Source organism: Allobosea sp. FG18, from assembly GCF_057809495.1.
Genome location: NZ_JBMDKB010000029.1, coordinates 1 through 56404, shown reverse-complemented (window position 1 = coordinate 56404; position 56404 = coordinate 1). Strand labels below are relative to the sequence as shown.

Below are 56404 nucleotides of genomic sequence, written 5' to 3'. Positions count from 1 at the left end.
CGAAAAGCGCCGCTCCGGCCTTCTGCAGAAGGCCGGAGCGGCGCTTGAGCCCAACGAAACGTCGAGCCAGTGAAGGGGGTCAATTCCTGATGTCGGCAAAGGGGTCAATTCCTCGTGTCGCTTGACACGGTCGAGCCATTGGCTCCCACCAGGCGGGCGGAGAGAAGGTACGGACAGGTGGCTGAGTGGCTGAAGGCGGTGGCTTCGAACCCCACCGAGGGGCTGAATAGGCTCCTCCGCGAGTTCAAATCTCGCCCTGTCCGCCAACGATGACCGGCGAGCTGCGGGCTCGCTGAGGTGCAAATGCGGACGTGGCGAAACCGGTAGACGCAGCGCGTTGAGGGCGCGCGATCGAAAGATCCCTGGGAGTTCGAGCCTCCCCGTCCGTACCACCTTCTTTCTCCTCTTCGCGGGCATGGCGAAACTGGTAGAACGCGCCGGATTCAAAATCTGGTGGCTTCAAGCCGTGCAGGTTCGAGTCCTGCTGCCCGCACCACCAATGCGCTCGTGGCGAAAATGGTAGACGCGCCCGCTTCAGGAGCGGATTTTTGCCAGTTCGACTCTGGCCGAGCGCACCAACTTGGGGCTCAGAGAACGTCTCAGCAGCCAGGAGCCGCAGGAGTCAATTCCGGCCGCCCCGACTAGCGACGAAACGAATGGCTTCGCCGATCCCACTCGCATTTCCGGATTTCAAGGAATGCCGATACATTCCTTACACCATTCCTCCGTCCGGCGCGCTGGGTTCGCGAAGGAGAGACGATGAAGCCGGTATCTGGCAAGGCGTCAAGAACTCGGACCAGGGGCCATCTTCGCCTCGTGTCAGGTCCAGCACGACCGCATCCGCGGCGCGTGCCGGCGCAGCCGAGCCCGTATGCGCATCTCGCAGTGGGCTGCGATGCGGCCGAGGAGGCCGCTTTGGCGCAGCTCGCTCACGACATCGAGGCAGCAACCGTTCGCTACGCGATTGCAACGGGATCTGACGGCAAGTCGCCCGCCCGCGTCATGGCAGTGATCTCGACAAGCTTGCTGGAGGCATCCGTGGCCTATGCGCAGGAACTCGGGAATGTGGGAGGGCCCCGCTTCGACGCCGTGAGAATGGCCCGGGCCGCGCGCGTGGTGGCCGATGATATGCTGGCCGAAGAGGACGTACCTGGGCCGGCCTTCCGTCGATAGGCATTCACGCGAGCGCGTGATCGAAGTAATGTGGCGCACGTCCACGAGTGCGTCACATGGTCCTTGATTTCGAATCGATCATCGCCGACCCAGCCACTGCCTACGCGGGCGGGGAGATTGGCGCGAACGCAGCCATGCTGCTGCTTGAAGTTGATCATCCAGACGAGCTTGCTCGCATCCTTGAAGAAGCGGGCTTGACCGCTCCCGAGGCTGAGGAAGAGGCGGTCGCATCGTTCTTGCGGCTCTAGCGGCGCGAGCCCTCGGTCTTTGTGCCTTTCATCGGGCGCTCTTAGCAAAATTGGGAGATCCAATTTTGCAGGACGACCTATGCGCCAGGTTTGGAAAGCCCCCGACCAGAAAATTGATGGTCAGACCCGCTGCCGCGGCATCAACGAGCACGAGAACCTCCGTGTCATGCTCAACGATGCCGATAAGGCGATCGAGGCGCTGGTCGGCGGCCCGGACGAAATCTATGCCGACAGGCTGGCCCTGACCATTGTCGACTGTGAGAACTCGCTCTTCGGCGAGAAGCGCAACGCCGACCGCTACCTGGCAGATTATCGCCGGCATGCCGACCCGGTGGTGATGAAGGTTCGCGAGATCGATCGCCTGCCGTCGCGCCGCCTCCTCGCAACGGCGGAGCTGTCGAGCCGCGGAAATCTCACCGTTCTTCTTACCCCTCAAGCGGTCGGCCGCGACGGCGAGCTGACGCGCGCCCGTGAGTGGAAGAAGTCCCTTTTCGACGGCATCGGCGGCCGATATCATCGCGAGCCGAATGAGCTGCTCTTCATTCGCAACGCCGGCATGCTCTTCGCGAGCAACAGCCTGGATGGCAAGAGCTTCGGTTTCGACGGGCTGAGCGAAGCAGGCAAGAATGCTTTCCGCCTCGTCGCGGATCTGGTGAACACGGCCTATTGGCACCGCATGAATGGCCTCGAACATTTCGATATGGCCGTCGATATGCATATCGCGTTGCTGCGAGACGAGAAGCATACCGCGCTCGGCCTGGAGATGATCGATGATCTGGCCGAACATCGAATCCATCTGGTCAGCCGAGTCGATCGGCTGGAAGAGCAGACCGGCTATTCTGCGGACGTGTTCCTGGAAGCCATGCGGGTCGCTGCCTCCGAGCAGGTGAACGGCAAGCCCCATGCCGAGGACGATCTGCACTCGAAGCTTTCGCGCGAACTGCGCACGAAGACCGGCGTCGGCTCTGACCTCACGCCGGGCGCGGTCCGCGAGATCCTCGATCTTCTGAACACGGCGATCGCGTATCGCATCTGCAGGATGCCAAAGGCGCCGGTGGAACTGGCAACGGTGGCTGCCCCGACGTCGACGCCTGTTCCTCCCGAGGCGAAACAGCTGCCCGATCGTCCGCTTGCAGATCCGGACCGCACCCGCTTCCGGCAGCGTCCGGAAATCTTCCGGGCGCCGCCATACGGGCAGCTGCGGGGCGCGGAGTGGCCGGAGCATCTCTCGCCCGAATTCGGCGTCAACAGCACGCACGCATTCGTCGAGAAGCTGAACGAGCTGCGCCAGTACGAAGGGCGCCTGCCGGTTCCGCAGGGCAGCTACCCGTCGTCGCCCCGGATGCTCTCTGCCTTCGTCAAGGAGGCGCGCACCATCGTCCGTCGTCAGAACGAGATGCGTCCCGGAATGTAATTGCCGAAGCCGGCGCGGCCTTACTGCTCCGCGTCGGCACCGCTCGGGGCCGCCCCGGAGCCACGACTACGAAACAGACCGACGGCCTTCTCGATGAAACTGAGCGCTTCTTCCTCGGGCATCCATCCGGCGTCGAAGGGGCCAGTCCCATAGGGCTCTTCGTGACGCCAGGTTGAACCGGGCGCTTCCTCGATTTCCAGAGCCCAATGCATGCCGCGCGCCCTGAAATAGTAGGGCAGCCCGTCGACCGTTCCTTCGGACTGGACCGGGCAGTTGCCTCCGATCCAGGTGATCTCGACACCGTCGACCATCCTTCTTGTCTCCTCTACGTCGCCGCCGGCGCAGGGACCTGCCGGACGTAGATCAGCCCCGGTGCGATGACGGTCTCGCCGTGGGCGATCTGGTCCATATCCATCGTGCCATCTCGGTCGATGATAGCGACGCGGTCGAAATCGTAGCGCACCGTGTCGGCCTCGATCCACTCCGGGATCGGCTTTTCGTAGAATGTCCCGATGCTCGGCCCGTGTTTCACGCGCGGCTCGATCGAACTCTCGGACATGGCGAGCGACTCCATTGCTGCGAGCCCTATGGTCGCCTCGACGAAGGTTCGCGTCCATCGATCCTTCAGGCACGCGCAACGAGTCCATTGTTCCATGCATGGTCTCGAAGGATGGTCGTCTCACAAGGAGATCACCATGCCGTTCCAGCTGACCACCGGCGACATCGAAACCGAGATCGATATCCGCAAGGGCGCGAGCCTTAGCGCGGCGGTCGGCCAGGCGCTCGACAACGAGGCGGTTCGAGAGCTGATCGGCCGGACCGTCGACAAATATGCACGTGACGTGTTCGACAACGACGGCGATCCCTCCAACGACTGGCTGGAGAAGTGCGCCCAGGCCTTCATCCTCGGCGGCCGTGACGCCGTTGAGGATCACATTCGCGCAAGCTGCGAGCATCCGAGCGCCGTCGACCATGCCGCGGCAGAAGCGCGGGGCGACTCGACGATCGAGGAACTCGTCGACGGCCTGGTCGATGGCTTGCGTGGTGTTCGTCGCGAGAAGTCCTCGTCCATCCGCGATGCGATCTGGGCCCGGATGGATGAGGTCCTGGAAGAGGAGCTCGCCGCGAAGGATACTTCAACCCCGCTCGACGCGATCGGCGAGAACGATCACGTCCGGCTCACCTACGTCCCCGGGATGAATGGGTTGTCGCCCGAAGACGTGATGATCAAGGCCATCGATCGCGTCTGCAGCGTGGAGACCGTCATCCTGGATGAGCGGCTCATTCCGCTCTTCGTCATGGCCAACATGGACCGCGACGCCTTCGTCAACTTTGTCCGAGAGGACAAGGGGATCGATCTGACCCAGGCCAGCTTCGATGAAAGCTGGGCCGATTACCGGCGCGCGGAAGAGGAGGCCCGTGCCGCCTCCTGGCGTGACGCGACCTGGGCGACCGACCCGGATAAGCCGGAGCTGGTTTCGAAGGAAGATCTGTTCCTCATTCTCGGCGAGAGCTCCTATGGCGGCGTGCCGTCGCTCACGATCTCCGTTCCGCTCAAGCAGTTCATCGAACGAGACTGGAGCCTTCCGCTCATCATCGAGCCGGCGACCATTCGCGACAGCGGAAAGACGAGATCGGTTGCCGGCCAGCTCGGCCTTCATGATTTCGTCTGGGGCTCCGGATACACCATCACCAACTCGAACCCGATCACAATCCCGGCGGATTCGCTGAAAGACTGGTGTGTCTCGGAGAAGACCGGGCACGGCTTCGACAAAGTCTACGACATGGTGGGCTGGGCGTATCGCGCCGGCTTCAAGGACGGCGAGCCTGCCCCCGAAGCTGAGCTTCAGGCTCCGACACCCTGATCCTTACGCGGAGAGATCGGCGATATCGGCCTCTCCGCGCCCAGCCTCCAACAGCCGCTTAAACGAGGCATGCCGGAGCTTTCCTCCTTCACCCGTCATGCCCAGGAACGAGATTTCGGCGATCACTTCCGGCCTAACCCATGTCGCCTTTCCACTCTCGACTTGAGTGACCGCCTCTGACTGCCTCAGCGGCCGCAAGCGCTGAAGGATCGCGCCGGCCGACCGCTCAGAGAATCCGGTTCCGACGGTGCCGACATAGCGCACCTCATCCCCTTCGCGTGCGGCGAGATAGAGACGCGCCAGGCCGCCCAACGACGATCGGGACGACTTGTACCCGATCACGAGGAAGTTGGCGGTCTGGAAGCATTTGATCTTCCGCCAGTCACCGCCGCGCCCCGAGCGATAGGGGGACCGGGCACGCTTCGCGATGATGCCCTCCAACTTCATTTCGCAGGCAGCAGCCAGAAACGCGGCGCCATCGGCCTCGACGGTTTCGCTCATCCGGAGATGAGGATCTTCCCCGATAATGTCCGCAAGTGCCGCACGCCGCTCCACAAGAGGGAGACGACGCAGATCCATGCCGTCGCGATAGAGCAGATCGAAGCCGTAGAAGAGCACCTCTCCACTTGAGCGCCGGCGGGCAGCGCTCTGCAGCGCCGCGAAATCCGAGACCCCATGATCGTTCAGGACGACGGCTTCTCCGTCCATGATGAAGGTCTCAGCGGGAACGTTACCGGCGGCCGCGAGAATTCCGGGGAATCGGTCAGTCCAGTCGTATCCGCCGCGGGTTCTGAGTACGAGCCGACCATCCGGGTGTCGCTCGATAAAGAGCCGGTACCCATCCCACTTGACCTCGAATAGCCAGTCGGGGCCGGAGGGCGGCTGCAGGGCGGTCTTCGCCAGGCAGGCGGAAATCGGAGCAGGGAAGGGATCATCGAGCAAATCCGGCCCGGGCGCGCGCGCCACGACGCGGGAGCGCGAGACATCGCCGCCTGGGCCGGATCGCAGGATGGAACGCTTACGCACGACGCTGCTCCACAACGCCGATTCAACGGCGCTGCCGGCTTCCCGTTCCTACGCGCGAAGCGAAAGCGAGTGTGTGGGCAGATATTCTGGCAACGCGCTCTTCAGCAGTGACGCCAACCGCTCGACCAGCTCGGGATCATCCGGTGCATCGCGAAGGTCGCCTTCACGGAAAGGGCGGATATCGACGCCGCGCCAATTCCCTCGCATTTCGGCGGAGGCAAAACGGCGGATGAACGGCAAGCGGGCCCGCGGCCCGGCGTAATCCCAGAACCGGTCGCCTTGGAGTACAGCTGCGTGATCGGCGATACCGTTCGCGCGCGCCAAGACGACAAGGTCGCCGCCAATGACGTCCTGGAGGGCAAGCGCGAAGGCGAGGCAGCCGCCATCGAAGGGGCCGCAGTCGGCTGCGGTGAGCAATTCGGCCGCGATATGGTCCGCGATCGGTCGAATTGCGCCGCGCCACTCTGCGAGCGTCATGGTCATGGCGCAGCCGAGAGATCAGCTCGCGAGCGCGTAGGAACGTTCGGTCAGCAGCGAATTGGGGACGGTGGCGACCGGGCTCGACTGACGCAGGAGTTGAACCAGCTCGGCGTCGACGGCCGAATAGGAGAACGGCAGATCGGCGGGAGCGATGAAGACCTGCCACTCGGCGTTGTCGGTCGGCTCAGAAAGCTGCGCCTCCATGCGGGTGACGGCTTCTTCCGGCCGCGCCGCGGCGATATCGCCCTGGATCCAGCCGCAGTCCGCGTTGAAAACGATGAACCTGCTGTTCTTCATGGGGAGACGCCTTGATCACGATTCGATGCATCAATCGTGAGGCTCATCCCTGAAAGCAACAACGCGCTCTTGAATGCTCATCCCCCGTTTCGATGGTCCTCGTCCTTGCGACTGTCGGCCGGCGAGCGCCATTGTTGTCCGGTAGATCGAGGACGATTCCAAATGACCACCCAACGCAGCGAAGCAGTGCGGCAGCTCGATGACCTGAAGAAGCGTCACGATGCACTCCGCACGCGCGCCATCCGAAACCAGGCTGATAAGGAGCGCGCCGAAAGCGAGCTCGCCGAGGCCGAGAAATCCGCCATCGAGCAATTCGGCACGGCCGATGTCGCTGCGCTGGTGAAGATGGCTGACGACATCCGCGCCGATAACGCCCTCAAGCTCCAGAGCTTCGGCGAGGCGATCGCGGCGGCCGAAACCAATCTCGCCGCCTTGGAAAACCAGCCCGCATGATGTCCGACCGGGCGACCCGGCTTGCCCGCGCCGGTGAGCGCCATGCTCGCCTTGAGGGGCGACAGGAGACCCTTGCCCAGCGCCGGGACGAGCTGACGCGTGATGTCGGCGCCGCCAAAGGCCGGCTGTTGATCAAGCGTGAGGTCGAGCAGTTCATCGACGAGATCCAGTCCGAGGCCGGCCGCCGGCGCATCGGTTCGTTTGAGACGCTCCTCTCGGCCCTTGTCACCGAAGTCCTTCCGGATGAGAAGCCGATTGCCCTGACGCTTTCAACCGAGCGCGGCATGCCGGCGCTCGACATCTCCTCGAGGCACCCTTCCGGCAAGCTCGAAGACGTCCTCAACGATCAGGGCGGCGCACTTACCAATGTTGTCGTCATGGGATTGCGCCTTATCGCGGTGATGAAGTCGGGGCTCGCCCGCTTCGTCGCGCTGGACGAACCTGACTGCTGGGTAGCCCCGGAACGAGTTCCGAGCTTTTTCCGCGTCCTCCAGGATGCGGCGACCCGCCTCGGGCTCCAGTGCCTGGCGGTCTCGCATCACGATCTCCAGAAATTCGATCCGTCTGGCGCCCGCATCTCTCGCATTGTCGGTGTTCCGAAAAGCGAGTCCAGCGTCCATTGCGAGGAGCCTCTCCCGATATGGGAGGATCATCAGCCGGGCATTCGCTGGATCCGCCTCATCAACGTCCAGGCATATGCCGACGCCACGCTTCATCTTTGCCCTGGTGTCAACTTCATCAACGGAAACAACAACCTCGGGAAGTCTGTTTTCATACGGGCTTTGCGGGCCGTGTTCATGGGCGAGACGAGCGACAGCCTCGTTCGGCATGACAGCCAGCTCGCCACCATCGAGATCGGACTGGCCGGCCGGCGCACGCTGCGCTTCACGCGCCAGCCGCGGCGCAACCCCATCAATCTCTGGACGCTCCTCGAAGAGGACGGATCCGTTGTGGAGGAAGCGGGCGTTCATCATGAGACCGGCGGCCGTGAAGCGCCGGGCTGGCTCTCCAGGATCTTCCCGGTCCAGCGCATCGAGAACCTGGACGTCCAGATCTCCCACCAGAAGACCCCTGTCTTCCTTCTCGGCGAGTCACCGTCGCGGCGAGCCAGCGTCCTCTCGATCGGCCAGGAATCTGATTATGCCCGCCTCATGCTGGCGGTGCACAAGGAACGCAGCCAGCGCGACCAACAGGTGGTACGCGATGGCGAGCGAGAGCTCGGGCGTGTGCTCGACATTCTCAAGGCTCTGGAGGTCCTGGGAGCGATCAAGGCTGATATCGAAATCCTGCGCGGACTGGCCACGGAGATCGCTGACGGCGAGGGAAGGCTCAGCGCGGTCGAGGAGGTTGTGACTAAGCTCACTCACCTCCGGAGCGCTCAAACCCGTCTGGAGGCCACCGGAGTGGCATTGCGGGGGCTTCCGGCGTCGGCAGATCTGGACGGGATCACTGAACGGCAAGCGCGGGTAACTGAACTCGACCGTCTTGCCACGATTATCGAGCGCGCTTCGGGGATCATCGCAAAGGCGACGCGCGAATCCAACGTGCTCGACCACATCCCAGAGCAACCGGCTTTCGAGCCGATCGATCGACAGATGCAACTGGCACGCAAGATTGCTGGACTTCTCGACGAGCTGTCATTGATCGACGCCCGCGATGCTGCGTTGGCAGAGCTTCCCGCGATGCCCGAACTGGCGCAGGAGCCCACGCACGAACGTGTTTCCCATGCCATCGATGCGGCGCGGAAGCGGCTGACTGATGCCGAGCAACAGGCCGCGGCGATCGCTTCGGAGGAGGCGGATATCCGCCGCCAGATGGAGGCGCTCTCTGCCACCCTTGGCAATCGGTGCCCGACCTGCGGCTGCGAGGTCACCGCGGAAGCGCTGCTCGATCACATCCATGGAGTTGCGGCGTGATTGTAGCCGGCCATTTGCTCTACCAGGATCCGGTTCAGGTCGAAGGCTTGATGTTCGTCGGCGATCCGCACATCACCTCTTCGCGCCCTGGGCGCCGGAAGGATCCGACCTGGCCCGACCCGGTCCTACGCAAGCTTGAACACTGCGTGGAAATCGCCAATCAGCGCGGGCTCGCCATGATCCTGCTCGGCGACCTCTTCGATGACCCCTTCGAGAAGGATGAGGCGCTGAAAACCCGCGTCTCCAGAATCCTGAAAGCTCTCAAGATCCCGCCGATCGCGAATGTCGGGAACCACGACATTGCCAACAGCAGGCTGTCCGACGGCGATAGCTTGGCCTTCCTCGCTGTCAACGACACCTTGGATGCTGTCGCGGCCTCCGGGCCGGTCTGCGTTTTCGACCTCGGCGGTGTCAAGCTCGGCCTCGGCATGACCCCGTACGGCCAGGAGATCCCGACGGACGTCACTGGCGTCTTCAGCGGGGTCAACGCTGTCCTATGGGTGACCCATCACGACATCGCTTTCGAGGAGACCTATCCGGGTGCGGTCAATCCGTTCCCGATTGAAGGGTGCAAGCTCGTCGTTAATGGCCATGTGCACACACGCAAGAAGCATGTCGTCGCCGGCGCCACGACCTGGCTGAACCCCGGCAACATCAATCGCCTCAGCATCGATGTCATCGATCACGTCCCGTGCGCCTGGACTCTTGATCGAAATTCTCGTTTCGAGCCCGTGGAGCTCCCGTTCGAGAGCGACGTCTTCGATCTGACCGGCCGCCTGGTCGATCCGACGAAGCCGAGCCCGCGCGACGAGAACATCTCCTCGGCTTTCGTCACGCTCCTGCAGGCAGAGGACGCCGTCGATACCTCGGCGAGCGCCGACGGCGGCATCATGCTGGAAGAGATCGAACAGAAGTTCGAGCGAGACAATACGCCTCCGAGCGTCCGTGCTATGGTCAGGGACCTGCTCCGCGAGGCGGTAGCCCGGAAGGCCGCGGCCTAGAGTGGACGAACCTGAGGGGCAGGGGTCAGCAGGAAGCCGATCTCATCGCAAGGGACATCGACCATCTCAAGCGGGCCGAGTCCACGCTCACCCTGGTCGATCACCGGGGCTTCGATATGCAGCTGGTCGCCCTTTTCATCGACATAGGTGAGATGCAGGCGCTGGGCCTTTCCCTCGGCGGGCGAACTAAGAGCGATCACAAAGGTGCTTCCCGAGTGATCGGAGATGAACTCCTGCGCCGCGTTACGCATCGTATCGGGATCGACGCTGTCGAGCAGCGGAAGCACGGCATAATTCTCACCGAGCTGAACGACAAAAGCGGCGCGGAACGGTCTGAAATCCTGGTTCACAAAGACGTCCGTCGCCAGCTCGATCGCGTGCCGCACCAGATCCGGTGATTGGATCGTCATGATCGCCCCTTCGTCCGAAGGGTTCGAAGGCCTGCGCTCGGATTTCGATGCGGCGACATCCTTGTCGGTCGTCCTGCATTCGGCGTCAGAACACGTTCTCCAGCTCCCTGACGACAGAATGCGCTGGCGGCGAATTCCGTTCAAGCGGCTGCGGCCCCGATTTCACAATTTGGGGCGGATAATTTGGCCGGGACGAGCTCGGCGACACCGCTAGCGGCTTGCATCGCTGACACGTATCAAAGCGGAGAGCACAGCCCTCGGGAAAAGCCGTTGCCGAACAACCCCATCATCGCCTCGGAAAGCGATCAGGCGACCGTCTGGGTTCACCAGAACGGCGAGACCGTCGCGCGCTATGGCAAGATGGGCTTCGAGGTCTACTCGCCGGAAGAGCCGCGCCGGCTCATGGGGCATGGACGAAGCATTGGGGCCGAAAGCTGGCTCTCCTTCAAGGCGAAGGTCCGCGAGGTCTTCAGTCACGACATTGATGACATGCTGACGCCCGTCCGCTTCTGGGACGAGCTTGGATTGACCCCGGGCTTCGAGACTGGGAACCCGACCTTCTTGATCGCCACTGGCGAGATAGCCCATCTGAACAATCCGTTTGAGGACGATATCTGGGGCAGGGGGCAGGTCACGCGCGAAGAAGTCGCCCGGTGCATCGAAGCAGGAATGTTCGCAACCGAGTTCGTTCCGATGGGCCTCCGAGACCGCAAGCCCGCAGGGTGGGATGCGCAGCGGATCGCCTTCTTCGTGGTCCACCCAAGCGATTGGCCAATCGACATCGAGGTCACGAGCGCTGACGGAGACTTCCAGATCGAGGATGGGTTCCATCGTCTCGGATCGAAGATCTTCGCCCGAGAACCGCTCACCAAAGCGACACTCGGGGGCTACGTCACCGGGATGGCCAAGGCATTCCCGTCGCGCGTGCCGCTCTCACCGGAAGCGGTAGAATTGGTGGACGCCATGGATGATCCCGAGATGCATCTCGGGCCGGGCATCTAACGCGAAGTCCCAGGTCGCTCCGAAAAATAATCCTTCGAGATCCGCAGGAATCGCCATTGTTATTCCTTGCGATTTGACGCCAGAAGCACGCCGCAGGCTGAAATAATCCTTCCCGTCGCGAAAAATCGCTTGACCGGCCTCTGGTGACTTTCATCGATCCACCGGAACCTCTCTCCATGCAAGGATTGATCGACTCGATCCTTGCTCTAGCCGCTGAAGGGCGGCTGGCGAACCCAACCATCTGCAACCCTGAGCCATTCGAAAACGCCAGGGGTTCGTTAGGAGAGATTCATGTCGCTCGCTGCACTCAAGCAGTCCAAGTCCGGTGGCCGCGGCGCCGGCAACGGGTATCCGAACGTCCTCGTCCTCTTCCAGGGCGCCGAGCTCGCCAACAAGGCTGGCCGCACCCCCGACAAGGACGTGCTGACCGGCCTCCTGGTCAATTCGGTCGACGACCTCGTCGCCAACTACGACGAGCACGGCATGCCGACCACCGTCGTGCAGGTCAAGGTTTCGGCCGACAAGCCCGGCAAGCAGGAAGCCAACATCAAGCACGGCGTCTACGAGATCGCCAAGGGCAAGAACAACAACGAGGCGCTGAAGGAAGGTCAGTACGTCGCCTTCGATCGCTGCAAGATCCGCGGCACCATGATCGAGGCGGAGTATGTCGATCGCCCGTTCGGCAAGCTCGGCACGTTCAATCCCGAGACCATGTACATCTACCTCAACCTCCCGATGAGCGTTCGTCCGGAGCGCGAGGTGAAGCGTGACGGCAAGGAGCCGCGCATGGTCCAGGCGGCCGTGATCAGCCACCCGGCCGACGGCAAGCTCTTCAACGACCACGACTCGTTCGTCGAGGCCGTCCGCAACGCGGTCGAGATCGGTGGCGCCGGCGGCGTCGACGTCTCGGTCTACATCCGCGGCATCGCCCGTGAAGACGGCGCGATCGTGGCCTTCTCGGCCGAGGGCATCCGTCGCTGGGATCGGGAGACCGAGGCCTACGAGACGGTCGAGAAGTTCGCCGAGCGCATGCTGACCGAGGGCAACACCAAGGACCTGCTGGCGGAGGCCCTCTCGGGCAACCCCGATCAGATCTGGGAGGCCGTCCCGCAGTCGCGCATCAACTACGGTGTCAACTCGACCCTGAGCGGCAAGGTCGCCTCGCGCCAGCAGAACGGCGCCGTCCTGACGGACGAGCAGAAGCGCAAGATCGACGACGCGGAGCGCTTCCGCATCGACACCGACGAGGGCACCGAATACGGCTGGGTCCTGTCGAACCTGCCGATGCAGCGCAAGATCGACGGCGACGACGTCGGCAAGTGGTACGGCACCGGCGTGCGTTCGCTGAGCGGCTCCCAGCCGCGCCTCGGCCGCCACGAGCTGATCACCGCCAACACCCCCGAGGACATCGCGAAGGTGTTCAAGGACAACGCCGAGAACCGCCGCGCGGCGCGCCGAGCGGCTGCTCAGGCCGACCAGGCCGAGCAGGCCCCGGAGCCCGAGACCCAGGAGGCGGGCGCCCCGGCGCCGGCGTTCTGATCGACCGGACAATCGAGAACTGGAAGGGGCGGGCATCAGCCCGCCCCTTTTTCGTCAGGCGAACGAGGTGGTGAGCAGAATGGCTTCGACGGAGTGGCTCGATCCGGGTGTAGAGGATGCTCGCATCTTCGTTGCCCAATTCGACAGCTCGAAAGAGCCGCACCATCGTGCTGTCGTCATCGAAGGCCATGGCGTCGATCAGAAGGCAGCCCACGCGCTTGGCGCGGTTGGCTTCCGGAAGGTCGATGGAGATCCGCCGGCGTGGCTACGCCCCGGCGGGCAATTCAAGCTGGGCGAGATCCGTGCTGCGTTCCCGGAATTTCGGACAGTCCAGCTCCCGTTCGAGGAGACGAGGAAGCGGTTCGCCGGGAAGTCGCCTCTCGACCTCGTGAAGCTGGCGCCCGTCGGTGGCTCGGCTAAGGTCAACCGCTTCCAGATCAAATACGAGCCAGCCTCGAAGCTCGGCAAGCCGATCGCAACGATCCCGACCAATCTCGCTGCGGCAACGGGGCGCGCGCTCGCTCAGATCGAGGACCGCAACGGCCCGGTCGACAGCTTCGTGTCCCGTCGCTGCGGCTGGTCGATCGCCGAGCTCTCCAAGGCGCTTTCACCCGAACAGATCGACGCCGTCGCCATGGCGCTCGACTCCATGGACCGCGGGCAGGGGCTCGTCATCGCCGACGCCACCGGTCTCGGCAAAGGCCGCGTCGTGGCTGCCGTGCTGCGCGCGATCGTCCACGCTGGCTCGGTCGCGATCTTCATCACAGAAAAGGAGAACCTGTTCTCCGATCTCTTCCGCGACATCATCGACATCGGCTCGTTCGATCTGTTCGGTCGCCCCTTCATCCTCAACAACGAGGCCGAAATCAGCGAGGGCGGCGGTGAAGACCGCAAGGTTCTTCACCCTGCCTGGGATCCGTCCGTGGTTCAGAAGGCCATCAAGGCCGGCGAACTCCCGGGCGGCACCAAGCTTGTGATGGCGACCTATTCCCAGTTCAACCGCGCTGGCTCGATCAAGGCCGACTTCCTCCGGCGCGTCGCCCGCGGCTCGCGCATGGTTTGCGATGAGAGCCATAATGCGGTCGGGGACTCCAACACCTCGGAGAACCTGGGCGCGGCGATGGATGAGGCGGATTCTGTCACATTCTCGTCGGCGACCTTCGCGAAGAACCCGCGCAACCTCGCTGCTTATCGCCGGCTTTTCCCAGCATCGATGCGCTCGTCCGACCTCATGTCCGTGCTCTCGTCGGGCGGCCAGGCGATTTCGGAAGCTCTGTCCCAGATGCTCGCTGAGGATGGCGCCTATTTGCGACGTGAGCACGATCTCTCCGACATCAAGATCGAGGTCATCGAGGACACCAAGCGCACCGAGCGCAACCGAGCGTATGCTGATGCGCTCTCGCCAATTCTGAGTGAGATCGCCCGACTAGGCCGCCAGGCGACGAACATGGCCGACGACCGCAACGGCGGGAAGGACGAGGACGAGAACGCCCGCCGGCGGCGGAAGGAGTTCTGGTACGCCGCCAACTTCGGATCCGGTCTGGCTGCCATTGTCCGCCAGTTCCTGACCGCTCTGAAGGTCGAGCTCGACATCGAGCGTTGTATCGCCGCCCTGAACCGGGGAGAGAAGCCCGTCGTCGTGGTCGAGTCCACGATGGAGAGCCTCATGCGCGAGCTCGCATCGGACACTCGGGCGGACGAGACTGCCGATGACGTCGCCTTCGAAGGCAGTGACGAGGAGCTCCCGGTCGAGAGCCGGCCGCCGGACTTCAAGGATGCCTTGCGCCTTTTCCTCGATCGGACCCTGACCCTGCGGATGAAGGTCCCGAACAAGGACCCGGAGCTCGTCGCGATCGAAGATCCTGACATGATCGCCGCGGGCGAGAAGGTGCGGGAGATGATCGCGGCGTTTCCCGATCTTTCGCTCTCACCCATCGACGACATCCGTGCCGCCATCGAGCGCGAGGGCGAGCGGCTTGGGACGGGCTGGAAGGCAGAGGAAATCTCTGCGCGCTCGGTCCGCGTCATCGGCTCCGAGTATGTCCAGCTGCCCAAGCAGGACCGGGTCGCCCAGGTCGCCGGCTTCAACTCGGGACGCTCGGACGCCCTCGTCATCACCAGGGCGGCATCGACCGGCCTGTCGCTGCACGCCTCCGAGAAGGTTCGCGATCGCCGCCGGCGCAAGATGATCGAGCTTCAGATCGCATCAAACGTCGTCGAGCGGATGCAGTTCTTCGGGCGCGTGAACCGCCGTGGCCAAGTCTCGACCCCGACGTTCGAGACGCTCTCGACCGGGCTGCCCATGGAGACGCGCAACCTCGCGCTCCAGAACAACAAAATGGCGCAGATGTCCGCCAACGTGACGGGCAGTGCCGAAAACGCGACGTCGATGGACGTACCCGATATCATCGACCAGGTGGGCAACGAAGTGTGCAAGCGCCTCCTCGAGGACAGGCCGGGCCTGGCCGAGCGCATGTTCATAGCGATGAAGCTGCCGGATCCCGAAAAGGCAGCGACCGAGCTCTATCACATCAACAAGTTCCTCTCCCGCCTGATCCTGCTGCCCTCCCAGGAGCAGGATCGGCTCTATGACGAGGTCGTGGCGGCCCATGTGGCCATGACGCAGGATCTCGCAGCGCGCGGCCGAAACCCGCGTGGTGCGCGCGAACTCGACGGCGAGTGGAAGGTCATCGCTCGCGAGATCTTCGAGCCGGGCGACCCTCGGGACGGCGAGGTATTCGGTCGGCCGGTCACGGTTACGACCATCGAACGCATGCGTGAGGCGAAGCCTCTCAAGGCCGAAGAGATCATGCGCATGATCGAGGAGGCCGAGGAGAAGACCCCGAAAGCGGCGAACGAACGTTTCCCGGACCACAAAAAGGCGATCGAAAAGCTGCGCCCGAAGCTGCGGTTCGCCGCGCTCTCCAAGCGCTACCTCAACGTCGAGCAGGCTCTCAAGGACCCGAAGGGCAATGCCGTCCAGAACCAGGATGCAAAGCTCAACCACCTGCAGGGGCTGATCGCGTCATGGCGCCCGGGATGCTCGATCCAGATCCCCGGCGAGGAAGGCCTGGAGACTGGGCTTGTCCTGGAAGTCCGGCCGCCGGACGACAAGGACCAGGTGGCTCACCCGGGCCAGTGGACGATCCGCTACGCGATCCCCGGTGACGAGCGGCCTCGTGTGATCTCTGCAGCAGGGGTGCACTCTGAGGCAGGGATCCTCGTACAGCCCTGGCGCGGGCCGCCGAATCCGGTTGCCCTGGCTCGCTTCGACAAGGCGCCCTCAGGCCATGTCCCTGAACGTCGCAAGGTCCTGGATGGCAATCTTGTTCGGGCAGTGATCGCCGCCCGCAATCAGAAATGGGGCTCCTCAGTCCTCTGGACCGACACGAACGGCGTCGGCCACCGCGCCATGCTGATCCCCAAGAACAAGCAGGACGCCATCCATGCGCTGGAGGGCCGCACGACGTCGCTGAAGGGCGCGCTCGCTGTGCTGCGCGCCGGCGGCGAGCTGACGACCGATGCGGACGCTCCGGACGACCGGGCGGCGATCTATGTGGATCGCCCACACCTGGTGGTTTCGTTCACCGCGCGGCCAAAGACGCTGAAGGCCTTCCTGACCGACGAGATCCTGGCGGTAACCGGCCCGTTCGCCGGCAGCAAGGATCGCGCCGCTCGGGTAGCGCTGCCGAATACGCCGGCGGTCGTGGCTGCTTTCCTCAAGGCCGGGCACGCTTTCCATTTCTCGGGAAGCTATCGCCAGCACGTCGCCAAGGCGCTGATGGAAGAGCCCGAACCCGCCGCGGCGCCTGCACCGTCCCCCTGAGCTCACCGGCATGCTAGATAGGATCATGTCTGCATTTGCCTGGGCGGCCCGAATCGAAGTCGTCACGAGCTTCGCAAACGAAGGATTGCGGAACTCGGATAGGAACCAACAATGAGCGTCCGCGACGTCAGCAAGTTCCTGAGCTTCGTGCTCAGACATGCGCCTGGAGAGATCGGCATCAAGCTCGACGCCGCCGGCTGGGTGCGCATTGACGATCTGCTTGCCAAGTCGAAAAAGGCGGGCAAGCGCTTCGACCGCGCGATGCTAGAAGAGGTCGTTGCAACGAGCGACAAGAAGCGGTTCACGATCTCCGAGGACGGACGTTTCATCCGGGCCGCGCAGGGCCACTCGATCAAGGTCGAGCTCGGGCTCGTGCCGAAGGAGCCGCCTGCGGTGCTCTTCCACGGCACCGCGGCAGCATCCCTCGACTCGATCTTTGCAACCGGGCTGGAGCCTCGTGGTCGCCAGCAGGTCCATCTCTCCATGGATATCCCGACCGCCCTCAAGGTCGGCGGCCGTCACGGCCGGCCGGTGGTCCTCACTGTGGCCGCGTCCGAGATGTGGGCTGCCGGTCACCTGTTCTGGCAGGCAGACAATGGCGTCTGGCTGACCGACAAGGTCGATCCGGCCTTTTTGAGCTTCGACCAGAGCTACGAACAACAGACAGACGAGCCCGCGGGCCCCAAGCTCTAGGGCCTAGTCATCGCAGGGGGCACCTGTTCGAAAACTGTCTCGCCGTTCGCCAAGGTGAGCCCGTGGCGGAGGCCGGTGATCCGGGTGCGGGACAGTCCAGTCCGGGTCCGCGCCGCCAGGACGCCAGAGCGCTCGCTGAAGCTCCAGTTCGGCTTCAACGGGAGCGGGCCGTCGACCTCAAGAATACTCAGATCCAGTGCCCACCGCTTGCGGCTCCGTTCGAGAAAGAGCCGGTTGTTGTGCTGAGCAGCGATTACCTGCTCCTGCGTGGTCCATTCGTTGACGGCTTTGATGCGCTCGATCACGGCATCTGAACGCCCGCGTAGCGAAGCCAATCCTGGGTGGAAGAGGGCATGGCAGTCATGACATGCCGAAATGAGATGCCGAAGCGTCTGCCGGCACCACCCGTCCGCCACGGGTTCGTCGTCGAAGCTCCAGACCTCGTGGCATTCCAGAGGCCCTGAACTCTCTCCGCAGCACTGGCAGACATGGCCCGCGGCTCGATAGGCCCGCTGACGTATCTCCTTCCAGGCCGCCTCGGTCAGCAGATTGGTGAGCGACGCGCCGAAGGAGCTTTCCGGGATCATCTCGGTCATCAGCGGGACGAACGCTTTGCGTGCGATCAACGGAACGAATGGCTGCCACTCGTCCTTAGTGGCCTCGGATCGGGGAATCGAGAGGCGCTTGTAGGAATCGATGTAAGCGCCACGGCTGACGAGCTCATTCTTCTCGACCTCCGACGACACAAGCCCGATCATTCCCGGTCCCGGCCACGACGCGCCGCGGCTTCTCGGCAACACCGTGCGGGTCTTCGCGCGAAAGGCCCGCGCGAGCGCATCCCGGCCAGCCGGCCTGGTGACGCCGGGGGTGAGATCGAAAGGCTGGTTCACGGTGTTCGGCAAGGGCATCTCGGGTTCAGGAGCGGGGCCGCCATCAGCTCCCGCATGAGGAATAACGCATCAATCCTTGATTTGCTCAAGAATTGCCCTGAAACTTGCGCTCTCAATTCGGAGCTCATGAGTGGTCCGCAGGCTTTACATCGCCGAGAAGCCGTCCCTGGGACGCGAGATCGCCAAGGCGGTCTCCGCAATAACGGGAGCGAGCCAGAGCAACGGTCAGGGCCTTATCAAGGTCGGACAGGACACCGTCACCTGGACGCGTGGTCACGCCTTCGAAAACGCCAAGCCCGAAGAATACGACCCGATCCTGAAGAGCTGGCGACTCGATACGCTTCCGTTCGTGCCGACCGAGTGGAAAATGTCGGCTCGGCAGGACATGTCCGGCGAGATCAAGGCCATCAGCCAGTGCCTTCGGGAGAAGCCCGACGAGATCGTTCATGTGGGCGACGCCGAACGCGAAGGTCAGCTGATTATCGACGAGATCCTGCTGAAATATGGCCTAGACCCGTTCGCTGCCAATGTGAAGCGGGTCTGGATCCAGTCGATGACCGACAGCGCTATCCAGAAGGCGGTCCGCGAAGCCTTTCCGAATGCCGAGAAGCGGAATCTTTCCCACGCCGCTTTGGCGCGCCAGCGGGCAGATTGGATCCATGGGCTCAATGCCACGCGCGCCTTCGCAATCGTCGTGCGCCAGGCTGGCGTCGACGGCGTCGAGGTTCGGGTCGGCCGAGTTCAGACACCCACTCTGAAGCTCGTCGTCGATCGCGATCGCGAGATCGAAAACTTCAAGCCGGTCGATCACTTCATCCCCGGCGTGACGTTCCAGCATGCGAATGGCCCGTTCAAGGCGAGCTGGATCATGCCCGAGGATACGCCCGGTCAGAACGCCGATGGGCAACTGCTCGACAAGGCCGTCGCTCAATCCGTGATAGACCGGGTTGCGGGGAAGACAGGGACCTTGTCCGACCTCCAGAAGACACCGAAGCACACGCCGCCTCCGCTGGCGTTTTCGGCAGGCTCGCTTCAAAAGGCGTGCTTTCGCAAGCTCGGGCTGCAGCTCGAAGAGACGGATGCGATCGCGCAGAAGCTCTATGATACCGGCCTAACCTCATATCCTCGGCCTGAATCGGATTACCTTCCCACGACGCTTCTCACAGAAGAGGCGCCCCAAATCATCGCCAATCTGGCCAAGGCAGCCGATCTGGCAGAGCACGCTGCCCAGGCCGACCTCAAGCTTCGGTCGCCGGTCTGGAACGACAGCAAGGTCTCTGACCACTACGGCATTGTCCCGACAACTGAGGCGACGCCCTCTCGGATCGCAGCTCTGTCGGGCAATGAGAAGCGTGTTTTCATGCTCATCGCGAAGACCTTCATTGCTCAATTCCACCCCGATTATCGGTACGAGTCGACAGCTGTCACCGTATCCGTTCCTCAAGGCGACAGGGTGGATCGGTTCAAGGCGACCGGTCAGCGCATCGTCGATGTAGGCTGGAAAAAAGTCTTCGGCGCCGAGGCTGACGACGATGACGACAAGGAAGAGGTCGAGGGAACCCTACCTGCGATGGCCAAGGGCGATCCGGTGGACGTGAAGGCCACTGAACTTGGCCCCAAGCGTACCAAGCCCCCGGCGCACTTCGATGACGCGAGCCTGATCGACGCCATGATGGCGATCCATCGCTTCGTCACGAATCCGCAGATCAAACAGCAGCTGAAGGAGAGCTCTGGGCTCGGGACCGCCGCAACGCGAAAAGCGATCGTCACCAAGCTCATCGATGTCGGACACATCGTCCGAAAATCCAAAGGCAAGAAATCGATCATCGTATCGACGCCGCTCGGACGCGCGCTGATAGACCTGCTGCCAAAGAAGGTCTCCAGCCCGGACATGACCGCCTTTTGGGAAACCTACCTGGAGAAGATCCGGGACGGGGAGTTCACCCTCGACCGCTTCATGGCCGAGCAAGAGCGGGCCATTCGCATCCTGATCGACGAGGCGAAGACCCAACCGGTCAACGTCGCGGCCCTTGGCGTGAAGCCGCTGCCCGGCCATGGCGATACCTGCCCTGAATGCAAGAAGGGCACGCTGCGCACCCGCACATGGCCCTTCGATGATGCCTTCAAGGGCAAACGCTTCCTGCGCTGCGACAACTTCATCAAGGATGACCCGAACGCCCAGTGTCGCTACCGCGGCCGGCCGGAAGGCGTCAAGGAAGCGCCTAAGCATCCCGACGAGGGCAAGGCTTGCACCGAGTGCGGGAAGGGCACCATGACGTCGCGTGTCTCGACCAAGAAGGGGCCGAACGCCGGCCGGCCGTTCATCTCCTGCTCGGCGATCGACTTCAAGACCGAAGGCGGCTGCCGCAATTTCGCGTGGACCGATGTCGAGAAGGCCTCTAGCCCGGACGACGGCAAGCCGTGCCCGGATTGCGGCAAGGGACAGCTGCAGAGCGGCATCGTTCAGAAGGACGGGCCCAACAAGGGGCGCAGCTACATCCGCTGCAGCGCGGCCGATTTCACCAAGGACGACGCCTGTAAGCATTTCGCCTGGACGTCGGAACAGAAGATCAAGGGCCGGCCGATCGCCGGCGAGGGGCAGCCATGCCCGAAGTGCGGCAAAGGCAAGATGATACGGCGGACGATCACGAAGGATGGGCCCAACAAGGGCAAGGCCTTCCTCGCCTGCAACAACTGGACGCGAGGTTCCTCCGACAACTGCGATCACGCGATCTTCCCGGATCGAAAGGACGCGCCCGCGAAACCTAACAATCCTTCAAAGGGAAAGCCGCCGGCGCCTCCTCCGCAAAGACGGAGAGCTTAATCCACCAGGATTGAGTCGCAGATCGTTGACCCACGCAAGAACCGGCCTTTAGATCATCAGGTTTTCTGAATGATCGGAGAGTCGGCTCCATGCGGGCAATCAAGAAAGACCTTCTCGGCGCTTCCGCCGCGATCCTCATCGCGTGTTCGGGCGCCGTTGCCCAGCCGGCGCCGGCGGAGCCGAGCAAGAGCATCGGTCCGGTCATCTCCGGCGGCTCTTCTGCGATCGCGCTTCCCAGCCCCACCGGTGAGCCGAGCAATCCTCTCGCCGGCCGCGGCGGCGAGCTCCCCGCCGTCATCCGCTACGTCATCTCCGAAGGGGTGAAGATCACCTCTCTCGGTGAGACCGCTGGCTTGCGTACCTATCTGGGCGAGGCGGCCAACGGTCGCTTCAACGCCTTCTACGTCGCTCCCGACGGCGAGCATCTCATCGCCGGCCTCCTGTTTCAGTCGGGCGGCCACAACGTCACCAACGACCAGATCGCGGCCATGCTCAAGCGCTTCGGCGAGGCAGCAAAGCAGATGCCCGGTATCGATGCCGGACTCCTGCCATCCGTCCCGGAGAGCGATCCGAAGGCCGATCCCAAAGGCGAGTTCATCGACTGGATGAAGTCGCTCGGCATGAAGATCACGCCGTTCGAGGGAACCGACGGCGGTGTTCAGGGCTATCTCGTCGAGGCTCCGGCCGAAGGCGGCGCGCCCGGGAAGATCCAGGCCATGTACGTCACCCCCGATCGCAAGCATGCGGTGGCCGGCGTGCTCGTGAAGCGCGGCGGCATGATGATGACCGGCGTCCAGGTCGGCCGTCTCCAGCAGCGTTTCCTCGAAGAAGAGCAGGCTCGCCAGAACGGCCTGTCCTCGCCTGTCGAGCCTGGTCGGATGCTTCCGCGCGCCGAGCCGGTTTCGCCGGAAGTTGCGAAGTCGCTGACGCAGAAAGCAAACCCCGCCAGCTCCACCATCGACACTAAGTCCGCCCCGGCGACGACGGCGCCCGTCCAAGTCGGCGCCGGTCTTCGTACCGATGGTCCGGCTGAGACCCCGGTGCCCGCCGGGGTCCCCACGCCGGTCCCCTACGTTCACCAGATCTCCTCGAAGCCTGCCAGCGCGTCCGACCAGTATCGCTATCCCGGCCAGGACGTCGCTGCCTTCATGGAGGCGATGAAGACGACCGTCTTCTTCACCGTGGGCGTCAAAGACCGGCCCGCCATCTGGATGCTGGCCGATCCGCAATGCCCGTTCTGTCACCAGGCTTGGGCGAAGCTGAAGCCGCTGGTGTTCGACGGCAAGATCCAGGTGCGTGTCATCATGATCGCCGGCCTGCGCAACTCCGAGCCGCTGACGAGGTCGATCCTCGGCCGCGCCGAGCCGGCCAAGGCCTGGCTCGCGGGCGAGGGCAGCATCGATAACGTTCCGGTTCAGCCGGGCCCGGCAGTCGGCAGCCCGGAAAGCGAGCGTGCCGGCGAGTATATCCGGATCAACAACGGCTTTGCCGCCCGCTACATGATCCGCTCGACCCCGTTCCTTGCCTACACGACGCCTGATGGGAAGTTGTTCTCGTCCGTCGGCTTGCCGCCGGATATGGACGCCTTCCTGGCCGCCCTCCGCTGAGGACCGTTATGTCGCTTCAGGACCTGCCTTCCCAGATTTTTGCCGACGCCGAAGTTCGAGTGGGTCGCATGCTTGCGATCCAAGCCGAAATCGCGCGCCTGCAGGAAATGGCTGACAGGTTCGAAGGCGAAACGCGATCGATCCTGGCCAAGATCGGCGGCCCCGAACTGGTTGACGCGCTCTTCAATGCCGTCGCCGATCGGGTCGCAGGCCATCCGCTCGTGACACTCGATGAGGTCGCGCCGCGCGCGCCGACACCGGCGCCGGTGGCGCGACCAGTCGCGGCTCCCCCTGGAGCGGCGGCAGCAGCTGCTCCCGTTGCAGCCGTGGAGCCTGCCCCGGTCATTCCCCGCCTGTCGCCGCAGATCCCGCGTGCGGTGGAAGCGCCGGCCTCGGAACAGATCGTCGATCTTGGAGACGACCGTCTCGACTATTTCGGCGTTCCGATTGCCAAGAACCATCTCGGGATGGCTCGCGAGATCGTCCAGGAGGCGAGGGACGCGGTCAAAGCTAATGACCGGACAGGGCTCGCCAAATACGCCCGCCGGTTCGGGCGCGTGGCCTGGAAGCGCCATCTCTATTTCGCGATCTGGCGCATCGAGTGCACAGGCTTCAACGAGGCCGAGCACTTCCCCGGCGACGCAACGGTCCCTGTCGGCGCCGAAACCGCCGCGGCTTCGCGTGAGCCAGCCAATTTCCCTGACCCGCCATTCGACGGTGAGCAGGCTGCAATCGTCAGCTATGCGCAGGCTGTTGGGACAAACGCTCCTGCGGAAGAGGTTCCTGAGGAGCCCGCGGCAGACGATGTCGGCCCAGCGGCCGTTGCCGAGATCGAGGCGGACACGCCCGAAGAGCAGGCGCTCACTGCTCAAGATGATGACACCGCGGCGGGTGAAGAGACTCAACAGGAGCTGACGGACGACGATCTACCTGTAGAGGAGGCCGATGCGTCCTTCGTCGAGCATCCGGTGGAGGTCGCTGATATCGGCGGGGACGCTCCCAGCGCTGACCAGAGAACTGAGGAAGCAGAAGTCGGGATCGGCAATGGAACTACGGTCGTTCCACTGGATCCTCCTCACGTTGCGATGGAGGTTCGAACCTCTTCGCCCGGCGAGCTGCGTCTCGGCGCGCCGCGCCTGCCGCCGGCTGCTCCGCCGATGGGACGTCCGCCACATACGGGGCCACGCCCAGCGCCGGCGCCCGTCCAGGCGCAGCTCGCCGATGACACGACATTTGGGGACCCCGACGGGGCTCCGGCCTTCGATCTCGCTCAGCAGCCGCCGCTCTTTGATGACGCGCTGCCTGACTTCCTGAAGACCCCCGCCGCCTCGCCGGCCGTTCCACCTCGCGCGGCGCCGCCCGGTGCCCCCCGCCGGTTCGCACCCGGGCTTTGATCCGTTAACCTGACTCTGCCAAAACGGTTGAAGGCCCGGGTGCGATAGGACGCTGCCGATATGGCTACGCAGGACGAAGTCGAAAGCCGCGAGGGGATGCTTGCCCGCATGATTGGTGAGCAGGCATCGAACGCCGTCCTGAACAGCCGGCGCATCGTCCCGAAACGTCATTGGACCGGCATCATCGACGAGGCGAGCAAACGCTTTCTGGACCCTAAGAGCCCAATCTCGGGAACGCAGGTCCGGCTATTTATGGAAGACGTGCTGAAGCGAGACGGCGTTCCGCTGCTTTCGCCCCGGGGGCTCTTCATCCTCTTCGTCGACAGCAGGATCAGGCGCCGCGACGCCCGCACTGGAGGGGCGGCCGCCGGACGCTAGACCGACGGCCCGGAGGGCTCCATAGCCTCCCGGCGCTCTCGATAGCGCGCGAAGGCCTCCTCGAGGCGACCTACCTTCTCGCGGTCGAACAGGTTCGGAATGATTTTCTCGATCGCCTCCTGACCGACCACCGCCGCGAGCTCGACGATCAACATTTGTTCGGGATCCGCATGCTCGATGGCGTGGGTCGCCTGAACAGCGATCCACTCATCGCTTTGCCCGTCGTTCAAGTTGAGGAATCCGCCGAAGCGATCCACCAGCGCTTGGATCAAGGCCGGGCCCGGTTCCGTAACCCCGATGTTGACATAAGTGAGCTCGCCGGGGACCAGGCTCGGCTCGTCCGTTTGAGACACGAAAAGTTTTCGCTGGACGCCCGCAGCGTCGCTGAAAGTCAGCCATCGCTCGCTAACGGTGATGCTGTTATCTTCAATCGCTTCGAAGCCAGAAAGGGCGGCACGGAGTTCCGTGGTCGAGAGCGAGCCCAGGAGATAGGCTTTGGCAGATACGGCCATGTGAGCTCCCCGACGGCGGTGCTTGAAATCGATGCGACGGCATCAATAGACAGGGCGAGCGGGAAAGTCACAACGGCTCGACGCCTACCACGATGCAGGGTTCACGGCATCTGTAACGGTGAATCTAGGCTTGCAGGCTCGCACTATTCAGGGGCGGCCGAGGCCATCACCGCAATCTCGCAGCGCGGGTTCGCTTAACCAGGCAGTCCCGAGCGAGTGCGATACAGCTCGATCGGAACAAATTTACCAATCGGCGACTCCCGCCGGGTAGGAATGGATAGGATTTGACGCGTCGAGACTGGTTCCCGAGCCAAATCTGTTAACAAGTCGTTAAGGCAGTCTTCCCTGGCGGCCGTTTCGATGGATTCGTGGGCCGGAGTACGGAGTTGCCCATGTTTTCGCAGCGCGAGTTCATTGACCTCATGGAGGCGAACCCCTTTTCGGTGGTCCGCCCGGATGGCGGTCTCATCGCTGTCGTGTCGATGGACGCGGTGAACGGCCTCTGTATCGTCGAGCGGCCCCACAAAGCCGAACTTGCCTACTCCGACCCTGCGCTCGCCTGCCACGCTCTGAACAAGGCTATCTGCGACCCCGAGATCTCAATGATCCGTCGTTCCAAGGCGGGTTGCGAGATCGAGTGCCGGGTGGAGAGCAACGACGGAGAGTGCCGCCGGCGCGTCCGGTTCTTTCGGATGGAAGACGGCAAGGAGTACTGGCTGGTGCTGGTGGATGATCCCGATCTCGAAGACAGCTTCGAGGCGACGGAGTACGTCTGCGAGGAAGGCCACATCACCGAAACGCGCGCAGTCAGCTTGAAGGTCCTGCATGAGCCTTGGCTGAGCCACCTCGTCGAGAGTGGCGTCGCAGCACAGAACCCTGCTTGGGGCTTGGAGACCGTCTACGAAGGCCGTCGGCGGCTGCGGCTCCTGACCCAGGAGCTATTCAGCAAGGCCGCCCTGACGACTGCATGAGGCTTCCTTGCCTGCATTCCCCGTGGGCGAGCAGCAACGGCTGCTTCCGACATGCATCGAACCGGCGCACAGTCCGTCCAACACAGGAGGGCTCGCCGTGGCGCTTTCAATCGACCGTGATGACTTCCCCTTGGCACAACCCGACTTCGTCTGGCCGAACGAGGGAAACCGTCACCCGCTCGCGCACGCTGGCGCGCGGCTCGTCCAGGAATTCGCCCGTGTCGGATGGGACGCTCCCGGCTTCAACGTGGAGCTGGCGATCCGAGGATCCGGGCGCAACCTGCACCGCCAAGTCCAGCGCATCAGCGGCGACCTGCCGGAAGGGCCTTTCGTTTTCACCTTCGGGATGCACGACGTCGATCGCGACGGCAAGGCGGTCGCTGCCGGTCTAAGCGAGATCGTAATCCCGCCGGGGATCGAGCTCGTCACCTATTCCGACAACAGCGGTCCGACCGCCGCGATCTATGTCGGCCGCAACTGGAAGGCCGATGCCAAGGCCTTCATCGAGGGCTTCAAAACCAACGCGAAGCTCAATGGCCAGCGCAAGTCATACCTCCGGTACGAAGCAAGCCATCTCCCGCGCTATCGCGGAATCCTGCTCCACACCAACGACCTGGGAAGGGAATATGATCCCGAGGGTGCTGAGCCGACGGCCCTTGCTCTCATCGAGATCGTGGCCAAGGTCGAAGCGGTGGTCGACCGGATCATTGCCCAGCTGATCAAGCTCCCTTCTGCTGAGCTCGGAGGCCCTGATGCGGGGCTTTCCAACCTCTTGCCCGTAACGGCGACGCCGGCGCCCCCTGATTTTCCGAAGCTCTACGCTTGGGTCAGGGATCACCGCCTTCATCACCTCCTTAGTGAACCTAAAGGACCTGAAGACGACTATGCGCTGCGGGGCGGAACGCGCCTTCTCAGGCTAGGTGATCGCCCGCGAGCCAAGGTAGACCCCATCGCTTACGAGGGCTTCATCTACGCTTCGGCTGATCCGCGGGCCCGCCGTGAACACCCTATGGATTCGTACGATCAAAGCCTGCCGGTCGAGATAAAGCTGAGCGACCTCACTGACGTCTATGTCGTTGACGCATCCCTCTATCGAGATGCTCGCTTGACCGCCTACGCCAGGGCTCTCGCCAGGGGCAAGGAAGAAATCACCGAACGAGACATCGTCGACGCCATGGGCGCCGTCGCCAAGTCGATGGTGCCCGTTACGGAATACACCGGCGGCTTCCTTGAGCCGATGCACCTCATTCGTCGACAGCTCACACGCGACGAAGTCCGGGTACTTCGTGGACCGATCGGCGTCCATGAGGGAGCTAACGCAACCCAGCTTGTCATGACGGACGAGGAGACGGGCACCGAAGTGCTCGTGCAGAGCGTGAAGCTGACGCCAGGATGCGCCTCCCATGACATCCGGGTAGAGCGCATTCTCCAGCTTGCGGAAGAGACGCTGGGACCGTCGATCGGCCAATTCCGAATCTAGGCTGCCCGAAAATAGAAACGCCGGCCTCCATCGAGAGGCCGGCGTTTCCATGATGAGATTGCTGTTGTCACAGATTCCGCGGGATCGAGGCGTTCGGCCCTTCCGCGCAAGGCCCATTGCCATAGCCCGTGATCCAGCAGCTGGAAGCGGCTGAGGTCGCGCCGCAGCGCCCAGGGCCGACACAGACCAGGTTGTAGTAGACGATGATGAAGCCGTTCGTGCCGCCGGTCTGGATGGCGTAGTACTGATATTGCCACCATCCCTTCGAGCGCCCGTCATTGATGATCACGCCCGGATTGTACGGCGCGTAGCCATTGCCCGGTGTCCAGGTGTGGTCATAGGTCTGGGCGAGTTGAATGCGTGCCTCTGACGACGTCTTCTCCGCGCCGCGCTCGCCGAGTTGATCCAGCCATTGGGATGCCTGCTCCACCGTCCGCACCGCACCAATCGATGCGGGGGAGAGGTCGGGGCTCGGGGCTGAATGCGAAGGGGCCGCCATCGCCAGCATAGCCAGCGTAGCGAAGGCCGCGATCTTGAGTGACAGCTTCTTCATGGTGTTCCCTGATCGACCTGCGCCGGAAAGGACTCGTCGGTCTATTCTACCTTGATGGGACCGGGATTTCGCGATCACGGGTAATAGCAATAGGTCATGGCCATCGCCTCCCACGCCTCGGCGTGGTCCGTGCCCGTAAGGTTGACGCGCCAGTAGGTCCCGAGGTCCGACGCCATGTATTGGCGCCGCACGATCGTCGTGGCCGGCGAGGTCGAGACGCCGTCATCCGTCACCGTGATGTTCAGGTTCGCCTGGAAGGCCCAGGAATCCGCGCGCGGGTGGAGGATGATCTTCGCCTCACCGCCATTGCCGCACAGGGGCTTGTAGACGTTGGGAGCGCCGCTGCTCGCCGCGTAGCCCTCCTGGAGCACGTAGCGCGGTAGAAGGTCCCCGAGACGGTACTGGTTGTTGGTGCCGTTGCCGCCGAAGACCGCCGACTTGTTGTAGGTCCCGCTGACCCGCGTATCGAGCGAGAAGCTCTGGGTCCGCAACGTGTTCAGGTTGGTGAGGCCGGCAGGCTGCATGTAGTAGGTGTTGTTGGTCCGATCGTAATAGATCGGCGCGTAGACACCGTTCCCGAAATTGCCGGTTCCAACCGCGGTAATGTTCCCACCGGCAGCAACCTCGCCATTCACATGAATGTTGGGCCCGATCTCGACAGTGCCTGAGGTGCCGACGCAACCGGCCGCGGTTGCCCCGCCAGCGCAAACCGCGGGCGCATTCGTGATGGCATTGCCGCCCATCGCGAGTGCGACTCGCATGGTGTTCTGCTCGGGATCTCCGACATCGATACGAGCAAGATAGGGGCTGTTCAGCGTCGAGTCGTTGACGCCGACAACCGACATGACGTGACCAGGCTGCGGAGAAACCGAGCCTGCGGTCCAGTTGGAGGCCTGCGCCCGCCAGCCGCCGCGGGTCCCGACGATATCGTTGGTCGTGAACCCTGCGACCGGGACCTGCATGATGAAGCCGCCCTGGGCGCCGGCCAGCGTCGCGACGGTGCCGATCGAGCGATCAGGGATGGCCGCGCCCCCCTGGCTGACGATCATTCCTTCGATGCGTGCCTTCTGGTTCGGCAACACAGGGTCGATTTTGCGGACCACAAGCGCGTGCGAGTGCCCGTAGGGATTGTTATCGATGAAGTCCCGGTAGAGCATGCCGGCGCCCTGCACGCTCGGCAGCGTCGCAGTCGGACCGTTGGGCGGCAGAGATGCTGCGTTCGTTCGCCCGATGGGGATCACGAGCGGCTGGTCGGCCATGACGGTGGGATGCTGCAGGAGCTGAGGCGCATAGGCATCGATGTACTGCTGCGACGCCTTCGTGATTTCGCGCAGGCGTTCCGCCGCGCCACGGGCGCGAACGCTCTCGCCGGTCTGCGCGACGAGCTGAGCGAGCCCGCCAATGACGAGCACCAGGATGCCCAGCGCGGCTGACACTTCGAGCAGGGTAAGACCGCGGCGCCGGCGGGCCTTGGTGGTCCCCGGATTCTTGATCATGACGACCTCACTGCGGATCGATCAAAGGATTGACCTGATGATCCAGGATAAATGCGATGGATTCAATGGCCGCGATCTAGAATCCGCAGCTGACTCCACCCTGCGTCTTTGAAACCAGCGTCGGCGTTCCATCACTCACGCCTGGAAAGCCGGGCACCGGGACGACGATGCTGCCGATTCCTGGTGTAGCTGGAGCTCCGGTGCCGGTCTGCGCATAGCCCCGGACGACGACGGCGCTGCCGGCTGCATCCCAACGACCGATGCCGCATCGGTAGATAGGCTTCAGAGCCGTGAAGATCTGGCCCTGAATATGCCCATAGGTGTATCGCGCCAGCTGAGGATCGCTGTTGATGTCGGCGTAAGCGGTGACGATGAAGTCGCCCGTGTAATATGACCGCAACCGAGGCAGGGCTTCGCCGATACGCGCCACAAACGGAGGGTTGCCGCGGAAGGTCGTCGGAAGGGTATCGGCGGTATCGATCCAGCCGACCACGCAGGGGCCGCTCGTGCTGCAGCGCTGGACGGCCGCAGCGTGTTGGATCACGAGCTGGCGCGCCATTGCCTGGCCTTCGTCGAGACGCATAAGCGCCTGATCCTCACGAGTGGTCCCGTAGAAGGCCGCGATGAAGAGCAGGAAGAGAAGAACGATGAACAGGATCATGGGCGCTCGCACCGATCAGATCGGCAGCTCTCCCTTCGCCATGCGGTTGCGTTGCGCCTCGATATCGGTCCCGAGCATGCCGATGTCGCCGGTCCGGATCTTCTGGCGAAGACCGCGCTCCTTCCCGAAGAACAGGGACTGGACGAGTAGTCGCCGTTGAACCCGGCCGTCCGAGGCGCGGATCTTGCGCATCTCCTGGTGGAGAACCGCCGCGACACCGTCAGCCAGCATGTCGCGAGCCATGTTCAGATCGACGCGCGACGCGACGTAATTGATCATCCGAAGCAGCGCTTCCTCGATCGAACCGCCATGGATTGTTGCCAGGACGACGTGACCGGAAAGCGCGGCGTTCAGCACCTCCTGCGCGCTCGAAGGATCGCGGACCTCTCCAAGCATGATGTAGCGGGGCTGTTGCCGCAGGGCCTGGCGCACGAGGGGCGCAAAATCGCCGTCCTTGACCTTGACCTGGTAGCAGACGCCGAACTGGCCGTGCTTACCCTCCAGCATCAGTTCCGGCGGGTCCTCGATCGTGATCGCGATCTCGCCGTAGTTGATCAGATACTCCTGCAGCAGCGAAGACGCCGTCGTGGTTTTGCCCTGTCCCGTCGTGCCGGCGATCAGGATCAGCCCGAAGCCGCGCGGGCGGCCGCCGATGCCGGGATTGCCGATCGGAGCAAGCGCGCGCACGACCTCGACCGGGAGCCCGAGTGGCTTGAGCCGCGGGATCGGGAACATCGAGCGGCGAATGTGATAGCTCGCGCCATGCTCGATCTGGATCTTGGTAATGCGGTAGCGGACATTGTCGTGGTCGAGAACGAATTCGTTCTCGCGCTGACCCATGGCGCAGACGCGGCGATGGACGTCGTCGAGATCCGCGACGGCGTTCTTCGGAACCATATAAAGCGGCTCCGAAACATCGGTCATGCCGCGCATGTAAACCTCGCCCGCCTCCGACATGTAGATGTCGGTGAAGTCGAGGTCACACAGGCGGTCGGGACGGTCGGGGGAGTTGACGATCGCTGTCATCAGAACGTCGACGTGATCTGGGACTGCAGGGAGAAGATGCCGCCGACAATCATGCCGAACGCGGCCGCAAGCAGGCCGATGCAGACGTTGCGCATGACGGCGGAGCTCCGCTCGATCCGCGTAACGGTCTCCTCAAGGTTTTCGCGGCCGATCGTCGTCAGCGCCTCATCGAACTTGTCGAGCGAGGCGTAGGTGCGCAGGTCGAGCACGACTTCCCGGTCGGGGAACTCCATGCGGCTGCGATAAAGCGCGTCACCGATATTGGTGCCGTCGTTCATAATCGCGAGAGCTTTGGTGAGCCGTTCCTTCATCCAGGGGGAGGTGCCGCGGATCATGATCCTGAGAGCCTCCGTCGTCTTGATGCCAGACTTCACCATCGTGGCGAAGGACAGCAGGAAACCGGAGCCTCGAACCAGGCGATAGAGCGCGTACGGCGGGAAACGGTCGGCATAGACCCGCGCGCGCCCGGTCCACCGCGGCATGGACCACAAGATCACGAGGGTCAGCACGACGAGTCCGACCAGCGATGGGATCAGGCCAACCTCAACGAAGTCGGCGATATAGGCCAGCATCGCGCCTGAACCCGTCCACCGCTCCCGCGGCACGATCGTGCTGAACGAGGGGATGACGTTGGTCCCCACGATCACCAGCAGTGTGATCAGCGCGCAGAAGATCACGAAAGGGTAGGAGATGCCGATGATCAGCGCGGTGCGAATGCGCTTCTGTCCGATGTGGATGAAGATCGCGTCGTCGAGCGCCTCGGGGAGCGAGCCGGCCTTTTCACCGGCACGGATGATGGTCCGGTCGCTCTCCGGCACCCAGCCTTCCATGGCATCACCGATCGACTTGCCGTTCTCGACACGCCGACGCCAGGCGTCGAGCGCGATCGCCGCCGGCTTCTTGGGCTTCTTGCCCTCGTTGCTCTCGTGTCGCCACATCGTCTTCAGCGACTCCGTCATCGTGACGCGGTTGCGCTGTAGCCTTGCGAGCTTGCGATAAATCCTGAGGCGATCCTTGCCCCCGAACTGAAACCGGATGAAGGCTTCTTCGAGGTTCCGAAAACTGGTCATTCAGAGTCTCACGAAGCGAGAAGGAGATGTTCTTGCGCGATGAAGTGCTGGATCCGATCGGGCTCGGCGCTCTGGATGACACCGACCTTGTAGCGAACCTCGTTCGCATCGACCTCGCCGGCCGCGACCTTCATCAGGGCGTGCTCCAGCATGGTCATGCCATCGAGGTTCTCGATCCAGTACTGGTGAGCCAGGACCTTCTCCCCGCGGGAGATGAACTCCATGAACTTCTCATCGGGGATGATCGTCTCGGCCACGACCGACCGACCCGCATAGCCGGACCGGCACTGACTGCAGCCGTCCGGGTTGGCGAAGCGCAGCCGATTATCGACCACCTCCGCCGTGAAGATGCGACCGAGAAGCTCGACTTCGGCTTCCGTGGTGATCTTCCGATCGAGCGCCTCTCGCGTCCGTAGACCGCAGTGCGGGCACACACGCCGAACCAGGCGCTGGCCGATCAGGCCCGTCACCAGAGACGCGTCGGACAGCTTGTACTCTTCGACCTTTAGGTCGCGCAGACGATCGAGCACGGACAAGCCGTTGTTCGCGTGGAGCGAGGCCCAGACCTGGTGACCGGTCATCGCCGCCTGGAACGCGAGCGAAGCCGAAGCCGCGTCGCGAATTTCGCCGATCATGAGGATGTCCGGGTCGGAGCGCAGGGCGCCGGTAATCGCGAGGCGGAAGGCCTCGTTGCGATCGTCGGCCGACGTCGCATTGGTCACAGGAAGCTGGATCGCGCCACGGATTTCGTATTCCGGCGGATCCTCGACCGTGAGCACGTTCACCTCGCCATGCTTCTCCCGGATCGTCGACTGGAGCGAGGTCTGCAGTGTGGTGGACTTGCCCGAGCCGGTCGGGCCCGAGATGATGTTGATCCCATAGGGGCGCGAGCGCATCTCCCGGATCTGCCGGACATGATGCTCGGCGTAACCGAGCACGTCGACATCGCCAGCCGACTTGCGTCGATCCGCGTAAAGCAACCGCATCACGCAGTGGCGGCCACCGTCGGGCAGGGGGTTGTAGCGCAGGCGGATGGCCTGGACGCCTTCCGGCAGCGTGGTCTTCAGCGAGGTGATACGGGCGTCCTGGCCGTCGTACTGCTTGTAAGTCGCGTCCGATGCGTCGGCCATGTGGAAGGCGGCCATGAGCATTTCCTGCGCGATGCCTGAGGGCAGCTCGCGCAGCTTCGTCATGACGCCGTCCGACCGAACACGGATGTTCGCTTCGTGGCGACCCACATCGACGTGGATGTCAGAGCAATTGGCCTGGGCCGCGGTCCTGATCAGGTCGAGAACCACACGCTGCATCGCCTGGATATCGACCTGCGAGCTCACATAGCCGACACGCTTGTGATAGGTCTCGTAGACCGACCGGATGACCTCCATCGGCACAAGCAGAATATGCTTGATCTTGTAGCCTTCCCGGTCGAGCAGCGCCCGAGCCGACGACGCAGGCGATGAACCCTTGGCGGATTCCGCGATGAGCAGCGTCCCGTCCGACAGGGCCGCGCAGATCTGGATCTGACGCTCGGTGAGCTTGAATTGGCCCTCGGCGCCCGTCACGACGTCGCCGCTGAACTTCTGCAGCTCCTCGACTTCCTTGTCGCTGGCCGCGCGCGCGGGCAGACCGCTCAAAGTCACCGGGCTCGGAAGGTTGGATCCCGACTTGACGGCCGGAGCCCCAGTCCCGGGCCGGCGAGCAATGCCAGGCGCCCGGATCGGTGTCACATCCGCATCGTCTTCACCAAAGGCAGGCGCGACCGGCTTCGCGACGACAGGCGCAGCCGCAGCCGCCGGCCTGTTCGCCGGCCGGCTGTTGGCCTTGCCGGAGGCGCGCTTCGCCGGAGCCTTCGGGCTACCGCCCAGACCCAGGAAGGATGCGATCTTGTCGGCTAGCGCGCCCATGAAAATCCGGCCTTGTCAGCGACCCATCGGAGAGGCGAAGCCGTTTCCGACGAGCGGGGGAGCTGCCTGAGGAGTGAGGGGGAAGCTGGTACCCCAGCCGAGAACGGAACGGCCCGTCGGGCGCTGGATTTCGACACCCGACAGCGAGACCTTCACGATCCGGCCTTCAGGAAGGGTCTGACCCTCGCGGACGGTCACCTGGCCGCTGCCGGGGATCAGCAGCGTCGCGGTACGACCGCGGACCTCGACGACGACCGGCTCGGGATTGATGATCTGCGCGGGCGCCCCGCCCATGGCGGGATTGAGCTGGCCCGGAAGCCCCGGAACCTGCGGCGGGGCAGCAGCCTTCGCGGCCGCCTCCTTCGCCTTCTTCTCCTCCTCGCGCCATTCCTTGACCGAGGCGTTGTTGTAGAGCGTACCCCACAGCTTCACCGCGAGCTCGGCTTCCTTCACCTGCGCTTCGAGGAGGCTGATGTTCCGCTGAATGCCGGTGAGCGCTTCGAGATCGGAGGCGCTGGCAATCGGCGCAGTGCCGAGGGGCCCCTGGCCGGGCGCAACCTGCGCATTGGGCGCGCCATCACGCGCCGTCAGGCCCTGCAGACGCTCGCGCGCGTCATTCTGCATGCGCTCGGCATAGTCGGTCGCGCCGCGCAGGTTCATGCGCTTGGCAGGATCTTCCGCGCCGGCCTGGGGAGGCTGAACGTTGAAGCCGCCATCCGGCTGCGGAACGATCGGTGCCGGCGCACCGGGCACCTTGGCATCCGCTTCGGCGAGCGGGACCAGGCCGATGGGGGCCTGACCCGGGCCTGGCGAAACCACGATGGGGGCGCTGGGCATGCCGCCGGAGGGCAGGGGCGGCAGGGACTGCTGGGCGACCGCCGGGAGGGCGACAGAACCCAGCAGGGCGAAGGTGATCAGCGAACGCTTAAGCACGGCGGGGCTCCTTACTGCTTCGGCCGATTGGCGGCGACCTTGCCTGCCGGAAGCGGTTTCTGTTCATGGATTGCGCCTTCGACCACGTAGCGAAGACGCCCGAGGTCGAGGGTGATCGAATCGATGGTCAATCCATCAACCTTTCCAAGGATCGTGGAAAAGCGAGAAGGATCGTAGGGGGTCTCGAACCGGAACTTGATGGATTCGAAGAACTCGTTGCGATCGCCGTTCGACCAGCGGATCTGGGTGAACGTCTCCTCCAGCCAGGACTGAAGATAGCGACGCGCATCCGCGAGGCGCGGCGCATCGAGAGCGGGCTTCGAGGTTTCGAGCTGGCCTTCCATCGTCCAGCTCACGTCGACACCGTTATCGCCCGTGGGGGATGCGCTGGCCGCCTTCATGCCGGCGCGGTCGAGAGCCCAACGAACCCAGTTGATGGTGCCGCCGCCGCTGCCCAGGGCCGCCTGTCGCTCGATCGACAGCAGGACCGAGTTGCCGGTTCCGACGCAGCTGATCGACTTCGGCTTCCACCCCGGGATGGAGAGGACGGCCTTCTTCATCGAGACCGAGCAAGCCGGGACGTACGTGGCGGCTGTGAAGCGGCCTTCCCACGGCATCGGCGGGACCTGGACTTCCTCGACCTTGTTTCGGCCGGGAAGGTTCGCCTTCGCCTGTTCCTCGAGGCGGCGAAGCTGCTCCTGGTAGGCGAAGTCGTCCTGGATCTTCATGTAGATCAGGCCGCCGGCGATCAGCAGAGCGCCGGCACCGATCACGAGGATCCATTTCAGGGCCGAGCCGACCTTGCTCGTGTCCTGAAGCGTCGGCGGACGCGAGCCGGTCAGGAAGGAGCTGATCTCGACGTCCTGCGCGCCCTCGAAGCTGAGAGAGGCAGGCGAGAACGTTTCGCCCCACTCGGAATGACCGAGGAGCTCTTCGAACTTGCCCTTGGCATCGAGCTCGTCGCCATAGACTTGGTCGGTCTCGGAGAGGATCTCGCCGTCGCGAACTGCGAGCAGATAGTAGCCGCCATCGACCTCGAAGAGACCGAGCCAGCTTCCCTGGCGAGAATCCGCCATGTGAGCGGCAAGAGAAGCTTGCCCCTTGGAGTGGCCAAGGGCCCGCGACCCGAGACCGTACTGAGCAACGCCAGCGCGGACGCAGAACAGGTCCTGGTCCTCCAGCCGTGCGGCATGCGCGCGCGCGGCCTCGGCGACCTTCTGGACGTCGTCGGCTTCGTTCCAGAGCAGGCCAACCGCATAGGTGCGGCCGGCAAGCTTCAGAACATGGACCTGATCTTCACTGGCCATGCTTCGTCATCCCCATGCCCGATCCCAAACTCAGCGGTTGACCACCGGCTGCGCAGGGACCGTGGCGAGGTTGGAGGCTGCGCCCACTTCAAGAATCGTGGGCGTGATCGCGATCACGAGAATCTCGCGGTTGAGCGTCTTCACCGACTGACCGCCGAGCGGCCACAGCGCCGAATGGCCGGTGCCGCTGTTCTGCGACGACGACCGCACCTGCTCGAAGCCTGCGAGCACGAGGGTCGCATTGTTCGGCAGCATGGCCTGCTGGATGAAGTTGCGCTGGTTCACGTTCGGCAGCTGGATCGTGCTGCCGTTCGACGAGAACGTCTCGAAGCCGTTCTGGCTGCCGACGAGTTCGCTGATGTTCATCGCGTACTGCATCAGAATGGTGCCGTCCTTCTGGATCTTCGGCACGAGATGGAGATTGAAGCCGGTCGTCACCGAGCCAGGCGTCAGCGCGGTCGAGGCGCCCGAGCCCGAGCCCGAGGACTGCGTGACAGCGACCTGGGCGAGATAGCCGCGGGTGTTCGACACCTGGAACGGCACAGGCTGGCCGTTGATGGTGGTCACCGAGGCCGAGGTCACGACGGAGACGTCACCACGGGTGGACAGCGCCTGAACGAGGCCGGAGCCCTGGGTATTCAGGGAAGGATCCAGAATCGCCCAACCGAGGCCCTGGTTCTGCCCGGCGCCAGGCACGGGGACCTGACCGATCGCGGTAACCGGAGCCGGCAGAGAGCCAGTCGTGGCGAAGCGGAGACCGTACTTGCCCGCGTTCTGGAACAGCAGGTTGATGTCGGCTCCGTAGTTGTCGCCATCCTTCAGCTGAACCGAGTAGACCTTCACGCTCATCGCAACCTGGCGCGAAAGCACCTGATTGACGCTACGCAGATAGTCGGTGACGCGCTTCATGGTCGACGGGGTCGCCACCACGGTAACGGTGCCCTGGCCAGAGGCGACCTGGATCTGGCCGTCGCCTCCAACCATCGCCGTCAGGTTCTCGCTGATCTCCTTCCAGACCTCGAAGGAGGACGTCGTCTCGGCGGACTGATCCGTGCCACCGGTGGACGTCGTGCCGACGCCCTGGCCGCTGCCGCCGCCAGAAACCTGGCTGCCGGCCTTCATGTTGAAGGCGAGCTTGGTGGCGATCGGCAGACCCGGGACCTCGAAGACGCGAGTCATGTAGCGGCTGAAGACGATCCGTCCCGCCTTGTATTCCCAGTTGACGTTGAAGTTCGTCGCAATGAGATCGAGCAGACCGCTCAGACGTCCGGTGTAGGAGAGGCGCATGCGGCCGCTGACGCCGAGATCGCCCGACGGGGATTCCAGCGCCGCGAACTGAAGAGCCGGGGCACCCGAGCCAGCGATTGCTGCGGTGGCCGCGCCAAGGGAATCGCGCGGAGCAGCCGACACGCCGGCGCCGATCGCCGGCGCTGCGGAGACACCGCCACCACCACCGCCGCGAGGACCGACCGACGCGACAGCGACCGGAATACCGGTCTGCTCGGTCACGATGGCAGCGACCTCCTGGAAGGAGACGAGACGAGCCTTGCCGAGGGTGACGCTCCCGCTCTCCCACTTGCCCGGGAGAGGATCGCCATGATCGTTCAGCTTGGCAGTAGCGCCGACATAGACCTGGTCGGTGGACCGAACAGCCGAAACATCCCGAGCCGCCATCGGCTGGGGCGCAACGGCGTTCAGGCGCTCGGCCGTGTCACGCGCATTCTTGGTCTGAACAGCGGTCTCAGTCGAGGCGCAGCCTGCCAGAGCGGTCGAGAAGCTCAACGCCAGGAGGAGCGAGCGGGAAAAGATGTTGGGACGCATCGGATGCTCCGTGTGGCGTTTCACTGGCCAGCCGCGTCGGCCAGCTCATTGCCGACCACGAGCGTCTTGTTGCCGGCGAAGAAGGTTGCGGTGACCTGGGGACGGACATGGGCCATGGAGCGCAACAGCTCGTGCGCTGCTTCATGGAACGTGCCCTTGAACTGGGCACTGGAGTTCAGCGCGTAGCTGTATTCGCTGTTCCAGACGAGCTTCCACCCGGAACGGCCGGACCAATCCTCAAGGACCGCCCGCAGATTCTGACCCTCGCGCACAACGAAGGAGGCAGCGACAGGCGCCGGACCCGAGGACTTGCTCTCGTATTTCTTCCATCCGTCTCGCTCGGGCCCCCGATCGGGCTTCGCCGACACGATGACGAAGCCGGACGAAGAGACTGTCTCGACCGACTCGCGCTCGATGATCGTCTCGGTCACGCGAGCGTGGCGCGGAGCGCGGCGCTCGACATGACGTTCCGTCTGACGGGCCGAGGCCGCGCGACGAACGCGCTTCGGCTCCTCGGAAGGCTCCGCGGCCTCAGTGGCAGGCGTCGCAACCGGCTTGGCCGATTTGACGATCCGAACCGTCTCGCCCGAGATGACAGCGGCGTAGCCAGCCGAACGAGCCGCAGCGGCCAGCGACTGGCGCCAGCCGCCTCCGCTCCAGGTAGCTTTTGCTCCGGCGTCGACGCCGTCCGCGATCTCGACCTTGAACCCCTCCGGCACAATCTGGCGCGCGGCAGCGCCGATCGGGATGTCTTTCCCGAAGCCGGCTTCCTGCGCGACAGCAGGGATGGAAAGGACTGCAAACCCGGCGAGGAGCGCCAGCCGCAGGGTTCGCTTCGAAGGATGCATTACGGAATCCCCAAGGACACAAATCTAACGGTTCTTGCAGGATTGTCAGAGACGCCACAGGATCGGTCAAGGCGATCCTTCAAACTTTCGCAAGAACTACCCGTGCAGTCCTTGAATTTCCGGGGATGAGGTCCAGGCGCAAGGCTTCAAGCCCCAAACAGGCCTGAACGAGCCATTCTGGATGGCGCCCATCGTGGAACCAGTCACCGGCTCTTTGCCGCGGATAGCCCATTTCCTTGGCGAAGCGGCCGTATCCGTCGATTCCATTCCTTGCGAGCCAGGAATCAAACCAAGGTCGAGTCGGCTCAGCAAAGTTGACACGCTCGCCAAGTCCGGCGCCGCGCCAGGCCTCGTAGCCAAAAGCGCAGGCGACGACGCGAGGAGGGACTTCGCCCGCAGGATCACGCCTCCAGTTCGCCAGCGTCGGAAGAGAGACATGAAGGATTGCCGATGCGAGGTCTGGAGAATCGATTTCCATCTCCTCGCACCAACTGAACAGGTCAGACCTCGCCCAGCGAGGCAGCTCAGCCCTGGCGGCCCTGAGGATTTGACTGCTGGTCATGGTCAGGTGGCGAGCGGAGCTCGCGCTGCGGCATCGGCTGTCCAAGCCCCATAACAGACGCGCGCTCGGACATTGCGGCCGAGAAGATCGACCACAATTGCTCCGCAGGCACCCCACGCCAAAGGTTGGGGTCGCGCATGTTAAGCTTGTTCTTCATCCCTGCTCGCTAATTCGTCCAGGCTCGAACGATAGCGGCAGGGCAGGAAAGTCAGAAACGGCATCATTGCCGGATTTCGGTCATCGACGAAGGATGCACGGGCCGGCCCCAAAGATGGTCGGTGTACAGGCTCCTGAGGTTCTTCCAGCGCTCTCTGGCCCGTGATCCCTCGGGGGTCTCACTATTCATGACGCTGCGGCTCACGACACCGAGAATGGCTCGGACCGCCGCTGTCGGGAAATTATCTGGGTTCCCGGCTTCAAGCTGACGCAGGCTGTTGCGCATCTGAGCCTCCGGAACGAGCGAATCGAGACAATTCGACAGGAAGGTCCGGAAGCGCGGATCACGCCCCAGGATGCTGGCTTGAGCCGTCGGCAGCATCTGATCGAACGGGACCTTCCGACGCACCGCCGACGGAGGAACCTGCTTCTCGTTGTCAGCGATGGCGATGGCATTCAGGACCAGTGGTTCACCGGTTCGGACGCCGATCGTCAACCCGAAGAACGGATGCCGTCCGGTCACGCCGTCAGGGCCATCGTCAAGCTCGAACCGCACCATCATGCCGGTGCGATCATTTTCGGACCAGCGCAGCACCACCGCCTCGCCCTCGTAGATGACATGGCCGTACAGCCCATCGTCGAAGGGCGGGAAGGTCACCATCAGCGCGACCCGCTGCCCGGCCTCCTTGCCCGTCCGGACAATCCTGAAGGGATGAGCGCCATCTGCCCCCGGCAACTGCACCACAAGGTCGACCGTCATGCCTTGGCGGGCGCCCTGCTTCCAATCAAGCAGACGGCACGGGCCAAGGTAGAGAGAAGGGGTCTGTTGGTCGCTCACTGATCGGCCTGTTCCGGAATCGTTCACGGAAGAAACACTCTGGCGGGTGCCGGCCAGGATCAACCCTCGCCTCAACCAGGTGGTGGATAGCGAGAAGGACTCACCATCGGCGCTCAACACCGATGGGCCATGGAATCTCCATTGGTGCTCAACACCGATGAGATGAAGGCAAACGGAAGGAAGAGTCCGATGATGGGCTTCATGGTGGTTGAGCTCCGAGTCTGATGGCGACCGGAAGACCAAATACCGTCGAAATTACAGCTAGATACCGCAAGGAGTCACCATCGGTGCTGAACACCGATGGTGATAGGACTCATCATTGGTGCTCAACACCGATGATCGGAGTTGTTGAATGCTGACGGCTGGACTCACCATCGGTGCTAAGCGCCGATGGTCTAACCCATCGAGTCCGATGATTACCATTGATGGGCCGAACTCCGATGGTCAGGCCATCGATGGCTGCAAGGCGCGCGTCGTGACGGTATCGTCGATAGCGCTGACGATCGCGCTGAGGACCTCCGGGCCTAGCACAGCCGATATCTCGTCTCCGACGAGCGAAATCTGTTCGTAGCACCAGAGCCAACGCGAGGCCGCCGGATCCTCCGGAGCGGTCTTCATACGGGCGAGCCAGGCTTCGGGGGTGGGATTGGCCTGCAGTTCTGTGAGATCAGCGGCGAGAAACCCAAGCAGGTCGATATCCTGAGGGGGCGCAGCTCCGAACAGCTCAAGATCGAAGGAGGCCGTGAAGGTTGTCACGAGCTGCTCGCGGCACAGCAGCGAGGCCTCCCAATGCACTTGATGTTGGGAGAAGGACGCCGGCATTGCCGGATTGGTCTGCGCGATCGCGACCGAGAAGCCGAGCTTGTGCTCGGCCAGGAGGTCGGAAAGGCGGGTTTGAACGGGTGCCTGCTGCATTCTGATCGCGAATCCTTCGTGATCAGACCAGCCTAGTTTCAGCCGTTGAAAGTCGGAATCCTGCGAAAGCTCTGGGCTACGAGATGGAAGCCATAATCGACCACAAGATCGCGCGGAACGGCCCGCTTTCGCGTGGCGAGTGGCGCTAGCCAGGCGCGGAAGACCTCGACCTCGGCCGCGCCAAGGTTGTGGTAGTTGTCCGGCAACGCGTTGACGAAGCCTCGCGAGTCCGCGACCACAGAAAACAGGTCAGCTTCCGAGGTCAGGTTGAACTCAGGGCCAGTCAAATCTGCGAGTGCCTCGGCCGGCGTGGTGCGGACGAACTGCGTGAATTCCGTGTAGGGGAGACCGGTGTCCGGCGCGAGCGTGAGCTCGCCCTTCAGAAGCTTTTCCAGGAACAGCTGCTCGGCGGCAACCAGCAAGTCCGCATCCCAACCGACCTCGATCGCGACCGAAATCACGCCAATCATGCGGGAGATCGGGTTTCGGCGACAGGCTGCGACCGCGCGTTCAGCGACGATCACGCGCCGCTCTTGCTTCTCCATCTGCCGCACCTTCTCTGCGAGGTGCATCATCTGGGTACCGTTCATCGTGTTCAAGCGCTCGGCCGTCTGGAAACGGTATGTACGCAGCCACAGCGGAACGAAGCGCGCGCCGATATTCGGATCCATCCTGATCTGACCAGGCGGGAAATCATGCTCGATTGCCGTTGCATAAGCCGGATCCTGTGCCGCGATCTCCCGCGCTTCTGCCAGCCTCAGGCACTCGCGTGACGGATCCTTGGCGGCAGCGACGAGAAACAGGTTGGCAAGGAAGGCGTCTCGGTCGTCTGGCGAAAGCCGCGTCCGTTGCGCCCAGGCAATTTCCTGGTGCCAGACGACATTGATCATCAAGTTGACCGACTCGATGTTCCACCGGCGTTTCATCTTGTCGTAGGTGCGATACGAGACCGCGAAGGGGTCGCGAACGCGCTGGGCCAGCCACGCTCGGTAGCTTCCATCGGGATCCTGGGCGGCCGAGGCCCGGCGAGACGCATCGCAGACGACGTCGTTGAACCACTCCATATGGAGATCTGGCTCGGACATGCCGGTGATGCCATTGGTCTGGACGAATTCGACAGAGAACGCTCGCGTCTCAGCCTTCAGCCGCAAGCGTTCGCGCTGTTCGAGGAGGAAATTGGCGAGCACTTCCGGTGCGTGGAAGGTGGCTTCGGACTGGATCGTTTCAACCGACATGGAGACCTCAGTCGTTAGGAACCATCGAGACGAACAGCGCCTCGATGTCGACGCCAGTGAAGCGGTCATCGTCGCGCTTCTTCACCCGCAAGCCGAGCCAGGACAGAAACATCTCGTCGGGGTTCAGCATGCGTTGCTTGCCTTTGAATTCACGCTGCCAGGTCGTGAATTCGTCCTCGGCGTTTCCTTCGGCGCCGAGCATGCGCTTGGCCTCTTCCATGGTGTCGGAACGCAGAACGAGCGGCTCGTTCAACTCCGCATCGGCAGCGCCCGAGAACATATCGATGGTTTCATGGTCGCGAGGCCCGCGCTTGCGGATCGATGTCGTGGCCGCAGCGAGGTTGGCCGCGTCACTGATCGAGGCCGCGCTCTTCGGTACCGCGCTGAACTTGACCCCCACGACCTTCCCACCACGGCCGCCGCGGACATAGTCCACCTCAAGGCCGAACTCGGCGAATTCGTTGATCTCCTTCACGGCCGGGTCGATCACCCGCTCCCGCACGCGGTCGATCCGTCCGGCATAGCCGCCGCCGAGCTCCAGGAAGCTGTGAAATTCATCCACGGTGAAGGTCTTCGATGGCGTGAAGCGTCCAAAAACCATCCGCATCACCTCATAGAGCTTCAAGGCATGCAGTGACCGGAACTTGCCGACATTCATCCAGGAGAGGAGGGAATAGACCTTCGGGTTTGAGATATAGTCGAGCAGCAGCGGGTCGAAGGCGTAATCGAGGAATCCACCTTCCATGCTGCAGAGATCGAACGAGAGATGATGACACCGCAGCGTGTGATTTTGACCGGTCACATCGTCCCGGTAATCGACGGCGATCTTCTGGCGCCACAGCCTTTCGAGGGATTCCTTCAGCCGCTCGTTCGAGGCGTCCTGCCCCATCCCCATCAGTCGGCGCAGCTCTTCGACGCTGATCCGGTGAACCGACTGAACCTTCAGGTTGCGGTATGCATGGGCGAGAAGGAGATTGAACACCTTCCGATCCAGGAGAGTGAAATCCTCGCCTTCGGTCCTTGCGAAGATGACCTGCTCGGCCTTTTTGAACTCACGCGGCAGGCTCTGACGGGTCATCTCGGGTCGCATTCCTTTATCCCCACAAGGAGAGGTGTTTCTCCCAACATAAGTCCCAACAAAGGATTGTCAAACCTGTTGGGACTTTCTCCATGGATTGTTGTGAATAATCCATTGGCGCGCGAGTCCGATGAGATCGAATCGATGCCCAGCTCATGGGAGATTCAAGAATTGCAATTATCCACTCCATGTTGGGAGTTTGCCGGTCAATTGTTGGGACTTTCGAAATCGCGGGCGGAAAAAGCACAATAAAAACAGCAAGATGCTGATTCGAGAGGAACCCTGAATATATAAGAAGAACCAAGGCTGTTTCGGCGGGTGAAGGATCGAACTCGGAAGCGGCTGAGAATCGAGAATCAATCCTTGTTGGGAGTTTCAGGGAAGCGGTCGGAAATGGCCCCCCTTCGCGGACCATAGCCAAGAGCAGACCAGGCCCGCACCCGCGAATCGAGTCGTCCTCAGCCGGCTCACTCCGAAACTCACAACAGAAAAGGGGCCAGGCGAACCCGACCCCTTCCACAATCCCGAATGTCGAGGCGCCTATCCGCCTGCGCGAAGAGACCACGGCGGAGTGAACCTTCCCACCCACATCCCGGCCCTTGCCGCCCTCGCTGAAGCCTGTTCCGCAAGATAGACGGGGGCCACCGCCTTGGGCACCATAGCAAGGCCCTCCAGGACCAGCTGACGGCCGATATCGGTTGTCCCAACACGACAGGTAGCGGCGACGCCGCCAACGGCCTGCTGAGCGCCAACGCAGACGACCTGGTTACTCCCAACAAGGGAGACGAGCCGATCGAGCGCTCGCTGGCCGCAGTTCCAGGCAAGCCCCTTCGGATCGTGGCAAAGCTGACCGAGCTCAGGAGCATCTGCGCCATGAAGCACAACCACGTCAGGGCCAATCACCAACGTGTTGCCGTCGATCACCTTCGCCGGACCGGCAATGCGAGCGCCACGGACTTCACGCTTCTCCTGGCTGCCATTGGTCGACGGGGCAGAAGAAAGGGATGGGGCGGACTGGACTTTGGGCGCTGAAGAATCGGACCTGGCGCGGCCCTGTGTCATCACGTCGTCCGATCCCCCAACATTCCGGCTCGGCAAAGCGATGTTGGGAGAAGCGCCGAGCGACTGCTGCTGGATTTGCTGCTGGAGCAGTTGCTGCTGCTGCAGCGATTGTTGGACGCCGTAGCCGAGCGGGACCTGCCCGATGTTCCCATATCCGAGCGGCACCCCGAAGGTTGGGTTCGTAATGACGGTCGAGCCGAATCGTTGCGTCTGGCTCGGGACGTAGATCGTCGTCTGCGCAAGCGCAGGAATGGCCGCAAACACTAGGGGAGCGGCGAGAAACAATGACCGGCGCAGCATATCGAGTGCGATCTCCATGGATGAACCATGATCGGTCGCTTCGATTCTCTTGGCAATGAAGGATTGATCAGGCCGCGCGGTTCTTGCGGACGTCCGAAAGGCCCGCGTCCTGCGCCATGTCGCTGATTAGCCCGAAGGACTGCTCGACGCTGCCTCGGCCGGAATCCGTTACGTCGAACAGGCGCCGGCGGCGGCCACCACGGCGAGCGGAGGAATTGGACTCGATGGTGCTGTCGACCAGGCCTTTTTTCGAAAGGCGGTCGAGCGTGGTCATCATGGTGGTCGGGTTGCGCTGGACGCCAATCCGGGCCTCGAGGCGCTGCTGAATGGCCTGGGCCGTAGCCCGCGGACCGCATGCAATGCATGCCATCAGGACGACTTCCTCGAAGCGGCCGAGGAGAGGCAGCCGGTCTTCAAATTCCGAAGAGCAGCGCGTGACCAAAGATCTCGGAGCCAAATCAATCCGTCCATATGACAGGGAAAGTCACCGGGCGCTGTGGCCTTGGGCGACTCGAATCATGCCAGCGCGGGTCGCCTGTTGCAACAGCGAGCGATGGATAACCACGTCTCGATCCTTGAGGGAAGGGGCCGCGCTCGGTCCTTACGGTGGATGAAGCTACGAGATTCGAAGGAATAATCCTTGATGTGCTTGACACTATCAGCTCCTGGCCGCCGAATTCACAGTGGATCGCACTGGGCGATTCTTTTTCAGGAGAACTTCATGAACCGGAACGAGCTCGTGGCCTCTGTGGCCGAGAAGACCGGCCTCACCAAGGGCCAGAGCGAGGAGGCTCTGAAGGCCGTTCTCGAAACCCTCGCGACCGCGGTCAAGGCCGGCGACAAGGTCTCGCTGCCGGGCTGGCTGACCATTTCGGTCGCCGATCGCCCCGAGCGCGTCGCGCGCAACCCGTCCACCGGTGCCAGCATCACCGTTCCGGCCAAGAAGGTCGTGAAGGTGAAGCCGGGTTCGAACCTGGCGGCCTGATCGCGCGTTCGGAGTTAAGTCGAGCTGATCTTGGGGGCGAGGCGAGCCTGCCTTCGCCCCCAAAGACTTTCAGGCGGGAGATGTGCTGATGAAAGCCTTTGTGCTCGCCTTCGCTTCCGTCGTGTTGTTGACACCAGCGCGCGCTGCATCACTCGAAGGCCATGAGGTCCAGGGTTGGTCTCGATGTCAGGCGAAGGGGCTGACCGTCAGACAGGCGCAGCACCTCGCCGTGCGAGGCGAACCGGGTGCTGCAGAGCGGGGCAGGGTGGAAGCTCGGCCGGTGAAGGTCAGCAGGATCCTGAGAACCGCGCGACCAACCCTGACCGTTCCGGCTTACACAATCACGGCGCCGCGGGCGTACTTGTCCCCATTCGAGGCGAACGCGCTGGCAATCCATGTCGGCGTTCTCTGAGCGTTCAGAACCAAGCAACAGCCAGGCGCCTATCCGCCTGCAGAAGGAGACCCAGGTGGCGGGCTTTTTCGTTTCGATGGAAGGCGTTGATGGCTCGGGCAAGTCGGGTATGGCCCGACGGCTCGGAGATTGGCTTCGAGAGAAATCGATTGCCGTGGTGTCAACACGAGAGCCGGGCGGTTCCACCGGCGCCGAGCGCATCCGTGAGCTGTTGCTCGGATCCGGGGGTATTCTCGATCCGTTGGCTGAAGCGCTCCTCTTTGCCGCGGCGCGCGCCGACCACGTTCGCAAGCTGATCGTCCCAACGCTCGAAGCGGGCGGCGTCGTGATCAGCGACCGCTTCAGCGACTCGACCATCGCCTACCAGGGTGCCGGCTCGACGGTGGATATGACGGTTATCCATCAGCTCCAGGAGATCGCCGTCGGCGAGCACCGTCCCGACCTAGTGATTATCCTGGATGTGGATCCGTCGATCAGCATGGAACGCGCGCGCAAGCGGAACGGCGATGTCGGCGTGAAGGACGATCGCTTCGAAGCGGAAGGCCTCGCGTTTCACGCCCGCGTACGGGAAGGCTTCCTGCGGCAGGCAGCAACCGACCGAGGCCGTTATGTGGTCATCGATGCGTCTCGCTCCCCGGATGAGGTGTGGGGGGATGTGCTGGAGGCGTTCCTCGCCGCGGCGATGAACAAGGGGCTCGATCTGGCTTCCGACCACGCTCCAGAGCCCTCGCCGAGATAGTGAGCAATTCTGACAAAGGAAAGCCCGGCAGTGCCGGGCTTTCGCGTATGGATGATGTTCAGGCCGCCGACGGCATGAACTTCACGCCAACGGCATCAAACGTCCGCCAGACAACCTCGCAATAGCGGGATATCCCGGATCCGGCCTCGACCAGGTCGAACTCGTTCGGGAGACCGACCGTGCTCGGAAGAACGAGCCTGGCACCGGTGGTTGAAAGATCCCGGATGCGGCAATCCATCACCGAGCATTTGTCGTTGAAGACCGCTTTGGCACCCTTCACCACGCGCTGCCGGCGAGCGAAGCGCTTATTGACGATCACACCGTCCACTCGATGAACTCCATGAAACGCAAAACCACCGCCTCCGTAGCATGGAGGGCGGTGGCGTTTCATCGCAGCGTCAAGGAATAACCGTGGACGGTGACCCGTCTCTGAAGGATTGAGAGAGATCTATCCTTAAGGCTTCATTGGAAGCTTGAATTCTTTTTCGGGCAACCGAACGATGAAGGCTTCGATTGCCGGGAACACAGCCTTCTCGGGATATTTCGTGCAGTAGGCGACGATCGGCTTGGTGATGAATTCAGGCTCGATGCCTGCTAGATCGCGAACCGGCCGACCGCTGCTCATCGAGACCATGTTGAGCGCACTGGCAAAGCCGCCGACCCAAGAGATGATCGATGCGGTGCGGAACTCGTTGTCACCCATATCGATGAGCTGTTTGCAGGTCAGATTGCCGACGCCCATCACGTTTGCCTGAGAGAAAGCAGGTTGTGAAAGCCCCGCGGCCAAAAGGATTGCCGCGATGGAAATCCTACGAATTTCGTACATTTTCTTTGTCCCCCGGGCGCAAATCACCAGTTCCAACACTATTCTCATGGGAATCGTTCCGGAATCCGTAAACGAAGCGAATTTCGAGTTGGTCACAGCTTCGCGCTTGTGACGTTCGAGCTGCCGCGATTCGATCGTCGCAAGCATCGCAACTGGGATCGAGTCGATATGGATGAAGCAGAGAAGAAGAGGCGTTTCGACGCCGGGAAGCTGCCCTACAAAGGCTTCGAGATCGTCGCGAAGCGCGATTTCGGCGCGAGCATGTATTACGACCAGGGCTTCTATCGCCGGGAAGGGTTCATCGTTTCGAAGGGGATTCTGAACATGATCCCTGGCGCAGGTTGGTTCGATAGCTTGGAGGGTGCCAAGGAAGCCGCGGACATTCTGTCTATCGTCGGCGAGGAAGGCTTCAACGACGCCTATGCCAAGCTGAGGGCGGCCAAGAAGCAACTGCACGCGACATTTCTGTCTGACCTGCAGGCTGATATTGATGCAGAAGCGGCGCCGTCCGGCCCGCGTCTGTGAGAACCGCGGCGCTCAAGCTACGATCGTCCACCACTACCTGTCCGGTGACCAAGCATGCCGATCAATGACCGAACCGTCCCGGCCGACCCGGAAAAGCCTCACAAGATCGCGTATGCCATCGTCAAGGCGACGAATATGCCCATGGGGCGCGTTCGTCGTGTCGTGGCCGAGCTCTACGGCTTCTCAAGCTGGGCGGATCTCGATCGAGCGATGCGTGGCGGCCGCGACCTCCCGGATGAGGACGCACCCGCGGAGGCTGTACGCCAGCGAAGGCGCCGCCATCATGAGGTGCTCTCTCGCTACTTCTCTCTGAGCGAGAAGGAAATCGAGACCCTTGCAGCGAATCTCGCCCCGACGACGCTTGGGGACCCCGTTTTCGACTATTCTCAGGACAGGTTGCTGTTCGGCGGGGTCTCAGCCAAGGAGGTTTCCCAGGGCTACAAGGAGATGTCCGAGGCCACCGGTGTCGATGTGGAGGACGCTCTGGAAAAGATCAGAGCATCGAACCCCTGCCATGCCCGACCCTGGATCGATGCGTTGAAGACTAGCTTCGGCTTCGAGCTCAGCGAGGAGCATCCGAAGAGGAAGGGGCCGCTGGAGCATATCGCCTCGACCAGGTGGAACCAGGTTTCCTGGCCGATCTACCTATCGTCGGTCAGAGCGTCTCCTGGCGATTTCGATGATCCAATCATCCACGCAGCGCAGAAGCGGATCGCGGCCGAGAATGATCGCGCTCTTCTCCTCTTTGATCACCCCGCGATCTTCATGGTTCCGGATCGAAAGGATCCGACCACAGCAAAAGACGGGGTGATTTACGGCGGTCGCATCCTCCGCGAGGGTCGCTGGTCGGACTTCGTCCTGACCGCCGGTGGAATGGGCGCCGTGGCCCCGCAGAATATTCGCACCATCACCCAGCTGAGCCGAGGGTTCATCGCCGACCACACGACACCCGACGGGCTCAACCTCGTGGTCGAATTATCAAAGCAGACCGCGATCTACCCGACCGACGATCCGCTCATTCGGGTAGGCACGGTCCGCGGCTGGACAACGGTCATGATCTTCGACCGCTCTCAGGAGCAGATGCTGGAACATGCCGGGATGGGGGCGGGACCTCGATAAGGTTCAGAATGACGGGGCCGGCCGCATCGCCGGCATGTTGTCGCGCAGCTCCTGGGTGTGAAGCTTCATGAAGTCGTAGACGGTGTCGAGCGCCTGGGCCTGCCTCGCGGCCTGCTCGCTGAGCATGTCGTCGTCAGCGACACGCTCGGGATCGAGCGCAACCTGGCGCGCGAGATTGACGCAAAGCTTGAGCGCGGTGCCGGGATCTTCTGGAGTGTCGAACCGAGCAGGCGCGATGAGACCGATGACCTCGGTGGTCGCGGCGAGCTGGACTTGGAAACGCTCGTCCAGCTCGTCGGCGTGGTAGGAGATGAGCTCGTCCAGGTGTTCGATCGCTGCTTGTTGCTTCCCAATCTGGGCAACAAGCACGTCGTCAATCCGATCGACATTGACGAGGGCAGGCTGATTGGAGACGGCCAAGTCGAGGACGATCTGGAAGGCCTGAGAATAGCTCAGCGGATCTCGGCCCTTGCCGTCGGCGCCGACATAGATCTCGCCGCGGGTGGCGATGCTGGATCGCGGGAAGGAGCGCATCGGAGCGGAAGAACCCTCGATGCGAACGCCATATGTGGGGCGGCCTTCCGTCAGGTCGACGGCCGCCACCAGGCCAAGGCCTTCCCCCTTTACGAACACCCTATCGCCAAGCGAAATCAACGCGAATCCTCCGAAATCACGGAGGAAGGCTATGGCTGGCGTTTGCAAGCGACGAGGATCAGATCACTTCGCGGTCCCAGTCCGGGCCGATGACCTCGTCGATCCAAGTGTAGCCGTGCTTCTGCAGTTCGGCCACGATCAGCTTCTCCGTTTCCGCCAGCCCATAATCGTCGAACGACGGCGCCGCGTGTGCGATCTCGATCGCCTCCTGCGCGTGAGCTCGGATCTCGCGTTCCGACAAGCCGGGCGGCGGGAGAAACACCATGTGCGGGTTTTCGCTGCTGTCGCCGTCGGCTGCAGGAAGGCGAAGGACAATGGTCGCGGGCATTCGGGCGCTCCGTGGTTGGGACTGGAGCCAACCTACGGTGCGACGGGATCGCCCTATTTGAATTCTTATTCGCCGGTGGCCGGTTCGTGGCGGCGGATCGCATGCTTCTGCGCGAAGTGTTTGATCGCTCGGCTGTAGGCCCGAGGTTCGAGAACTGGCTTTGCGTGTGAGAATGGATCCGCTGCGTAGGGTGCGAACTTTAAGTCGTGATGGGCGCCGCCGGTGGCGAGGTAGCGCAGAACGAAGCCGAAGACGTCACCGTTCCCGCCACAGCTGAAACAGTGGAAGAAGCCGCGCCTATCGAACCTCAGGGATGGTGAACGGTCGGCCGCTCTGCAGGCCATCATGAAGGCGCTCGCGCCAGGCTGATGCGCCGGCGCAGTAACGCCGAGCCCTTGCAGCACGGTCGGCCAGGGCAGAGCGTTTATCTCCGAGAGGTATCGCCTAGTCAGCCGTGGCACTGCGTGTCCTCATATCCCTGCCCGCCTTTCGGCCGACCGCCGGAGCAGCCGCCGTTTTCCAGGCGCAAGGGCCGGACGTCAGACGTGACCGGTCTCGGGAACCGGGGGCAGGGATCGTTCCCGATCCCGGATGTGTCATTGGGCGCGCGCCCGTTGACCGTCTGCCCATGAGGTTACGGCCAGGACCGGTGCGTCTCAAGAATAGTGGATCAGGTTTTCGGGGATGAGCTCAGCGTGGGCCGGTCGCAAACCCAGGCTGGCGCTCGGCACGGCGCATCGCGATGCGGGCTTCGGTTGCGGCGCGGTTGGTGATCGAGGGACGTTCTTGATCCTTCGGCACGACCATGCCCGCCGACGTCCTGAGGCGCGCGCAGAGGTCGCGGTCCTTGCCCTTTTCCAACTGGATGAGCTTGTCGAGGAGCGGAGTGACAATCTCGGCGAGCCTACGCTGATGCTCGCTATCGGGCTTCGCGGCCCTCAGCTGCTTCACCAGGGTGCCAACGCGGGTTGCAAGCGCTCGATAGGCCTCGACATCTTCGAAGCTCCGAAAGCCCTTCGGCCCGCCGACATCACCTCGGTAAAGAACGAAATCCGGCGCGCTCTTGGCGAACCAGTTGAAGGAAACGAGCGTCGAACCGCCTGCGTAGGACCCTGCCATGAAAGCCTCCTGTGCTAGGAAGAGGCTAGGCAAAGAGCTTGAAAGTCAGCAGTGGCCCGAAACGGACGAGCCGACACCGTCTGGGGGGCAGGGGCGTCGGCTCGATCAAAAGGGGTGGCGTTGGGAACCCTGTTGATTCGCTACCGATAGCACAACATGCGCGGCCGGACGAAAGGCTCAGCCGGGAGCCCAGGTCAAGGACCAAAAACCTCGAGTCACGTGTGCCGGTTTCCACGCGTGACCGAATCGTGGCACGACACACGTGCTGACGAGAGAGTGGACCGATGCGACAGCAGAGACCAAGCCGTGAAAAGCAGGCGGAGTATCGCACTTTGCAGCGTAGCAAGGGCTTGTGTGAGGTCTCGACTTGGGTGCCTGAAGAGGCCCGCGAGGTCTTGAAGAAGATAGTGAGTGAAGGTCGCTTTGAGTCCCTGCAGGCAGCTTATGCGGAAGGCATTATTCGCCTCTCGCAGGAGAACTCAAACCAGAGAACGTAACCAGGCAAGGAAAAGCCCCGGATGCTGGAAACATCCGAGGCTTTGAGCTCTAGAGATTTGGGTCGGCAAGGCCAAACCAAACCGCTGTCCTGACAGACACGGTTATAGCCTCCCCGAATCGTCGCTGTCAACGAACATCGCCTTCGCGATGAACGCTGACCCTTGCCCTCAACAAGGGGGTCCGGGATGCAGATTGCATCGACCGGCGGCCGGCGTTTGACACGCGCCGTATTGGCCGCGCGGGAGCATAGTGTCGAAAAAGAACGCGGCGTCGCCCGAAAAGAGCTAGCGAAGGCCGCGCGCGAGGCCGAGCAGGCTCTGGAGATGCGTCCAACGCTGCGCATTGTCCTGAAGGAGCTCGCCGCCTGCTGGGGCGAGCAGGAGTTCGATGGCAGGCTGATGGTCTGGCCGTCGAACGACTATCTCATCTCGCGTACAGGGCTTTCCGAGAGGTCGATCCGGAATGCTTTGCGCGGGCTGATCGAGCTTGAGGTTATCGCCCCGCGCGATAGCGCGAACGGGAAGCGCTACGCGGTCAGGAACGCCGCGGGGACGGTGGTCGACGCCTATGGCTACGACTTGGCTCCATTGTTCGCGCGCGCTGCTGAGTTCGTCGCGCTCAACGACGCGCACAAGCGACGTCGCGACGAGCAGGATCGGCAATTCGAAGCGATCACGATCGACCGACGGGCTGCGCAGGAGGCGATCGCGGCGTTACGTGAGCAATATCCGCACCTCGCGATTGATGGTGAGGAGCACGCGTTGGAGGGGCTGATCGCCAGAACCCCCAGGCGCGGGAGCATGGCGCCGATCGGTGATCTCGTCCGAGACTATCGGGAAATTCGAGAAGCCCTTGAGCGTCGGTTTACTCAGCTAGCTTCCGGGCAAAGGCGGCATCATTTGCCGGCATTAAATAACAACAACGGATCTCCTAGCGAACCTTGTAACAAGCTTCCCAAAGAAGCTGAGCCCGTTCGTTCGAGCGAACAGCCCGTCTCCATTGGGCTGCTTTTGGAGATCTGCCCCGCGTACCGGGAGCTCGATGAGGAAATCCTCTCGGTCGACGATCTCGTGGTCGTTGGCTCTCGACTTCGAGGGACCATCGGGGCCCACAGGAGCGCCTGGCTCGAAGCCGTCGAGCAAATCGGGGCGGTTCGCGCCGCAGCCGCGGTGCTTTACGTCCTCCAGCTCCATACGGACGACGTGGCTGCTGGCTCTAACCGGATCCGAAACCCGGGAGGCTATTTCCGAGCGCTTGTCCGGATGATCGCCGATCGCCGCTTCAACCTGGATACCGAGCTTCATGCGCTGCGCCGAAGGCGGATGACGTGATCGGTGGCTGGAGGCTTCAGCGTGGACCCGGCCGCGGAACGGGATCCTCGGAGGAGGGCGGCCCCGACTTCCTCATGCGGCGAGCCATGCGCCAGATGCGCCGGCGGAGTGGGGGATCGTCGAGGCCAAGGCTGGATACCGCTGCGAACGGTGACGAGAGACGCAGCCGAACCATCTTGTGGCTTCGACATGTCAGCCTCCGGCGAAGCTCCGGAACTGGGAGCGCCAGGAGCTCCTCCCATTCGTGGTTGAAATCTCGCCCGGGCATTTGGAGCGACCGAGCCCGATGGCAGTCGCGAGCGCGGTTCAGCAGATCGGGGTCGCGAGCAAGTTCGCGCGCCACGAGGCGATGGATGATAAGCTTCGCGCGGTCGTTGGTCTGCTCTTGGTTTGCTTGGTGCAGAACCATCGCGGCCCCCGTCGGTTTGAATCGACCAGTTGGTATCGAAAAAATGCGATCCTCATCAAGCGGTTAGGAGAGAAATGGAAGAGTGCCAAGCCAATCCATGGTGACTAGTCCACCCACCGCTATCGCTGACAAAACGTTGGTGCTGTCCAAAGTTTGTATAGAATGTTTGGACAGCACTAGGTCGGTTTCGTGTCGCGCCCGGTCAGGCCTTGACCGTCAGGACAGGGCGTATCTTCGCGACGCGGCTCACCAGGCCGGCGTCGACCATCGGATCCACGACCGTCTCAATCGGTCGATAGGCTGCAGGGCTTTCCTCTTTCAGCCGGCCGGCGAGTTCTCGGAGCAAATCCGGCCGCGAACGCACGCGCTGCTCGGAGGAATCTACGGGCCCTACAATTCGGAGGAACGGGTCGATCGCTGCCACGGACCGTGCCTCCTGACGCGAAAGGCGCCGCCCAGCGCCGTGAGCGGCTGACGCCAGCCCCTCCTGCGATCCGAGACCTGTCAGCAGCCAGGTGCCATCACCCATGGAGCCAGGGAGGATGACGGGTTCGTCTGCCGCGGCTGGGCAGGCGCCTTTCCGATGCCTTGCCAGCGAGCCGGTGCGCCAGATCGCGTTGTGGGGTGCGTCATAGACGAGCCGGTGCGAGATCGGACGGTTAAGGCATTCACTCAGCGCAGCGACAGCCGTCAGACCAATGAGAAAACGGTTGCCGAATGCCGCATTTACCGCATTCGCCTGACCGTTGAGATAGCGCTCGTAAGGGATCGAGCTCGCTTCGGAGAGGATGCGCCAGTCATCGCCTGGACGGCAATCTCGCCGAAGCAGCTCTGCGGTAGTCGATCCGACGTGCTGGCCGAAATCGAGGGAGCCGGAATGGGCCACGATGACGACCGATCCCGGCTTCAGGCGGTACTCGTATGCCAGGCGGGGGTCTTCCACTCGGTCGACAATGCCGAACTCGACGAAGTGGTTTCCGCCACCTATCGAGCCAAGAATGGCGTCACGCCGAAGATCGTCTCTAAGTTCCGCATACTCGCGGAAGCCTGGGTCGATGTGCGTCGTTGCGAAGGCGCCTGCATCTGAGGTGCGGTCGAGGTCAGACCAGGCCGCGCTCATGTCCAGAGCGGCAAGCAGTCCCGCGCGCTTGCGGTCGATCGTTTCAAGCAAGCCCGGGAGGCCTTCGCGGAGGAGCGCGTGTCGGCTCGTTCCAGAAAGGGCGATGTCTCGTCCACCCTGAAAGAACTTGTGCCGCAGCACGCGGTCGAGCTTCGGTGAAAGATCGTCCTCGCCGACGCCATCTAGGACGATCATTCGCATTCCGCAGCCGATGTCGTTGCCGATCATGTGCGGCAGAACGGCACCTCGAACATCTGCCACAACTCCGACCGGAACCGGTTTTCCAGGATGGAAATCGGGCGTGGTGGCGACCGCCTCTACCGAGGCCTCGTGGTTGCCCAGGGCGGCTGGTGTTGGAAGTGCTGCCGCGAGGTCGCTAAGCGCGCGGTTGCGATGTTGCATGGGTTCGCCGGCGGCGATCACGGATCGCACGCTATGGCCAGCGCAAAGCTCGCGCCGAAAAGGCACGTTACAGTGTGTCACGGGAATCTCCGATGCCAAGGTTCAGCAGCCGCGGCGATACGGAGAGTGCAATCGGCTACCTTGCTGATCCCCGAAGGTCAAGTGACCGACATTCGGCGCGTCCAACCCAGCGTGATGGCAATCGCGGATGCCGTGCTTGCAGTGGCCGACGATTGAGGCGCCTGAATCAGTGGGCTATATTTGGATCGAGAGGTGGCTATGCGATATTCGGCCCAGGTCAAGTCGATCAGCTATCTGAAGGCCAATGCGGCCGACATCCTGCTCGATCTCGCAGAGAGGCGGGAGCCTCTGGTCATCACGCAGAATGGTGAGGCCAGGGCGGTGCTGCAGGACGTTGCATCCTTCGAGCAGACGCAAGAGACGCTCGCGTTGTTGAAGGTGCTCGCCATCGGCAATCAGGATGCCAATGCAGGAAAGACCAAACCAGCTCGCGCGGTCGTCGCAAGGTTGCGCGGAAAAGCGGCGTGTTTCTGAAAGCGCTGCAGCGCTTCCTCGTTAGCACCTCGTACCTTCGCAGCCCGGTGAGGGGGCCGGCCTGACTTGCCAACGCGAGGCGATCACGGCTGCACCGGCTGAAATCTGGTGCGGACTACGAAAGGGGCCTAGTGGCCTAGGAATAAATTCCTATCAGTTCGCAAAATAGGAACTTTCGCAATTTGGTGCGTGAGTGAGTGATCGTCTCAGGTGAGGCT

Annotated in this window: 56 protein-coding genes, 4 tRNA genes and 1 pseudogene; 29 read left to right on the top strand and 32 right to left on the bottom strand. The window is 62.9% G+C overall.

Going from position 1 to position 56404, the window contains the following annotated elements; genetic code table 11:
* The 8 genes and pseudogenes from ACODTJ_RS25375 to ACODTJ_RS25340 form a co-directional block, all read left to right on the top strand.
* Window positions 1-73 (top strand): annotated as a pseudogene (locus ACODTJ_RS25375) (ATP-binding protein); the annotation flags it as partial.
* A gap of 98 nt (window positions 74-171) precedes the next feature.
* A tRNA-Ser gene (locus tag ACODTJ_RS25370) sits at window positions 172-266 on the top strand.
* 39 nt (window positions 267-305) lie between these two features.
* Window positions 306-392, top strand: a tRNA-Leu gene (locus tag ACODTJ_RS25365).
* A 17-nt stretch (window positions 393-409) separates the two neighbouring features.
* Window positions 410-496: transfer RNA gene (locus tag ACODTJ_RS25360), tRNA-Leu, on the top strand.
* A 5-nt stretch (window positions 497-501) separates the two neighbouring features.
* A tRNA-Leu gene (locus ACODTJ_RS25355) sits at window positions 502-578 on the top strand.
* Between the two features lie 337 nt (window positions 579-915).
* A complete protein-coding gene (locus ACODTJ_RS25350; protein WP_488850663.1) occupies window positions 916-1173 on the top strand; it encodes a hypothetical protein in 258 nt (85 codons plus the stop codon).
* Between the two features lie 56 nt (window positions 1174-1229).
* Window positions 1230-1421 carry a hypothetical protein gene (locus tag ACODTJ_RS25345; RefSeq protein ID WP_488850661.1) on the top strand — a complete coding sequence of 64 codons (192 nt, stop codon included), beginning with the start codon at window positions 1230-1232 and terminating at the stop codon, window positions 1419-1421.
* 79 nt (window positions 1422-1500) lie between these two features.
* Window positions 1501-2835, top strand: a complete 1335-nt coding sequence (locus ACODTJ_RS25340; RefSeq protein ID WP_488850659.1) for a hypothetical protein — start codon at window positions 1501-1503, stop codon at window positions 2833-2835.
* Window positions 2836-2855: 20 nt separating this feature from the next.
* Here ACODTJ_RS25340 and ACODTJ_RS25335 read toward each other — a convergent pair whose 3' ends face one another.
* Together ACODTJ_RS25335 and ACODTJ_RS25330 are read right to left on the bottom strand one after the other, a co-directional pair.
* On the bottom strand, window positions 2856-3146 hold the full coding sequence (locus ACODTJ_RS25335) for a hypothetical protein (protein ID WP_488850657.1): 291 nt from the start codon (window positions 3144-3146) through the stop codon (window positions 2856-2858).
* Between the two features lie 14 nt (window positions 3147-3160).
* A complete protein-coding gene (locus ACODTJ_RS25330; protein WP_488850655.1) occupies window positions 3161-3394 on the bottom strand; it encodes a hypothetical protein in 234 nt (77 codons plus the stop codon).
* 136 nt (window positions 3395-3530) lie between these two features.
* On the opposite strand from ACODTJ_RS25330, the gene ACODTJ_RS25325 reads away from it, so the two are divergent.
* On the top strand, window positions 3531-4700 hold the full coding sequence (locus ACODTJ_RS25325) for a hypothetical protein (protein WP_488850654.1): 1170 nt from the start codon (window positions 3531-3533) through the stop codon (window positions 4698-4700).
* Between the two features lie 3 nt (window positions 4701-4703).
* Here the strand turns inward: ACODTJ_RS25325 and ligD are convergent, their stop codons facing one another.
* The 3 genes from ligD to ACODTJ_RS25310 are packed head-to-tail and all read right to left on the bottom strand — an operon-like array spanning window position 4704 to window position 6503.
* The gene (gene ligD / locus ACODTJ_RS25320; protein WP_488850652.1) at window positions 4704-5726 is read right to left on the bottom strand and encodes a non-homologous end-joining DNA ligase; all 1023 of its coding nucleotides are present in this window, start codon (window positions 5724-5726) and stop codon (window positions 4704-4706) included.
* Window positions 5727-5774: 48 nt separating this feature from the next.
* Window positions 5775-6209 carry a hypothetical protein gene (locus tag ACODTJ_RS25315; protein WP_488850650.1) on the bottom strand — a complete coding sequence of 145 codons (435 nt, stop codon included), beginning with the start codon at window positions 6207-6209 and terminating at the stop codon, window positions 5775-5777.
* A 15-nt stretch (window positions 6210-6224) separates the two neighbouring features.
* Window positions 6225-6503, bottom strand: a complete 279-nt coding sequence (locus ACODTJ_RS25310) for a hypothetical protein (RefSeq protein ID WP_488850648.1) — start codon at window positions 6501-6503, stop codon at window positions 6225-6227.
* Window positions 6504-6665: 162 nt separating this feature from the next.
* Between ACODTJ_RS25310 and ACODTJ_RS25305 the strand changes: the two genes are divergently transcribed.
* Genes ACODTJ_RS25305 through ACODTJ_RS25295 form a run of 3 tightly spaced genes read left to right on the top strand, consistent with a single transcriptional unit; the run spans window position 6666 to window position 9873 of the window.
* Window positions 6666-6956 (top strand): hypothetical protein, encoded by a 291-nt coding sequence (locus ACODTJ_RS25305; RefSeq protein WP_488850646.1) that lies wholly within the window; start codon window positions 6666-6668, stop codon window positions 6954-6956.
* Window positions 6953-8872: an AAA family ATPase gene (locus ACODTJ_RS25300; RefSeq protein ID WP_488850644.1), complete on the top strand. Its 1920-nt coding sequence runs from the start codon at window positions 6953-6955 to the stop codon at window positions 8870-8872. The genes ACODTJ_RS25305 and ACODTJ_RS25300 overlap by 4 nt, the downstream gene beginning before the upstream one ends.
* On the top strand, window positions 8803-9873 hold the full coding sequence (locus ACODTJ_RS25295; RefSeq protein ID WP_488850642.1) for a metallophosphoesterase: 1071 nt from the start codon (window positions 8803-8805) through the stop codon (window positions 9871-9873). Before ACODTJ_RS25300 ends, ACODTJ_RS25295 begins: the two co-directional genes overlap by 70 nt.
* On the opposite strand, the gene ACODTJ_RS25290 is transcribed toward ACODTJ_RS25295, so the two are convergent.
* A complete protein-coding gene (locus tag ACODTJ_RS25290; protein ID WP_488850640.1) occupies window positions 9870-10283 on the bottom strand; it encodes a hypothetical protein in 414 nt (137 codons plus the stop codon). The two genes, ACODTJ_RS25295 and ACODTJ_RS25290, sit on opposite strands and share 4 nt — an antisense overlap.
* A 183-nt stretch (window positions 10284-10466) precedes the next feature.
* Between ACODTJ_RS25290 and ACODTJ_RS25285 the strand changes: the two genes are divergently transcribed.
* From ACODTJ_RS25285 to ACODTJ_RS25270, 4 genes are all read left to right on the top strand, one after another.
* Window positions 10467-11285, top strand: a complete 819-nt coding sequence (locus ACODTJ_RS25285; RefSeq protein WP_488850639.1) for a hypothetical protein — start codon at window positions 10467-10469, stop codon at window positions 11283-11285.
* A gap of 291 nt (window positions 11286-11576) precedes the next feature.
* The gene (locus ACODTJ_RS25280) at window positions 11577-12824 is read left to right on the top strand and encodes a hypothetical protein (RefSeq protein ID WP_488850637.1); all 1248 of its coding nucleotides are present in this window, start codon (window positions 11577-11579) and stop codon (window positions 12822-12824) included.
* Window positions 12825-12903: 79 nt separating this feature from the next.
* Window positions 12904-16650 (top strand): strawberry notch C-terminal domain-containing protein, encoded by a 3747-nt coding sequence (locus ACODTJ_RS25275; RefSeq protein WP_488850635.1) that lies wholly within the window; start codon window positions 12904-12906, stop codon window positions 16648-16650.
* Between the two features lie 111 nt (window positions 16651-16761).
* Entirely contained in the window at window positions 16762-17343 is a 582-nt protein-coding gene (locus tag ACODTJ_RS25270; RefSeq protein WP_488850633.1) for an RNA 2'-phosphotransferase, read from the top strand.
* Here ACODTJ_RS25270 and ACODTJ_RS25265 read toward each other — a convergent pair.
* On the bottom strand, window positions 17340-18245 hold the full coding sequence (locus ACODTJ_RS25265; RefSeq protein ID WP_488850631.1) for an HNH endonuclease: 906 nt from the start codon (window positions 18243-18245) through the stop codon (window positions 17340-17342). The genes ACODTJ_RS25270 and ACODTJ_RS25265 overlap by 4 nt on opposite strands.
* Window positions 18246-18363: 118 nt before the next feature.
* Here ACODTJ_RS25265 and ACODTJ_RS25260 point away from each other — a divergent pair, with 118 nt between their 5' ends.
* The 4 genes from ACODTJ_RS25260 (at window position 18364) to ACODTJ_RS25245 (ending at window position 24436) form a co-directional block, all read left to right on the top strand.
* On the top strand, window positions 18364-21057 hold the full coding sequence (locus tag ACODTJ_RS25260) for a DNA topoisomerase 3 (RefSeq protein WP_488850629.1): 2694 nt from the start codon (window positions 18364-18366) through the stop codon (window positions 21055-21057).
* A gap of 89 nt (window positions 21058-21146) precedes the next feature.
* A complete protein-coding gene (locus tag ACODTJ_RS25255) occupies window positions 21147-22664 on the top strand; it encodes a thioredoxin domain-containing protein (RefSeq protein ID WP_488850627.1) in 1518 nt (505 codons plus the stop codon).
* Window positions 22665-22732: 68 nt separating this feature from the next.
* Window positions 22733-24058: a hypothetical protein gene (locus ACODTJ_RS25250; RefSeq protein ID WP_488850625.1), complete on the top strand. Its 1326-nt coding sequence runs from the start codon at window positions 22733-22735 to the stop codon at window positions 24056-24058.
* A 60-nt stretch (window positions 24059-24118) separates the two neighbouring features.
* Window positions 24119-24436, top strand: a complete 318-nt coding sequence (locus ACODTJ_RS25245; protein WP_488850623.1) for a hypothetical protein — start codon at window positions 24119-24121, stop codon at window positions 24434-24436.
* On the opposite strand, the gene ACODTJ_RS25240 is transcribed toward ACODTJ_RS25245, so the two are convergent.
* On the bottom strand, window positions 24433-24948 hold the full coding sequence (locus ACODTJ_RS25240) for a hypothetical protein (RefSeq protein WP_488850621.1): 516 nt from the start codon (window positions 24946-24948) through the stop codon (window positions 24433-24435). The two genes, ACODTJ_RS25245 and ACODTJ_RS25240, sit on opposite strands and share 4 nt — an antisense overlap.
* Window positions 24949-25340: 392 nt before the next feature.
* Here ACODTJ_RS25240 and ACODTJ_RS25235 point away from each other — a divergent pair, with 392 nt between their 5' ends.
* Both ACODTJ_RS25235 and ACODTJ_RS25230 read left to right on the top strand, forming a co-directional pair.
* Window positions 25341-25919, top strand: coding sequence for a hypothetical protein (locus ACODTJ_RS25235; RefSeq protein ID WP_488850619.1), 579 nt, complete (start codon window positions 25341-25343; stop codon window positions 25917-25919).
* A 97-nt stretch (window positions 25920-26016) separates the two neighbouring features.
* On the top strand, window positions 26017-27399 hold the full coding sequence (locus tag ACODTJ_RS25230) for a hypothetical protein (RefSeq protein WP_488850617.1): 1383 nt from the start codon (window positions 26017-26019) through the stop codon (window positions 27397-27399).
* A 67-nt stretch (window positions 27400-27466) separates the two neighbouring features.
* Here ACODTJ_RS25230 and ACODTJ_RS25225 read toward each other — a convergent pair whose 3' ends face one another.
* The 17 genes from ACODTJ_RS25225 to ACODTJ_RS25145 form a co-directional block, all read right to left on the bottom strand.
* Entirely contained in the window at window positions 27467-27952 is a 486-nt protein-coding gene (locus ACODTJ_RS25225) for a hypothetical protein (RefSeq protein WP_488850615.1), read from the bottom strand.
* 74 nt (window positions 27953-28026) lie between these two features.
* Window positions 28027-29448: a hypothetical protein gene (locus ACODTJ_RS25220; RefSeq protein WP_488850613.1), complete on the bottom strand. Its 1422-nt coding sequence runs from the start codon at window positions 29446-29448 to the stop codon at window positions 28027-28029.
* A gap of 76 nt (window positions 29449-29524) precedes the next feature.
* On the bottom strand, window positions 29525-30109 hold the full coding sequence (locus tag ACODTJ_RS25215; protein ID WP_488850611.1) for a hypothetical protein: 585 nt from the start codon (window positions 30107-30109) through the stop codon (window positions 29525-29527).
* Between the two features lie 15 nt (window positions 30110-30124).
* Complete coding sequence (locus ACODTJ_RS25210) at window positions 30125-31135, bottom strand: ATPase, T2SS/T4P/T4SS family (protein WP_488850609.1); 1011 nt, start codon at window positions 31133-31135, stop codon at window positions 30125-30127.
* The gene (locus tag ACODTJ_RS25205) at window positions 31135-32205 is read right to left on the bottom strand and encodes a type II secretion system F family protein (RefSeq protein WP_488850607.1); all 1071 of its coding nucleotides are present in this window, start codon (window positions 32203-32205) and stop codon (window positions 31135-31137) included. Before ACODTJ_RS25205 ends, ACODTJ_RS25210 begins: the two co-directional genes overlap by 1 nt.
* An 8-nt stretch (window positions 32206-32213) precedes the next feature.
* Window positions 32214-34109, bottom strand: a complete 1896-nt coding sequence (locus ACODTJ_RS25200; RefSeq protein WP_488850605.1) for a GspE/PulE family protein — start codon at window positions 34107-34109, stop codon at window positions 32214-32216.
* Window positions 34110-34124: 15 nt separating this feature from the next.
* Complete coding sequence (locus tag ACODTJ_RS25195; RefSeq protein WP_488850603.1) at window positions 34125-35042, bottom strand: hypothetical protein; 918 nt, start codon at window positions 35040-35042, stop codon at window positions 34125-34127.
* Window positions 35043-35053: 11 nt separating this feature from the next.
* Window positions 35054-36349 (bottom strand): type 4b pilus protein PilO2, encoded by a 1296-nt coding sequence (gene pilO2, locus ACODTJ_RS25190; protein ID WP_488850601.1) that lies wholly within the window; start codon window positions 36347-36349, stop codon window positions 35054-35056.
* A gap of 30 nt (window positions 36350-36379) precedes the next feature.
* Window positions 36380-38170 carry a PilN family type IVB pilus formation outer membrane protein gene (gene pilN, locus ACODTJ_RS25185; RefSeq protein ID WP_488850599.1) on the bottom strand — a complete coding sequence of 597 codons (1791 nt, stop codon included), beginning with the start codon at window positions 38168-38170 and terminating at the stop codon, window positions 36380-36382.
* A 20-nt stretch (window positions 38171-38190) separates the two neighbouring features.
* Window positions 38191-39018, bottom strand: coding sequence for a toxin co-regulated pilus biosynthesis Q family protein (locus tag ACODTJ_RS25180; RefSeq protein ID WP_488850597.1), 828 nt, complete (start codon window positions 39016-39018; stop codon window positions 38191-38193).
* Between the two features lie 79 nt (window positions 39019-39097).
* Window positions 39098-39496, bottom strand: a complete 399-nt coding sequence (locus tag ACODTJ_RS25175; protein ID WP_488850595.1) for a hypothetical protein — start codon at window positions 39494-39496, stop codon at window positions 39098-39100.
* Between the two features lie 304 nt (window positions 39497-39800).
* Window positions 39801-40496, bottom strand: coding sequence for a hypothetical protein (locus tag ACODTJ_RS25170; protein WP_488850593.1), 696 nt, complete (start codon window positions 40494-40496; stop codon window positions 39801-39803).
* A gap of 522 nt (window positions 40497-41018) precedes the next feature.
* Window positions 41019-41489, bottom strand: a complete 471-nt coding sequence (locus tag ACODTJ_RS25165) for a hypothetical protein (protein ID WP_488850591.1) — start codon at window positions 41487-41489, stop codon at window positions 41019-41021.
* A 38-nt stretch (window positions 41490-41527) separates the two neighbouring features.
* Window positions 41528-42724 (bottom strand): hypothetical protein, encoded by a 1197-nt coding sequence (locus ACODTJ_RS25160; RefSeq protein WP_488850589.1) that lies wholly within the window; start codon window positions 42722-42724, stop codon window positions 41528-41530.
* 7 nt (window positions 42725-42731) lie between these two features.
* On the bottom strand, window positions 42732-43802 hold the full coding sequence (locus tag ACODTJ_RS25155; RefSeq protein ID WP_488850587.1) for a replication initiation protein: 1071 nt from the start codon (window positions 43800-43802) through the stop codon (window positions 42732-42734).
* A gap of 540 nt (window positions 43803-44342) precedes the next feature.
* Entirely contained in the window at window positions 44343-45182 is an 840-nt protein-coding gene (locus ACODTJ_RS25150; protein ID WP_488850585.1) for a thermonuclease family protein, read from the bottom strand.
* A 49-nt stretch (window positions 45183-45231) separates the two neighbouring features.
* Complete coding sequence (locus ACODTJ_RS25145) at window positions 45232-45606, bottom strand: helix-turn-helix transcriptional regulator (RefSeq protein WP_488850583.1); 375 nt, start codon at window positions 45604-45606, stop codon at window positions 45232-45234.
* Between the two features lie 279 nt (window positions 45607-45885).
* On the opposite strand from ACODTJ_RS25145, the gene ACODTJ_RS25140 reads away from it, so the two are divergent.
* Complete coding sequence (locus tag ACODTJ_RS25140) at window positions 45886-46149, top strand: HU family DNA-binding protein (RefSeq protein ID WP_488850581.1); 264 nt, start codon at window positions 45886-45888, stop codon at window positions 46147-46149.
* A gap of 395 nt (window positions 46150-46544) precedes the next feature.
* The gene (tmk, locus tag ACODTJ_RS25135; protein WP_488850579.1) at window positions 46545-47300 is read left to right on the top strand and encodes a dTMP kinase; all 756 of its coding nucleotides are present in this window, start codon (window positions 46545-46547) and stop codon (window positions 47298-47300) included.
* Window positions 47301-47358: 58 nt separating this feature from the next.
* On the opposite strand, the gene ACODTJ_RS25130 is transcribed toward tmk, so the two are convergent.
* Complete coding sequence (locus ACODTJ_RS25130; RefSeq protein WP_488850577.1) at window positions 47359-47628, bottom strand: PilZ domain-containing protein; 270 nt, start codon at window positions 47626-47628, stop codon at window positions 47359-47361.
* Between the two features lie 126 nt (window positions 47629-47754).
* Window positions 47755-48273, bottom strand: a complete 519-nt coding sequence (locus ACODTJ_RS25125) for an HdeA/HdeB family chaperone (RefSeq protein ID WP_488850575.1) — start codon at window positions 48271-48273, stop codon at window positions 47755-47757.
* Between the two features lie 21 nt (window positions 48274-48294).
* Here ACODTJ_RS25125 and ACODTJ_RS25120 point away from each other — a divergent pair, with 21 nt between their 5' ends.
* Together ACODTJ_RS25120 and ACODTJ_RS25115 are read left to right on the top strand one after the other, a co-directional pair.
* Window positions 48295-48651, top strand: coding sequence for a hypothetical protein (locus ACODTJ_RS25120; protein WP_488850573.1), 357 nt, complete (start codon window positions 48295-48297; stop codon window positions 48649-48651).
* A gap of 54 nt (window positions 48652-48705) precedes the next feature.
* Window positions 48706-49770, top strand: a complete 1065-nt coding sequence (locus ACODTJ_RS25115; protein WP_488850571.1) for a hypothetical protein — start codon at window positions 48706-48708, stop codon at window positions 49768-49770.
* A gap of 3 nt (window positions 49771-49773) precedes the next feature.
* On the opposite strand, the gene ACODTJ_RS25110 is transcribed toward ACODTJ_RS25115, so the two are convergent.
* From ACODTJ_RS25110 to ACODTJ_RS25095, 4 genes are all read right to left on the bottom strand, one after another.
* Complete coding sequence (locus ACODTJ_RS25110; RefSeq protein ID WP_488850569.1) at window positions 49774-50373, bottom strand: hypothetical protein; 600 nt, start codon at window positions 50371-50373, stop codon at window positions 49774-49776.
* Between the two features lie 109 nt (window positions 50374-50482).
* Window positions 50483-50752, bottom strand: coding sequence for a hypothetical protein (locus ACODTJ_RS25105; protein ID WP_488850567.1), 270 nt, complete (start codon window positions 50750-50752; stop codon window positions 50483-50485).
* Between the two features lie 65 nt (window positions 50753-50817).
* Window positions 50818-51096 (bottom strand): CHC2 zinc finger domain-containing protein, encoded by a 279-nt coding sequence (locus ACODTJ_RS25100; protein ID WP_488850667.1) that lies wholly within the window; start codon window positions 51094-51096, stop codon window positions 50818-50820.
* 346 nt (window positions 51097-51442) lie between these two features.
* A complete protein-coding gene (locus tag ACODTJ_RS25095) occupies window positions 51443-51871 on the bottom strand; it encodes a hypothetical protein (protein WP_488850565.1) in 429 nt (142 codons plus the stop codon).
* A 683-nt stretch (window positions 51872-52554) separates the two neighbouring features.
* On the opposite strand from ACODTJ_RS25095, the gene repC reads away from it, so the two are divergent.
* Window positions 52555-53700, top strand: coding sequence for a plasmid replication protein RepC (gene repC, locus ACODTJ_RS25090; RefSeq protein WP_488850563.1), 1146 nt, complete (start codon window positions 52555-52557; stop codon window positions 53698-53700).
* 244 nt (window positions 53701-53944) lie between these two features.
* On the top strand, window positions 53945-54217 hold the full coding sequence (locus ACODTJ_RS25085) for a hypothetical protein (protein ID WP_488850561.1): 273 nt from the start codon (window positions 53945-53947) through the stop codon (window positions 54215-54217).
* A gap of 94 nt (window positions 54218-54311) precedes the next feature.
* Here the strand turns inward: ACODTJ_RS25085 and ACODTJ_RS25080 are convergent, their stop codons facing one another.
* A complete protein-coding gene (locus ACODTJ_RS25080; protein WP_488850559.1) occupies window positions 54312-55652 on the bottom strand; it encodes an RtcB family protein in 1341 nt (446 codons plus the stop codon).
* A gap of 258 nt (window positions 55653-55910) precedes the next feature.
* Here ACODTJ_RS25080 and ACODTJ_RS25075 point away from each other — a divergent pair, with 258 nt between their 5' ends.
* Window positions 55911-56186: a type II toxin-antitoxin system Phd/YefM family antitoxin gene (locus ACODTJ_RS25075; RefSeq protein ID WP_488850665.1), complete on the top strand. Its 276-nt coding sequence runs from the start codon at window positions 55911-55913 to the stop codon at window positions 56184-56186.
* Window positions 56187-56404: the final 218 nt, after the last annotated feature.

Bases quoted from the DNA above. Each gene is read 5' to 3' on its own strand.
- ACODTJ_RS25345 (WP_488850661.1), top strand. From the start codon at position 1,230: ATGGTCCTTGATTTCGAATCGATCATCGCCGACCCAGCCACTGCCTAC.
- ACODTJ_RS25340 (WP_488850659.1), top strand. From the start codon at position 1,501: ATGCGCCAGGTTTGGAAAGCCCCCGACCAGAAAATTGATGGTCAGACC.
- ACODTJ_RS25335 (WP_488850657.1), bottom strand. From the start codon at position 3,146: ATGGTCGACGGTGTCGAGATCACCTGGATCGGAGGCAACTGCCCGGTC.
- ACODTJ_RS25330 (WP_488850655.1), bottom strand. From the start codon at position 3,394: ATGTCCGAGAGTTCGATCGAGCCGCGCGTGAAACACGGGCCGAGCATC.
- ACODTJ_RS25325 (WP_488850654.1), top strand. From the start codon at position 3,531: ATGCCGTTCCAGCTGACCACCGGCGACATCGAAACCGAGATCGATATC.
- ACODTJ_RS25315 (WP_488850650.1), bottom strand. From the start codon at position 6,209: ATGACCATGACGCTCGCAGAGTGGCGCGGCGCAATTCGACCGATCGCG.
- ACODTJ_RS25310 (WP_488850648.1), bottom strand. From the start codon at position 6,503: ATGAAGAACAGCAGGTTCATCGTTTTCAACGCGGACTGCGGCTGGATC.
- ACODTJ_RS25305 (WP_488850646.1), top strand. From the start codon at position 6,666: ATGACCACCCAACGCAGCGAAGCAGTGCGGCAGCTCGATGACCTGAAG.
- ACODTJ_RS25300 (WP_488850644.1), top strand. From the start codon at position 6,953: ATGATGTCCGACCGGGCGACCCGGCTTGCCCGCGCCGGTGAGCGCCAT.
- ACODTJ_RS25290 (WP_488850640.1), bottom strand. From the start codon at position 10,283: ATGACGATCCAATCACCGGATCTGGTGCGGCACGCGATCGAGCTGGCG.
- ACODTJ_RS25280 (WP_488850637.1), top strand. From the start codon at position 11,577: ATGTCGCTCGCTGCACTCAAGCAGTCCAAGTCCGGTGGCCGCGGCGCC.
- ACODTJ_RS25275 (WP_488850635.1), top strand. From the start codon at position 12,904: ATGGCTTCGACGGAGTGGCTCGATCCGGGTGTAGAGGATGCTCGCATC.
- ACODTJ_RS25270 (WP_488850633.1), top strand. From the start codon at position 16,762: ATGAGCGTCCGCGACGTCAGCAAGTTCCTGAGCTTCGTGCTCAGACAT.
- ACODTJ_RS25255 (WP_488850627.1), top strand. From the start codon at position 21,147: ATGCGGGCAATCAAGAAAGACCTTCTCGGCGCTTCCGCCGCGATCCTC.
- ACODTJ_RS25250 (WP_488850625.1), top strand. From the start codon at position 22,733: ATGCTTGCGATCCAAGCCGAAATCGCGCGCCTGCAGGAAATGGCTGAC.
- ACODTJ_RS25245 (WP_488850623.1), top strand. From the start codon at position 24,119: ATGGCTACGCAGGACGAAGTCGAAAGCCGCGAGGGGATGCTTGCCCGC.
- ACODTJ_RS25240 (WP_488850621.1), bottom strand. From the start codon at position 24,948: ATGGCCGTATCTGCCAAAGCCTATCTCCTGGGCTCGCTCTCGACCACG.
- ACODTJ_RS25235 (WP_488850619.1), top strand. From the start codon at position 25,341: ATGTTTTCGCAGCGCGAGTTCATTGACCTCATGGAGGCGAACCCCTTT.
- ACODTJ_RS25225 (WP_488850615.1), bottom strand. From the start codon at position 27,952: ATGAAGAAGCTGTCACTCAAGATCGCGGCCTTCGCTACGCTGGCTATG.
- ACODTJ_RS25220 (WP_488850613.1), bottom strand. From the start codon at position 29,448: ATGATCAAGAATCCGGGGACCACCAAGGCCCGCCGGCGCCGCGGTCTT.
- ACODTJ_RS25215 (WP_488850611.1), bottom strand. From the start codon at position 30,109: ATGATCCTGTTCATCGTTCTTCTCTTCCTGCTCTTCATCGCGGCCTTC.
- ACODTJ_RS25210 (WP_488850609.1), bottom strand. From the start codon at position 31,135: ATGACAGCGATCGTCAACTCCCCCGACCGTCCCGACCGCCTGTGTGAC.
- ACODTJ_RS25205 (WP_488850607.1), bottom strand. From the start codon at position 32,205: ATGACCAGTTTTCGGAACCTCGAAGAAGCCTTCATCCGGTTTCAGTTC.
- ACODTJ_RS25200 (WP_488850605.1), bottom strand. From the start codon at position 34,109: ATGGGCGCGCTAGCCGACAAGATCGCATCCTTCCTGGGTCTGGGCGGT.
- pilO2 (WP_488850601.1), bottom strand. From the start codon at position 36,349: ATGGCCAGTGAAGATCAGGTCCATGTTCTGAAGCTTGCCGGCCGCACC.
- pilN (WP_488850599.1), bottom strand. From the start codon at position 38,170: ATGCGTCCCAACATCTTTTCCCGCTCGCTCCTCCTGGCGTTGAGCTTC.
- ACODTJ_RS25180 (WP_488850597.1), bottom strand. From the start codon at position 39,018: ATGCATCCTTCGAAGCGAACCCTGCGGCTGGCGCTCCTCGCCGGGTTT.
- ACODTJ_RS25175 (WP_488850595.1), bottom strand. From the start codon at position 39,496: ATGGAAATCGATTCTCCAGACCTCGCATCGGCAATCCTTCATGTCTCT.
- ACODTJ_RS25170 (WP_488850593.1), bottom strand. From the start codon at position 40,496: ATGACGGTCGACCTTGTGGTGCAGTTGCCGGGGGCAGATGGCGCTCAT.
- ACODTJ_RS25165 (WP_488850591.1), bottom strand. From the start codon at position 41,489: ATGCAGCAGGCACCCGTTCAAACCCGCCTTTCCGACCTCCTGGCCGAG.
- ACODTJ_RS25160 (WP_488850589.1), bottom strand. From the start codon at position 42,724: ATGTCGGTTGAAACGATCCAGTCCGAAGCCACCTTCCACGCACCGGAA.
- ACODTJ_RS25155 (WP_488850587.1), bottom strand. From the start codon at position 43,802: ATGACCCGTCAGAGCCTGCCGCGTGAGTTCAAAAAGGCCGAGCAGGTC.
- ACODTJ_RS25150 (WP_488850585.1), bottom strand. From the start codon at position 45,182: ATGGAGATCGCACTCGATATGCTGCGCCGGTCATTGTTTCTCGCCGCT.
- ACODTJ_RS25140 (WP_488850581.1), top strand. From the start codon at position 45,886: ATGAACCGGAACGAGCTCGTGGCCTCTGTGGCCGAGAAGACCGGCCTC.
- tmk (WP_488850579.1), top strand. From the start codon at position 46,545: ATGTCGGCGTTCTCTGAGCGTTCAGAACCAAGCAACAGCCAGGCGCCT.
- ACODTJ_RS25125 (WP_488850575.1), bottom strand. From the start codon at position 48,273: ATGCTTGCGACGATCGAATCGCGGCAGCTCGAACGTCACAAGCGCGAA.
- ACODTJ_RS25120 (WP_488850573.1), top strand. From the start codon at position 48,295: ATGGATGAAGCAGAGAAGAAGAGGCGTTTCGACGCCGGGAAGCTGCCC.
- ACODTJ_RS25115 (WP_488850571.1), top strand. From the start codon at position 48,706: ATGCCGATCAATGACCGAACCGTCCCGGCCGACCCGGAAAAGCCTCAC.
- ACODTJ_RS25105 (WP_488850567.1), bottom strand. From the start codon at position 50,752: ATGCCCGCGACCATTGTCCTTCGCCTTCCTGCAGCCGACGGCGACAGC.
- ACODTJ_RS25100 (WP_488850667.1), bottom strand. From the start codon at position 51,096: ATGGCCTGCAGAGCGGCCGACCGTTCACCATCCCTGAGGTTCGATAGG.
- ACODTJ_RS25095 (WP_488850565.1), bottom strand. From the start codon at position 51,871: ATGGCAGGGTCCTACGCAGGCGGTTCGACGCTCGTTTCCTTCAACTGG.
- repC (WP_488850563.1), top strand. From the start codon at position 52,555: ATGCAGATTGCATCGACCGGCGGCCGGCGTTTGACACGCGCCGTATTG.
- ACODTJ_RS25075 (WP_488850665.1), top strand. From the start codon at position 55,911: ATGCGATATTCGGCCCAGGTCAAGTCGATCAGCTATCTGAAGGCCAAT.